This is a genomic window from Comamonas badia DSM 17552, from assembly GCF_000484635.1.
Lineage (GTDB): Bacteria > Pseudomonadota > Gammaproteobacteria > Burkholderiales > Burkholderiaceae_C > Comamonas_C > Comamonas_C badia.
In genome coordinates this window covers 280,481-333,765 of sequence record NZ_AXVM01000004.1, presented here as the reverse complement: position 1 = coordinate 333,765, position 53,285 = coordinate 280,481, and the positions used below count along the sequence as shown (strand labels likewise).

The 53,285-nt window shown below is 65.0% G+C and carries 65 protein-coding genes, 2 tRNA genes and 1 pseudogene (2 of these 68 running past the window's edge); 49 read left to right on the top strand and 19 right to left on the bottom strand.

What is annotated here, in order from left to right:
* The 3 genes in view from K320_RS0110860 to apaG are tightly spaced (at most 57 nt apart) and all read right to left on the bottom strand, a layout consistent with a single transcriptional unit that may run on beyond the window.
* On the bottom strand, positions 1-990 hold the 5' portion of the coding sequence (locus K320_RS0110860) for a YbdK family carboxylate-amine ligase (protein WP_024538862.1). Its footprint begins 126 nt before the window's first position; 990 of the gene's 1,116 nt are visible here — the first part of the coding sequence; its start codon is at positions 988-990; its stop codon lies beyond the left edge, outside the window.
* A complete protein-coding gene (locus tag K320_RS0110855; RefSeq protein ID WP_024538861.1) occupies positions 987-2,249 on the bottom strand; it encodes a cation:proton antiporter domain-containing protein in 1,263 nt (420 codons plus the stop codon). The genes K320_RS0110860 and K320_RS0110855 overlap by 4 nt, the downstream gene beginning before the upstream one ends.
* A gap of 57 nt (positions 2,250-2,306) precedes the next feature.
* Entirely contained in the window at positions 2,307-2,711 is a 405-nt protein-coding gene (apaG, locus tag K320_RS0110850) for a Co2+/Mg2+ efflux protein ApaG (RefSeq protein ID WP_024538860.1), read from the bottom strand.
* 53 nt (positions 2,712-2,764) lie between these two features.
* Between apaG and rpe the strand changes: the two genes are divergently transcribed.
* Positions 2,765-3,445 carry a ribulose-phosphate 3-epimerase gene (gene rpe, locus K320_RS0110845; RefSeq protein ID WP_024538859.1) on the top strand — a complete coding sequence of 227 codons (681 nt, stop codon included), beginning with the start codon at positions 2,765-2,767 and terminating at the stop codon, positions 3,443-3,445.
* A 170-nt stretch (positions 3,446-3,615) separates the two neighbouring features.
* On the opposite strand, the gene K320_RS0110835 is transcribed toward rpe, so the two are convergent.
* Both K320_RS0110835 and K320_RS0110830 read right to left on the bottom strand, forming a co-directional pair.
* On the bottom strand, positions 3,616-3,972 hold the full coding sequence (locus K320_RS0110835; protein ID WP_024538858.1) for a hypothetical protein: 357 nt from the start codon (positions 3,970-3,972) through the stop codon (positions 3,616-3,618).
* Between the two features lie 377 nt (positions 3,973-4,349).
* On the bottom strand, positions 4,350-4,811 hold the full coding sequence (locus K320_RS0110830) for a DsrE family protein (protein WP_024538857.1): 462 nt from the start codon (positions 4,809-4,811) through the stop codon (positions 4,350-4,352).
* Positions 4,812-5,091: 280 nt separating this feature from the next.
* On the opposite strand from K320_RS0110830, the gene trpE reads away from it, so the two are divergent.
* The 7 genes from trpE to K320_RS0110800 all read left to right on the top strand — a co-directional run bounded on the left by trpE (position 5,092) and on the right by K320_RS0110800 (position 13,480).
* Positions 5,092-6,600 (top strand): anthranilate synthase component I, encoded by a 1,509-nt coding sequence (gene trpE / locus K320_RS0110825; protein WP_024538856.1) that lies wholly within the window; start codon positions 5,092-5,094, stop codon positions 6,598-6,600.
* Positions 6,597-7,166, top strand: coding sequence for an anthranilate synthase component II (locus tag K320_RS0110820; protein WP_024538855.1), 570 nt, complete (start codon positions 6,597-6,599; stop codon positions 7,164-7,166). Before trpE ends, K320_RS0110820 begins: the two co-directional genes overlap by 4 nt.
* A 67-nt stretch (positions 7,167-7,233) precedes the next feature.
* Positions 7,234-8,271: an anthranilate phosphoribosyltransferase gene (trpD, locus tag K320_RS0110815; protein ID WP_029696051.1), complete on the top strand. Its 1,038-nt coding sequence runs from the start codon at positions 7,234-7,236 to the stop codon at positions 8,269-8,271.
* Complete coding sequence (gene trpC, locus K320_RS0110810) at positions 8,268-9,092, top strand: indole-3-glycerol phosphate synthase TrpC (RefSeq protein WP_024538853.1); 825 nt, start codon at positions 8,268-8,270, stop codon at positions 9,090-9,092. The genes trpD and trpC overlap by 4 nt, the downstream gene beginning before the upstream one ends.
* Before the next feature lie 36 nt (positions 9,093-9,128).
* Entirely contained in the window at positions 9,129-9,515 is a 387-nt protein-coding gene (locus tag K320_RS18715; protein ID WP_245593865.1) for a diguanylate cyclase domain-containing protein, read from the top strand.
* A 21-nt stretch (positions 9,516-9,536) separates the two neighbouring features.
* On the top strand, positions 9,537-12,212 hold the full coding sequence (locus K320_RS0110805; protein WP_024538852.1) for a diguanylate cyclase: 2,676 nt from the start codon (positions 9,537-9,539) through the stop codon (positions 12,210-12,212).
* Positions 12,213-12,310: 98 nt separating this feature from the next.
* Positions 12,311-13,480: a GGDEF domain-containing protein gene (locus K320_RS0110800; protein ID WP_024538851.1), complete on the top strand. Its 1,170-nt coding sequence runs from the start codon at positions 12,311-12,313 to the stop codon at positions 13,478-13,480.
* A 27-nt stretch (positions 13,481-13,507) separates the two neighbouring features.
* Here K320_RS0110800 and queA read toward each other — a convergent pair whose 3' ends face one another.
* Positions 13,508-14,602: a tRNA preQ1(34) S-adenosylmethionine ribosyltransferase-isomerase QueA gene (queA, locus tag K320_RS0110795; RefSeq protein ID WP_024538850.1), complete on the bottom strand. Its 1,095-nt coding sequence runs from the start codon at positions 14,600-14,602 to the stop codon at positions 13,508-13,510.
* Between the two features lie 38 nt (positions 14,603-14,640).
* Positions 14,641-15,927: an HD-GYP domain-containing protein gene (locus K320_RS0110790; protein WP_024538849.1), complete on the bottom strand. Its 1,287-nt coding sequence runs from the start codon at positions 15,925-15,927 to the stop codon at positions 14,641-14,643.
* 41 nt (positions 15,928-15,968) lie between these two features.
* Here K320_RS0110790 and recG point away from each other — a divergent pair, with 41 nt between their 5' ends.
* Positions 15,969-18,089: an ATP-dependent DNA helicase RecG gene (gene recG, locus K320_RS0110785; protein WP_024538848.1), complete on the top strand. Its 2,121-nt coding sequence runs from the start codon at positions 15,969-15,971 to the stop codon at positions 18,087-18,089.
* Here the strand turns inward: recG and K320_RS0110780 are convergent.
* Both K320_RS0110780 and K320_RS0110775 read right to left on the bottom strand, forming a co-directional pair.
* Positions 18,079-18,510, bottom strand: a complete 432-nt coding sequence (locus K320_RS0110780; RefSeq protein ID WP_024538847.1) for a tautomerase family protein — start codon at positions 18,508-18,510, stop codon at positions 18,079-18,081. The genes recG and K320_RS0110780 overlap by 11 nt on opposite strands.
* A gap of 62 nt (positions 18,511-18,572) precedes the next feature.
* On the bottom strand, positions 18,573-18,830 hold the full coding sequence (locus K320_RS0110775) for a 2Fe-2S iron-sulfur cluster binding domain-containing protein (RefSeq protein ID WP_024538846.1): 258 nt from the start codon (positions 18,828-18,830) through the stop codon (positions 18,573-18,575).
* Between K320_RS0110775 and K320_RS19230 the strand changes: the two genes are divergently transcribed.
* The 6 genes from K320_RS19230 to ubiA all read left to right on the top strand — a co-directional run bounded on the left by K320_RS19230 (position 18,727) and on the right by ubiA (position 23,181).
* On the top strand, positions 18,727-19,095 hold the full coding sequence (locus K320_RS19230) for a LysR substrate-binding domain-containing protein (protein WP_156913947.1): 369 nt from the start codon (positions 18,727-18,729) through the stop codon (positions 19,093-19,095). The two genes, K320_RS0110775 and K320_RS19230, sit on opposite strands and share 104 nt — an antisense overlap.
* 79 nt (positions 19,096-19,174) lie before the next feature.
* On the top strand, positions 19,175-19,903 hold the full coding sequence (locus K320_RS0110765) for an SDR family oxidoreductase (protein ID WP_024538844.1): 729 nt from the start codon (positions 19,175-19,177) through the stop codon (positions 19,901-19,903).
* A 65-nt stretch (positions 19,904-19,968) separates the two neighbouring features.
* The gene (locus K320_RS0110760; RefSeq protein ID WP_024538843.1) at positions 19,969-20,580 is read left to right on the top strand and encodes a 2-hydroxychromene-2-carboxylate isomerase; all 612 of its coding nucleotides are present in this window, start codon (positions 19,969-19,971) and stop codon (positions 20,578-20,580) included.
* 26 nt (positions 20,581-20,606) lie between these two features.
* Entirely contained in the window at positions 20,607-21,572 is a 966-nt protein-coding gene (locus K320_RS0110755; protein ID WP_024538842.1) for a LysR substrate-binding domain-containing protein, read from the top strand.
* Between the two features lie 149 nt (positions 21,573-21,721).
* The gene (locus K320_RS0110750) at positions 21,722-22,228 is read left to right on the top strand and encodes a Dps family protein (RefSeq protein WP_024538841.1); all 507 of its coding nucleotides are present in this window, start codon (positions 21,722-21,724) and stop codon (positions 22,226-22,228) included.
* 65 nt (positions 22,229-22,293) lie between these two features.
* Positions 22,294-23,181, top strand: coding sequence for a 4-hydroxybenzoate octaprenyltransferase (gene ubiA, locus K320_RS0110745; RefSeq protein ID WP_024538840.1), 888 nt, complete (start codon positions 22,294-22,296; stop codon positions 23,179-23,181).
* Here ubiA and proC read toward each other — a convergent pair whose 3' ends face one another.
* Positions 23,182-24,018 carry a pyrroline-5-carboxylate reductase gene (gene proC, locus K320_RS0110740; RefSeq protein WP_024538839.1) on the bottom strand — a complete coding sequence of 279 codons (837 nt, stop codon included), beginning with the start codon at positions 24,016-24,018 and terminating at the stop codon, positions 23,182-23,184. It abuts the gene before it with no gap.
* A gap of 62 nt (positions 24,019-24,080) precedes the next feature.
* Positions 24,081-25,586, bottom strand: coding sequence for a glycerol kinase GlpK (gene glpK, locus K320_RS0110735; protein ID WP_024538838.1), 1,506 nt, complete (start codon positions 25,584-25,586; stop codon positions 24,081-24,083).
* Positions 25,587-25,633: 47 nt separating this feature from the next.
* Here glpK and K320_RS0110730 point away from each other — a divergent pair, with 47 nt between their 5' ends.
* The 4 genes from K320_RS0110730 to K320_RS0110710 all read left to right on the top strand — a co-directional run bounded on the left by K320_RS0110730 (position 25,634) and on the right by K320_RS0110710 (position 32,160).
* Positions 25,634-27,214: a glycerol-3-phosphate dehydrogenase/oxidase gene (locus K320_RS0110730; RefSeq protein ID WP_024538837.1), complete on the top strand. Its 1,581-nt coding sequence runs from the start codon at positions 25,634-25,636 to the stop codon at positions 27,212-27,214.
* A gap of 126 nt (positions 27,215-27,340) precedes the next feature.
* Positions 27,341-29,329, top strand: coding sequence for a molybdopterin oxidoreductase family protein (locus K320_RS0110720; protein WP_084301240.1), 1,989 nt, complete (start codon positions 27,341-27,343; stop codon positions 29,327-29,329).
* Between the two features lie 12 nt (positions 29,330-29,341).
* The gene (locus K320_RS0110715) at positions 29,342-31,195 is read left to right on the top strand and encodes an NAD(P)H-dependent oxidoreductase subunit E (RefSeq protein WP_024538834.1); all 1,854 of its coding nucleotides are present in this window, start codon (positions 29,342-29,344) and stop codon (positions 31,193-31,195) included.
* Complete coding sequence (locus K320_RS0110710; protein ID WP_211236111.1) at positions 31,192-32,160, top strand: 2Fe-2S iron-sulfur cluster-binding protein; 969 nt, start codon at positions 31,192-31,194, stop codon at positions 32,158-32,160. Before K320_RS0110715 ends, K320_RS0110710 begins: the two co-directional genes overlap by 4 nt.
* Before the next feature lie 17 nt (positions 32,161-32,177).
* On the opposite strand, the gene selB is transcribed toward K320_RS0110710, so the two are convergent.
* Positions 32,178-33,992: a selenocysteine-specific translation elongation factor gene (gene selB / locus K320_RS0110705; protein WP_024538832.1), complete on the bottom strand. Its 1,815-nt coding sequence runs from the start codon at positions 33,990-33,992 to the stop codon at positions 32,178-32,180.
* A gap of 114 nt (positions 33,993-34,106) precedes the next feature.
* A tRNA-Sec gene (locus K320_RS0110700) sits at positions 34,107-34,202 on the bottom strand.
* A 303-nt stretch (positions 34,203-34,505) separates the two neighbouring features.
* Here K320_RS0110700 and rplN point away from each other — a divergent pair.
* The 18 genes from rplN (at position 34,506) to K320_RS0110615 (ending at position 43,393) form a co-directional block, all read left to right on the top strand.
* The gene (gene rplN, locus K320_RS0110695) at positions 34,506-34,874 is read left to right on the top strand and encodes a 50S ribosomal protein L14 (protein ID WP_024538831.1); all 369 of its coding nucleotides are present in this window, start codon (positions 34,506-34,508) and stop codon (positions 34,872-34,874) included.
* A 16-nt stretch (positions 34,875-34,890) separates the two neighbouring features.
* Complete coding sequence (rplX, locus tag K320_RS0110690) at positions 34,891-35,211, top strand: 50S ribosomal protein L24 (protein WP_024538830.1); 321 nt, start codon at positions 34,891-34,893, stop codon at positions 35,209-35,211.
* An 11-nt stretch (positions 35,212-35,222) separates the two neighbouring features.
* Complete coding sequence (rplE, locus tag K320_RS0110685) at positions 35,223-35,762, top strand: 50S ribosomal protein L5 (RefSeq protein ID WP_024538829.1); 540 nt, start codon at positions 35,223-35,225, stop codon at positions 35,760-35,762.
* 8 nt (positions 35,763-35,770) lie between these two features.
* Positions 35,771-36,076 (top strand): 30S ribosomal protein S14, encoded by a 306-nt coding sequence (gene rpsN, locus K320_RS0110680; RefSeq protein WP_024538828.1) that lies wholly within the window; start codon positions 35,771-35,773, stop codon positions 36,074-36,076.
* A 22-nt stretch (positions 36,077-36,098) separates the two neighbouring features.
* The gene (rpsH, locus tag K320_RS0110675; protein WP_024538827.1) at positions 36,099-36,494 is read left to right on the top strand and encodes a 30S ribosomal protein S8; all 396 of its coding nucleotides are present in this window, start codon (positions 36,099-36,101) and stop codon (positions 36,492-36,494) included.
* A 22-nt stretch (positions 36,495-36,516) separates the two neighbouring features.
* The gene (gene rplF / locus K320_RS0110670) at positions 36,517-37,050 is read left to right on the top strand and encodes a 50S ribosomal protein L6 (RefSeq protein ID WP_024538826.1); all 534 of its coding nucleotides are present in this window, start codon (positions 36,517-36,519) and stop codon (positions 37,048-37,050) included.
* Between the two features lie 11 nt (positions 37,051-37,061).
* A complete protein-coding gene (gene rplR, locus K320_RS0110665) occupies positions 37,062-37,427 on the top strand; it encodes a 50S ribosomal protein L18 (RefSeq protein ID WP_024538825.1) in 366 nt (121 codons plus the stop codon).
* A 12-nt stretch (positions 37,428-37,439) separates the two neighbouring features.
* Positions 37,440-37,961 (top strand): 30S ribosomal protein S5, encoded by a 522-nt coding sequence (rpsE, locus tag K320_RS0110660; protein WP_024538824.1) that lies wholly within the window; start codon positions 37,440-37,442, stop codon positions 37,959-37,961.
* Between the two features lie 26 nt (positions 37,962-37,987).
* On the top strand, positions 37,988-38,170 hold the full coding sequence (gene rpmD / locus K320_RS0110655; RefSeq protein WP_024538823.1) for a 50S ribosomal protein L30: 183 nt from the start codon (positions 37,988-37,990) through the stop codon (positions 38,168-38,170).
* 10 nt (positions 38,171-38,180) lie between these two features.
* The gene (gene rplO / locus K320_RS0110650; RefSeq protein ID WP_024538822.1) at positions 38,181-38,612 is read left to right on the top strand and encodes a 50S ribosomal protein L15; all 432 of its coding nucleotides are present in this window, start codon (positions 38,181-38,183) and stop codon (positions 38,610-38,612) included.
* 17 nt (positions 38,613-38,629) lie between these two features.
* Positions 38,630-39,949, top strand: coding sequence for a preprotein translocase subunit SecY (secY, locus tag K320_RS0110645; RefSeq protein WP_024538821.1), 1,320 nt, complete (start codon positions 38,630-38,632; stop codon positions 39,947-39,949).
* A 122-nt stretch (positions 39,950-40,071) separates the two neighbouring features.
* Complete coding sequence (gene rpmJ, locus K320_RS18705) at positions 40,072-40,185, top strand: 50S ribosomal protein L36 (RefSeq protein ID WP_084301239.1); 114 nt, start codon at positions 40,072-40,074, stop codon at positions 40,183-40,185.
* A gap of 23 nt (positions 40,186-40,208) precedes the next feature.
* Entirely contained in the window at positions 40,209-40,574 is a 366-nt protein-coding gene (rpsM, locus tag K320_RS0110640) for a 30S ribosomal protein S13 (protein WP_024538820.1), read from the top strand.
* A gap of 16 nt (positions 40,575-40,590) precedes the next feature.
* Positions 40,591-40,995: a 30S ribosomal protein S11 gene (gene rpsK / locus K320_RS0110635; RefSeq protein WP_024538819.1), complete on the top strand. Its 405-nt coding sequence runs from the start codon at positions 40,591-40,593 to the stop codon at positions 40,993-40,995.
* Positions 40,996-41,084: 89 nt separating this feature from the next.
* A complete protein-coding gene (rpsD, locus tag K320_RS0110630; RefSeq protein WP_024538818.1) occupies positions 41,085-41,708 on the top strand; it encodes a 30S ribosomal protein S4 in 624 nt (207 codons plus the stop codon).
* Positions 41,709-41,820: 112 nt separating this feature from the next.
* Entirely contained in the window at positions 41,821-42,813 is a 993-nt protein-coding gene (locus tag K320_RS0110625) for a DNA-directed RNA polymerase subunit alpha (protein ID WP_024538817.1), read from the top strand.
* A gap of 89 nt (positions 42,814-42,902) precedes the next feature.
* Positions 42,903-43,292 (top strand): 50S ribosomal protein L17, encoded by a 390-nt coding sequence (gene rplQ, locus K320_RS0110620; protein ID WP_024538816.1) that lies wholly within the window; start codon positions 42,903-42,905, stop codon positions 43,290-43,292.
* 24 nt (positions 43,293-43,316) lie between these two features.
* Positions 43,317-43,393: transfer RNA gene (locus K320_RS0110615), tRNA-Met, on the top strand.
* A gap of 260 nt (positions 43,394-43,653) precedes the next feature.
* On the opposite strand, the gene K320_RS0110610 is transcribed toward K320_RS0110615, so the two are convergent.
* From K320_RS0110610 to K320_RS18700, 4 genes are all read right to left on the bottom strand, one after another.
* Positions 43,654-44,100, bottom strand: coding sequence for a phage virion morphogenesis protein (locus K320_RS0110610; protein ID WP_024538815.1), 447 nt, complete (start codon positions 44,098-44,100; stop codon positions 43,654-43,656).
* Between the two features lie 11 nt (positions 44,101-44,111).
* Positions 44,112-44,465 carry a DNA-methyltransferase gene (locus K320_RS18140; RefSeq protein ID WP_084301238.1) on the bottom strand — a complete coding sequence of 118 codons (354 nt, stop codon included), beginning with the start codon at positions 44,463-44,465 and terminating at the stop codon, positions 44,112-44,114.
* 24 nt (positions 44,466-44,489) lie between these two features.
* Complete coding sequence (locus K320_RS0110600) at positions 44,490-44,666, bottom strand: hypothetical protein (RefSeq protein WP_156913945.1); 177 nt, start codon at positions 44,664-44,666, stop codon at positions 44,490-44,492.
* 279 nt (positions 44,667-44,945) lie between these two features.
* On the bottom strand, positions 44,946-46,082 hold the full coding sequence (locus tag K320_RS18700; RefSeq protein ID WP_245593864.1) for a phage head morphogenesis protein: 1,137 nt from the start codon (positions 46,080-46,082) through the stop codon (positions 44,946-44,948).
* A 47-nt stretch (positions 46,083-46,129) separates the two neighbouring features.
* On the opposite strand from K320_RS18700, the gene K320_RS19735 reads away from it, so the two are divergent.
* The 6 genes and pseudogenes from K320_RS19735 to K320_RS0110565 all read left to right on the top strand — a co-directional run bounded on the left by K320_RS19735 (position 46,130) and on the right by K320_RS0110565 (position 48,203).
* Positions 46,130-46,225, top strand: a complete 96-nt coding sequence (locus K320_RS19735) for a DUF7210 family protein (RefSeq protein ID WP_455423279.1) — start codon at positions 46,130-46,132, stop codon at positions 46,223-46,225.
* Positions 46,213-46,515: a hypothetical protein gene (locus K320_RS18135; RefSeq protein WP_169730050.1), complete on the top strand. Its 303-nt coding sequence runs from the start codon at positions 46,213-46,215 to the stop codon at positions 46,513-46,515. Before K320_RS19735 ends, K320_RS18135 begins: the two co-directional genes overlap by 13 nt.
* Before the next feature lie 426 nt (positions 46,516-46,941).
* Positions 46,942-47,436 (top strand): hypothetical protein, encoded by a 495-nt coding sequence (locus tag K320_RS0110575; RefSeq protein ID WP_156913943.1) that lies wholly within the window; start codon positions 46,942-46,944, stop codon positions 47,434-47,436.
* On the top strand, positions 47,433-47,726 hold the full coding sequence (locus K320_RS19085; protein ID WP_156913941.1) for a hypothetical protein: 294 nt from the start codon (positions 47,433-47,435) through the stop codon (positions 47,724-47,726). Before K320_RS0110575 ends, K320_RS19085 begins: the two co-directional genes overlap by 4 nt.
* Positions 47,727-47,753: 27 nt before the next feature.
* Positions 47,754-47,879, top strand: a pseudogene (locus tag K320_RS18695) (ATP-binding protein); the annotation flags it as partial.
* 129 nt (positions 47,880-48,008) lie between these two features.
* Complete coding sequence (locus K320_RS0110565; RefSeq protein ID WP_024538809.1) at positions 48,009-48,203, top strand: hypothetical protein; 195 nt, start codon at positions 48,009-48,011, stop codon at positions 48,201-48,203.
* A gap of 104 nt (positions 48,204-48,307) precedes the next feature.
* On the opposite strand, the gene K320_RS19080 is transcribed toward K320_RS0110565, so the two are convergent.
* Positions 48,308-48,532, bottom strand: a complete 225-nt coding sequence (locus K320_RS19080) for a hypothetical protein (RefSeq protein WP_156913938.1) — start codon at positions 48,530-48,532, stop codon at positions 48,308-48,310.
* A 76-nt stretch (positions 48,533-48,608) separates the two neighbouring features.
* Between K320_RS19080 and K320_RS0110560 the strand changes: the two genes are divergently transcribed.
* Genes K320_RS0110560 through K320_RS0110550 form a run of 3 tightly spaced genes read left to right on the top strand, consistent with a single transcriptional unit; the run spans position 48,609 to position 51,017 of the window.
* Entirely contained in the window at positions 48,609-49,346 is a 738-nt protein-coding gene (locus K320_RS0110560; protein ID WP_024538808.1) for an NAD(P)H-dependent oxidoreductase, read from the top strand.
* 32 nt (positions 49,347-49,378) lie between these two features.
* Complete coding sequence (locus K320_RS0110555) at positions 49,379-50,098, top strand: nitroreductase (protein ID WP_051384902.1); 720 nt, start codon at positions 49,379-49,381, stop codon at positions 50,096-50,098.
* 10 nt (positions 50,099-50,108) lie between these two features.
* Positions 50,109-51,017, top strand: a complete 909-nt coding sequence (locus tag K320_RS0110550; protein ID WP_024538806.1) for an acyl-CoA thioesterase — start codon at positions 50,109-50,111, stop codon at positions 51,015-51,017.
* Between the two features lie 29 nt (positions 51,018-51,046).
* Here the strand turns inward: K320_RS0110550 and K320_RS0110545 are convergent, their stop codons facing one another.
* Positions 51,047-51,367, bottom strand: coding sequence for a 2Fe-2S iron-sulfur cluster-binding protein (locus tag K320_RS0110545; RefSeq protein ID WP_024538805.1), 321 nt, complete (start codon positions 51,365-51,367; stop codon positions 51,047-51,049).
* A 117-nt stretch (positions 51,368-51,484) separates the two neighbouring features.
* Between K320_RS0110545 and K320_RS0110540 the strand changes: the two genes are divergently transcribed.
* The 3 genes in view from K320_RS0110540 to K320_RS0110530 are tightly spaced (at most 10 nt apart) and all read left to right on the top strand, a layout consistent with a single transcriptional unit that may run on beyond the window.
* The gene (locus K320_RS0110540) at positions 51,485-52,768 is read left to right on the top strand and encodes an aromatic ring-hydroxylating oxygenase subunit alpha (RefSeq protein WP_024538804.1); all 1,284 of its coding nucleotides are present in this window, start codon (positions 51,485-51,487) and stop codon (positions 52,766-52,768) included.
* Positions 52,765-53,259: an aromatic-ring-hydroxylating dioxygenase subunit beta gene (locus K320_RS0110535; RefSeq protein WP_245593863.1), complete on the top strand. Its 495-nt coding sequence runs from the start codon at positions 52,765-52,767 to the stop codon at positions 53,257-53,259. The genes K320_RS0110540 and K320_RS0110535 overlap by 4 nt, the downstream gene beginning before the upstream one ends.
* Positions 53,260-53,269: 10 nt before the next feature.
* Positions 53,270-53,285, top strand: the 5' end (the start) of a protein-coding gene (locus tag K320_RS0110530) for an enoyl-CoA hydratase/isomerase family protein (protein WP_024538802.1). Its footprint extends 806 nt past the window's final position; the window shows 16 of its 822 coding nt (coding positions 1-16); it begins with the start codon at positions 53,270-53,272; its stop codon lies off the right edge, out of view.

Here is a 53,285-nt window from a genome sequence, read left to right as displayed (position 1 = left end):
GGCGCCGCTGGCGCCGTGCGCTTCGCCGTACGGGGCGACGCGATCGATGGTGCGCAGAATGTGTTCGCGCAGCGGCAGGTGTTCGCCGCTGCCGGGGTCGACGTACTCCGCCTCCAGCCCGAAGCGGCAGGCCTGAAAGCGGTTGTAGGTGTAGACGAGGTAATCGTCCTCCTGCGGCGTGAACGGCTGCTCGGCGAGGAACCAGGCGGCCAGCGATTGCACGAAGCCCGCCAGCGCGGCGGCGCGCTCTATGGTCAGCGGCGTGTCGAACACGCGGATTTCGACGGTGCCGAATTCCGGCTTGGGGCGGATGTCCCAGTAAAAATCCTTCATGCTCCTGACCACGCCGGTGGCGGTCATCTTGTCGAAATAGGCTTCGAAGTCGGCCCAGGTCAGCACGCAGGGCGCACGCCCCGAGAGCGGGAAGGCAAACACCGAGTTCAGCCGCGCCGAATCAAACTGCGTGTCATGCCCCTGCACGAAGGGGCTGGAGGCCGACAGCGCGATGCAGTGCGGGATATAGCGGCTCAGGCGGTGCAGCATCATGAGCGCGGCATCCGCATCCGGGCAGCCGACGTGCACATGCTGGCCGAAGATGGTGAACTGCTTGGTGAGGTAGCCGTAGAGCTGGGTGAGCTCCTGAAAGCGCGGCTTGTCGTAGATGCGCCGCTCGTGCCACTGCTGGAAGGGATGGGTGCCGCCGCCGGCCACCGTGATGTTGAGCTTGTCGGCGCATTGCACGAGTGCGTCGCGGATTTGCCCCAATTGCGAAAGCACCTCTGCGCTGCTGCGGCACACATCGGTGGAAATTTCGATCATGCCGCTGGTCATCTCGGGCACGACGGAGCCGGGCAGCTGGTGGCGGCCCATCAGGCGCAGCATGTCGGCGGCGTAGGGCGCGAGGTCGTAGTCGTGCGTGTTGGCCAGTTGCAGTTCCAGCTCCACGCCCAGCGTGAGCGGCTCGGAATCGTGAAAGGCACCCAGGCTCATGCGCCGTCTCCTTCGGGGGTGGCCGCGCGCTCGCGCATCTGCGGCGTCCAGGGCTTGAGGCTTTCGCCCGCGCCGTACAGGGCCACGGTGGTGAGGATGGCACCCAGCACTTCCATGAGCAGGATGGCCGGCAGCGCGATCTCAGCCATGGGCGCCGCCGCCTCGGGCGCCGCGGCGACAAAGCCGGAAGCCACCAGCAGCGCCACGCCGGAGAGCGGCGACATGGCACCGCTGGTCCAGGCCGCCTGGAGCCAGCTGGCGCCGCTGCCCGGGTTCGCCAGTGCCACGCCGACGGCCTTGGCCGCCAGCCGCACGACCACCAGGACCAGCACGGCGCCCGCCACGGCGGCACTCCAGCGCCACTGCGCAGCGACGGTGGAGACGAGCACGAACATCAGGATGGCCAGCAGCGTGGAGGCGGAGCTGGCCTGGCGCGGCCAGGCCCAGGGCCGCACGTAGAAATGCTTGAGCAGCATGCCCGCGAGCAGTGCCGCCAGCGGCGCGGAGCCGCCGAGTGGCGCCGTCACCGCGGTGCAGACCGCGATCAGGGCGAGCACGGCGATGGCGGTGTTTCCGCTCAAGGGGCTCATCACGCGCAGCACCAGGCGCAGCACCAGCGCCAGCAGCGCGCCCATGGCGGCGGACGCGGCCAGCACCATCGCCGCCGATTCGATGGCGGCGCCTATGCCCTGCGCCGGCCCGGTCATGAGCCGCGCCCAGGCCGCGCCCAGCACCAGCACATAGAGTGAAGACAGCGTGCACAGCACGATGGCGCGCTCCGTGACCGCTCCGGCGGCGCGCGTGTCGGCAATCACGCGCATCAGCACGGTGGGCGATGCCGCCACTGCCACCAGGGCCAGCAGGGAGGATGCCTGCTGCGCCAGGCCAAGCCAGCGCATGGCGCCGTAGGCTGCCAGCCCGGTGAACAGCGCTTCGGCCAGGCTTTGCAGCAGCACCATGGGGTTGTGCCGCAGCCAGCGCAGCGGCAGCCGCCCGCCGCACTCGAACAGCACCACGGCGACGGCCAGCTCCATCACGAACAGCCCGGTGCCGGACAAGGGCCAGGCGGCACCGCCAAACCCCATCAGGCCCGCCGCCGTGCCCACCAGCGTGTAGCCGACCACCTTGGGCAGACCGATGCGCCGCTGCATCAGATAGCCCGCCATGGCCGCCACGGCCAGCAGCAGCGCCCATTGCAGCGTGGGCAAGCCCGCGGGCAGGTGCAGCCACTGCGTCCAGAATCCTGACCAGTCGTTCATCTTCGTTCCTTGCGGGGCTGCGCAGGCGCCCCGCCGAGCGGCCTCAAGGCCGCGTGTTCAATGCAGCACCCGGCCCGCGGGCGCCGGTGCGCCGTTGCCATCGTCCGCTTCCAGGGCAAACATCTCCACCGGGCACTCAAAGCGCTCGCCGTCCTCGGCCACGCAGAAGTAGCTGCCGTGCATGCTGCCGCTGGGGGTGCGCAGGCGGCAGCCGCTGGTGTACTCGAACGCCTCACCCGGTGCCAGCAGCGGCTGCTGCCCCACCACGCCCAGGCCCTTGACTTCCTCCACGGCGCCGCCCGCGTCACGGATGATCCAGTGGCGCGCGATCAGCTGCGCCGTCACCTCGCCCACATTGGCGATGGTGATCGTGTAGGCAAAGCTGTAGATGCCGCGTTCGGGCGAGGAGTGCTCAGGCAGATAGCGCGGCTGCGCCTTGGCGTGAAAAGCGTACTTGGACATGCGCCGCATGGTAGCAGTGCGCGGGAGCGGCGGCGCTGCGACAATCGCGCGCCATGAGCACCACCTACCGCATCGCCCCATCCATTCTTTCGGCCGACTTTGCCCGCCTGGGCGAGGAGGTGAAACAGGTCATCGCCGCCGGCGCCGACTGGATCCATTTTGACGTGATGGACAACCACTACGTGCCCAACCTCACCTTCGGCCCCATGGTCTGCCAGGCGCTCAAGCCCCATGCGGTGCGCGCCGACGGTACGCCGGTGCCAGTGGACGTGCACCTGATGGTGCAGCCCGTCGATGCCCTCGCCGCCGCCTTCGCCCAAGCCGGTGCCGGGCTCATCAGCTTTCACCCGGATGCCTCCGGCCACGTGCACCGCAGCATCCAGGCCATCAAGGCCGCAGGCTGCCAGGCCGGGCTGGTCTTCAACCCGGCGATGCCGCTGGATGTGCTGGACTGGGTGATCGAGGACATCGACCTCATCCTCATCATGAGCGTCAACCCGGGGTTCGGCGGCCAATCCTTCATTGACAGCGCTTTGCGCAAGGTGGAGGCCGCCCGCAGGCGTATCGATGCCTCGGGCAAGGATATCCGCCTGGAGGTGGATGGCGGCATCAAGGCCGACAACATCCGCCGCGTGGCGGATGCCGGTGCCGACACCTTCGTGGCCGGCAGCGCCATCTTCGGGCAGAAGGATTACGCCGCCGTCATTGCCGCGATGCGCGCGCAGCTCGCCTGAGAGGTTGAGAAAAAATCCCCATGCCCGCTTTGCACGCCAAAACACACCCACTCTTCGTTGCAAATACTCGCCATGGCCCGCGTCATGGCTGCGTTTTGCGCCTCGATTGGGTGCGTTTTGGCGCACATCTCGGGCACGGCCAAGTTATTCTCAATCTCCGAGCGGCCGCCTCAGCGCCTGACCGTGTAGGTGTCGGTCTCTTCGCGCAGCAGGCCGCCGCCGCTGACCGAGCCGCTGACCCTGGCCTGCGGACCCATGCGTTTTTCACAATCGGATTGGTCCCGGGCGTTCTTGAACACCGAGCAGCGCGCCAGCGCGTTGCGTTCATAGTCCGCCGCGCTCTCGCTCGTCAACTGCCCGGCACGCGCCGCCTGCGCTGCCGCGCCGATTTCGCGCAGGCACGGCGCGCGGCTGGCCGCCGGCTCATTGGCGCAAGCGCCCGCGCCGGCCGCTGGCGCCGCCTGTGCGCAGGCGCTGCCCAGCAGCAAGGCGGTGGAAATCAGCAGCGAATAACGAGACATTTTCATGGTGCAACTCCGTAGTCCATACCGCCAGCAGACGCAGGCGGTTTGGCTTGTTGGATGCGGCATCCTGGGTTGGTGGCAGGGGAAATGTGAATGGATGTAGCGCCAGCGGGCGTTACTGGGTATTTCTGCAAAGGCTGAAAGCATTTGTTGCATTTTGCGCGGCCTGCCCTGGGCAGATGTTGTCGCGGCTGAAGCGGTATTGGCCCGTCGTGCTGACCTGGCTGATCCTGCCCGCGGCACCTGCAGGTGCCGCGCCTTGCCGTCCAGCTTCTGCTCTGGCGGCACACGGACCGTGGGAGCCTCTGGTGGAATGTCGCCGGCGAGGCTGCGGTAAAATCGTGTCCGGCAACTCCCGCGAGAGGCAGGGCGCGGCGCTGTCAGGGCCTGATGTAGGCGTAGTGTTCGCGGTTCTGCAGCTGGCCGATGCGCACGACGCCCGAGGGCGTGAAATCGGCGTCCATGATGAACTTTTCCTTGGAAATATTGCGGTTGCGCAGCGTGATTTCGCAGATCTCGAAGCGCACGCCGCGCGCCTTGAGCGCGCTCACCAGGGAGGCGTAGTCGATGTTGGCGTTCTTCGGGTCCTTGGCGCCTTCCATCAGGAAGTCGATGCCCTCGGCGTGGGTGACCACGATGATCCTGGTCTCGGGCGCCACGTCCAGGTGGTTGCGCACGTTGCGCAGGCCCTTGGTGGCCTGCGTGATCCAGTTGTCGATGTGGTAGACGACCTTGTCCACGCCGTCGCCCTTGCCCTGCGCCAGGGCGCCCGTGGCGGCGACCAGCATGCCGCCGGCGATCAGGCTGCGGCGGGCGGTGGTGTTGCGGTTGGAATTTTTCATTGCATTGCTCCTTTTTCCGTGCAAAGGGGCAGGGTAGCGCGAAATGGCCCGTCGTGCCAAAGCCTTTGCTACACTGTCGCGCATGTTCATCCATCGCGCGTTCGTTGCAGGTCTGAGCGACCGGGGAGCCTGGCCCTGGCGTAGCTGCATGTCTGTCCTCTGAACGCACCTTGGCACCGACCCAGGGTGCCATCGCAGCCTTGCCTCCTGTCGGGGCAAGGCACCTCACGAGATGAACCCGGCGCAGCATACGCATCGCCGCCGGACCTGGGAGATCCCCGTGATCACTGAACTGGAATTCAAGAGCCTCGCCGCGGAGGGCTACAACCGCATCCCCTTGATGGCGGAAGCCTTTGCCGACCTGGAAACCCCGCTGTCGCTGTACCTCAAGCTGGCCCATGGCTCGGGGCAGGGCGCCAACAGCTTTCTGCTCGAATCGGTCGTCGGCGGCGAGCGCTTCGGCCGCTACAGCTTCATCGGCCTGCCGGCGCGCACGGTTTTGCGTGCCGCGGGCTTTGGCAACGCGGCCAGCACCGAGGTCATGACCGATGGCCGCGTGGTGGAGACCCATGCGGGCAATCCGCTGGATTTCATCGCGCAGTACCAGAAGCGCTTCAAGGTGGCGCTGCGCCCCGGCCTGCCGCGCTTCTGCGGCGGGCTGGCGGGCTATTTCGGCTACGACGCCGTGCGCTATGTCGAAAAGAAGCTGGAGGGCTCCTGCCCGCCCGACCAGCTCGGCTGTCCCGACATCCTGCTGCTGCAGTGCGAGGAGGTGGCGGTGATCGACAACCTCTCGGGCAAGCTCTACCTCATCGTTTACGCCGATCCGGGCCAGAGCGAGGCCTATGCGCGCGGCAAGAAGCGGCTGCGCGAGCTCAAGGAGCAGCTCAAGTATTCGGTCAGCGCGCCGCAAGTGCGGGCGAGCGAGAGCTACCCGACCGAGCGCAGCTTTGCCAAGCCGGATTACATCGCCGCCGTGGAGCGCGCCAAGGAGCTGATCGCCGCCGGCGACTTCATGCAGGTGCAGGTGGGCCAGCGCATCCACAAGCGCTACACGCAGTCGCCGCTGTCGCTGTACCGCGCGCTGCGTTCGCTCAACCCCTCGCCCTACATGTATTTCTACGACTTTGGCGACTTCCAGGTGGTGGGCGCGAGCCCCGAGATTCTGGTGCGCCAGGAGAAGGTGGAAGGGGTGGAGGGCGGCACCAAGATCACCATTCGGCCATTGGCCGGCACCCGTCCGCGCGGCGCCACGCCCGAGAAGGACAAGGCGGCGGAGCACGAGCTGGTGAACGACCCCAAGGAGCGCGCCGAGCATGTGATGCTGATCGACCTGGCGCGCAACGACATTGGCCGCATTGCGCGCGTGGGCAGCGTGAAGGTGACCGAGGCATTTGCGGTGGAGCGCTACAGCCATGTCATGCACATCGTGAGCAATGTCGAAGGCATGTTGATTGACGGCATGAGCAACATGGATGTGCTCAAGGCGACCTTCCCGGCGGGCACGCTCAGCGGCGCGCCCAAGGTGCACGCGATGGAGCTGATCGACGAGCTCGAACCCACCAAGCGCGGGCTCTATGGCGGCGCCTGCGGCTATCTGAGCTACGCGGGCGACATGGACATGGCGATCGCGATCCGCACCGGCATCGTCAAGGACGGCATGCTCTACGTGCAGGCGGCGGCCGGCGTGGTGGCCGATTCGGTGCCTGAACTGGAGTGGAAGGAAACCGAAGCCAAGGCGCGTGCGCTGCTGCGTGCCGCCGAGCTCGTCGAGGAGGGACTGGAATGAAACTCCTCATGATCGACAACTACGACAGCTTCACCTTCAACCTGGTGCAGTATTTCGGCGAGCTCGGCGCGGAAGTTGCGGTGGTGCGGAACGACGAAACCAGCCTCCAGGACATCGCAGAACGCACGCCGGATCGCCTCGTCATCTCGCCCGGCCCCTGCTCGCCCAAGGAAGCGGGGATTTCGGTGGAGGCGATCCGCCACTTCGCCGGCAGGATTCCGCTGCTGGGTGTGTGCCTGGGCCACCAGGCGATAGCCGAGGCGTTTGGCGGCGAGGTGGTGCGCGCCGGGCAGCAGATGCACGGCAAGACCAGCGTCATCACCACCGATGAGAAAGGCGTGTTCGCCGGGTTGCCGAAGCAGTTCACCGTCAACCGCTACCACTCGCTGGCGATTGCGCAGGGCACTCTGCCGCCATGCCTCCTCGTTACCGCCACCAGCGAGGATGGCGAGATCCAGGGCGTGCGCCACCGCGAACTGGCGGTCGAGGGCGTGCAGTTTCACCCCGAGAGCATCCTCACCGAACACGGCCATGCGCTGCTGCGCAACTTTCTGGAGCAGCGCTGAATTTCAAGACAAACCAGGCTTTGGCGCTTATAGGTAAAGCGCCAGCAGCTATCAAAAGGAGAATTCCATGAATGCACCCATCACCCCGCAGGAAGCACTGCAGCGCACCATCGAACACCGCGAAATCTTCCACGACGAGATGCTGCACCTGATGCGGCTCATCATGAGCGGCGAACTCTCGCCGGTGATGACCGCGGCCATCATCACCGGCCTGCGCGTGAAGAAGGAAACCATAGGCGAGATCACCGCCGCCGCGCAGGTGATGCGCGAGTTCTCGAAGAAGGTGAACGTGGCGGACACCACGCATCTGGTGGACGTGGTGGGCACGGGCGGCGACGGCGCGGGCACCTTCAACATCTCCACCTGCTCGATGTTCGTCGTGGCCGCGGCGGGCGGGCGGGTGAGCAAGCACGGCGGACGCGGCGTGTCCAGCAAATCCGGCAGCGCCGACGTGATGGAGCAGCTGGGCGTGAACATCAACCTCACGCCCGAGCAGATCGCGCAGTCGGTGGCCGAGGTGGGCATCGGCTTCATGTTCGCGCCCAACCACCATCCGGCGATGAAGAACGTCGCCCCGGTGCGCCGCGAGATGGGTGTGCGCACGATGTTCAACATCCTCGGGCCGCTCACCAACCCGGCGGGCGCGCCCAACATCCTGATGGGCGTTTTCCACGAGGATCTGGTCGGCATCCAGGTGCGCGCGCTGCAGCGCCTGGGCGCGGAGCATGCGCTGGTGGTCTATGGGCGCGACGGGCTCGATGAAATCAGCCTGGGCGCCGGCACGCGCGTGGGCGAATTGAAGGACGGCGTGGTGAGCGAGTACGAAATCCATCCCGAGGACTTTGGTCTGCGCATGGTCGGCACGCGCGCGCTGAAGGTGCAGACGCCGGAAGAGTCCAGGGCCATGCTGGTGGGCGTGCTCGAGGGCGAGGCCGGCCCGGCGCGCGACATCGTCTGTCTGAATGCGGGCGCCGCGCTCTACGCCGCCAACGTCGCCAGCAGCATCGCCGATGGCCTGGCGCGCGCGCAGGCGGTGATAGCCAGCGGCGCGGCGCGCGCGCGGCTCGATCAGCTCGTGGCCTTCAGCCGGAGGTTCGCAGCATGAGCGCCCCGGCCGCTTCGGACATCCTGCAGAAAATCTGCGAGGTCAAACGCGAGGAGGTGGCGGCCGCGCAAAAGCGCACGCCGCTCGCTGCCATGCGCGCCGATGCCGAAAGCCGCGTGCTCACGCGCGACTTTGTCGGCAGCCTGCGGGCCAGGATCGCCGCCGGTCAGGCCGCGGTGATTGCCGAGGTCAAGAAGGCCAGCCCGAGCAAGGGCGTGATCCGCGAAGATTTCATTCCCGCCGACATCGCGCAAAGCTATGCCGAGGGCGATGGCCAGAGGGGCGGCGTGAGCGCCGCCTGTCTGTCCGTGCTGACCGACCGGCAGTTCTTCCAGGGCCAGCCCGATCACCTCAAGCAGGCGCGCGCCTCCTGCGGCCTGCCGGTGCTGCGCAAGGATTTCATGGTCGATGCCTACCAGATCTACGAGTCGCGCGCCATGGGCGCGGATTGCGTGCTGCTGATTGCCGCGTGCCTTCAGGATGCGCAGATGGCGGAGATGGAAGCCATCGCCCTGCAGCTGGGCATGGCGGTGCTCGTGGAAGTGCACGATGGCCCCGAGCTGGAGCGCGCCTTGCGTCTGAAGACACCGCTGGTGGGCATCAACAACCGCAACCTGCGCACGTTCGAGGTCAGCCTGCAGCCCACCTTGGGCTTGTTGGCGCAGGTGCCGAGCGATCGCCTGCTGGTGACGGAATCGGGCATTGCCACGCGCGAGGATGTGGCGACGATGCGCGCGGGTGGAGTGCATGCGTTTCTGGTCGGCGAGACCTTCATGCGCGCGCCGCAGCCAGGCGTTGCACTGGCGCAGCTGTTTGCCTGACCCCCTGCCGCAATCCGGGTAAATTGCGGCGCTGGCGTGCGCTGCGCGCTGCGATTTCGAGAGGCCTCTTTGTCAACCGCCGCCCCTGCATCGGAGACCGGCCCGCCCGCGGACACGCTGGCGAGGGCATGGCCGCGCCGCGCCCGAAACGGCCTGAGCGCGGCCCCGCTCGTGATCGACGTGGACGACTTCAAGCGCTGCAACGACCGCTATGGCCACCAGGCGGGCGGCCTCGGTGCCCGCAGGCCGATGCCCAGCTCCATCGCGCCAGGGAATCAGCGCGCAATGGGGCTTTCGATGGTATTGCAATACTATAGAAAAAATAGCTTCTTGCGCTTTCCTGTAAAGCGCAAATCGGCTTTTTCGTTCTGTTTTTCAGAAGCAGTCCGCATTCTGTCCCGGGGGTGCTTGCGCCGGGCTTGACAGATGTTCACAATTTGATACATGCCGCGCCCGCAGCGATCCTCCCACCGCCAGCGCCACGGAGAAATTTCCTGGCTGCTGCTGGCCTGGCTCATGCTGGGTGCGGTGCTGGCGCTGGTGCTGTGGCAGGCGCACCGCCAGACCGAGGCGCACGAACGCGAGGTGCTGGCGCAGCAGGCGCAGGTGCTGCGTCAGCAGCTGCAGGTGGACTTTCGCATGATCTACCTGGGCCTGGGCAGGATCATGGAGCGCCTGCCCCGCTGGCAACGGCAGACCGACGGCGCGCAGGAGCTGCAGTGGCAGTTGCAGGCCTTCGAGGATGCCATCGTCGGCGTGCGTGCGGTGAACGTGCTCGATGCCGATGGCACGGTGATCGCGTCCAGCCGCCCGCAGCTGGTGGGCCTGCGGACCGGCCAGCGCGAGGATGTCGTGCGCCGCCGCTCGGCCTCGTCCGATCTTCTGCTGGTCAGCGCACCGCTGGTGGGCGGGCTGGGCCGGCAGACCGTGATTCTCTCGCGCGCGCTGCGCGATGCGCAGGGGGCCTATGTGGGGGCGGTCTCCGCCTCGCTGGAAGAAGACGAGCTGCGCGCCGGGTTTGAAGCCGTGCGCTATGCGCCGGACATGCTTGCAAGCCTGATCCATGCCGACGGCAGCCGCTTCATGACGGTGTCGGGCGATACGGCGGCGGCCGATGCCGGTCCGCGGGCGGGACTGCCATTCAGGCTGCACCAGGACAGCGGCCAGGCCGACAGCGTGCAGCGGGGCGCGCTGCAGCCTGGCGGGCCGCTGCGCATCGTGGCGCTGAGCACGCTCGGCTCCAGCAGCGGGCTGCCGCTGGATCGCCCGCTGGTGGCGGCCGTAGGACGCGACTGGCAGGCGGTGTTTGCCGCGTGGCGCAGCGAGGTGGCGGTGGTCGGCAGTGCTTATCTGCTGACGCTGGCCGTGGGCATGTTCGGCACGGCCGCCGTGCGCCGGCGCCGCCGCCTGGTGGAGCGCCAGCAGGCCGCGGTGCAGGCCGAGGCCGCCCGCCTGCACCAGATGCTCGACCAGCTGCTGGAGAACGTGCCCGGCATGATCTACCAGTACCGCATGGAGCCTGACGGCCGCAGCAGCTTTCCGTACGCCACCCCCGGCGTGCGCGAGGTCTACGGGCTCAGCCCCGAGGAAATCCGCACCGATGCCTCCGCCGTGCTGGCGCGCCTGCATCCGCAGGATGCGGACCAGGTGCTGCGGAGCATTCAGACGTCGGCGCGCACGCTCGGCGTGTGGGAGGATGAATACCGGGTGCAGCTTCCCGGGTGCGGCGTGCGCTGGATGCACGGCATGGCGCGGCCGCAGCGCGTGGAAGGCGACGCGGTGCTCTGGCATGGCTACATTCACGACGTGACCGAGACGCGCCAGGCGCGCGAGCGGCTCGACCGTCTGCTGCAGAACGTGCCCGGCGCTTTGTTTCAGGTCCAGCTCGATCGCGACGGCCGCTCGCACTTTCCCTACGTCAGCGCTGGCGCCTCGGCGCTGTACGACCTGACGCCCGAGGAACTGTACGAGGACGCGCAGCGCTTGATGGCCCGCATCCATCCGGAGGATTTGCCTGGCTGGATGGCGAGTACGGCGGTCTCCGCGCGCGAGCTCTCGCTGTGGGAGCGGGAATTCCGCGTGCAGCTGTCCGGTCGAGGCGAGCGCTGGATCCACGCGACCGCGCGGCCCCAGGCGGCGGGCGACGGCGCCGTGCTCTGGTATGGCTATGCCTACGATGCGACCGAGCGGCGCGAAGTCAGCGAACGGCTGGAGCGCCTGGCGGAAAACGTGCCCGGCATGATCTACCAGTTCCGCCTGAACGCCGATGGCAGCAGCTATTTTCCATACGCCAGTGCGGGCGCGGCCGATGTATACGGCTTTACCCCCGAGGAGCTGCAGCGCGATGCGGCACCGGTGTTCGCCCGCGTGCATCCCGAGGACCTGCCGGGCGGCGTGCAGAGCATCCAGGCATCGGCGCAGTCGCTGCAGGTGTGGCGCAGGGAATTCCGCTACCTGCTGCCGCGGCTCGGTGAGCGCTGGCTGCATGCGCTGGCCAGGCCCCAGCGCCAGCCCGACGGCGCGGTGCTCTGGCATGGCTACATCCAGGACGTGACCGAGGCCAAGCACCAGCAGCTGCGGCTGGAGGCCACGGAGCGCCAGTTGCGCCAGCTGGCTTATGTGGATGGGTTGACGGGTGTGGCCAACCGCAGGCATTTCGATGACCAGCTGCAGATCGAGTGGCGCCGCTGCGCGCGCAGCGGGCAGCCGCTGTCGCTGCTGATGATCGACATCGACCACTTCAAGCCCTACAACGACCAGTATGGGCATCAGCAGGGCGATGCCTGCCTGCGGGCCGTGGCGGGGACGCTCAGAACAGGTCTGGGGCGCGCCCATGACCTGGTGGCGCGCTACGGCGGGGAGGAGTTCGTCTGTCTGCTGCCCGACATTGATGCCGCCGGCGCCTTGTCCGTCGCCGAAAGCCTGCGCGCGGCGGTGCAGGCGCTGCAGTTGCCGCACGCCAGCTCGCCGGCGGCAGGCGTGGTGACCATCAGCATCGGCGCAGCCAGCGGTGTTCCCCGGGAAGACGGTACGCCCGCCGATCTTTTGGCGCGGGCCGACGCCAGCCTCTATCGCGCCAAGAGCGGAGGGCGCAACCGCGTGGCCCTGGATGGCGCATGACCGTTCGCCGCCGCGGCAAGGGTTATGCCGGACATCGCAAACCCGGGTGTTGGGCGTATGCTTGCTCCCCACTGCGACTTGCCAAGTGGTGAACGGTCATGATGAGAACCGCCTTTGTCTGGGACGAAAGCTTTGCCACCGGCCTGCCCGAGATGGACGGGCAGCACCGTGAGCTCGTCAACCTCTTCAATGGGCTCGGCCTGGCGCTGTTCGTGCACGGCGTGCAGGACGAAGGGCCGCTGGCAGATGCCTTCGATCGCTTGCTGCGCTATACCGAATCGCACTTTGCCGAGGAAGAGGCGCTGATGCGCCGCATGGCGCTGGACCCGCGCTTCATCGCCAGCCATCTGGCGGCGCACACGCAGTTCGTCGAGCACCTGCAGGCGATATGGGGCCAGCGCGCCAGCCTGCCGGACCTGCGCGTCACGCTGACGGATTTCCTCACCTCGTGGATGGCGCTGCATATCCTGGGCGCGGACCAGTCGCTGGCGCGCCAAGTGCGTGCGGTCGAGCAGGGCCGCACGCCGGCCCAGGCGTTCGAGGACGAAGGCGAACCGCGCGACGCCGGCACCCGGGTGCTGACCCAGCTGGTGACCCGCCTGTACAACGCATTGATCAGCCAGAACCGCCAGCTGGCCCTGGCCAACCAGCAGCTGGAAGAGCGCGTGGCCGAGCGCACGCGTGCGCTGGAAGAAGCCAACCAGGCCCTGCGCGCCATGGTGCGCACCGACGGGCTGCTGGGCATTGCCAACCGCGCGCATTTCGATGAGCGCATCGAACAGGCCTGCAGCCTGGCCTGGCGCCAGGAGCGCCATGTCGGCCTGTTGATGATCGACCTGGACCATTTCAAGCGCTACAACGACTGGTACGGCCATCGGCAGGGTGACATCTGCCTGCAAGTCGTGGTGCGTGCCGTGGCCGGCGTGCTCAAGCGCGATACCGACCTGCTGGCGCGCTACGGCGGCGAGGAGCTGGTGGTGGTCCTGCCCGATACCGATCGCGAAGGCAGCGTCGCCGTGGCCGAGCGCGTGCTCCAGGCGGTGCGCGCGCTGCAGCTGAACCATGCCGATTCGCCGGTGGCGCCATACGTCACCGTCAGCATCGGGGTGTGCAGCCGGGTACCCGCGCCGGCCGATCCCAGCCGTGGCGGCTCTGGCGCCGCGGGCCTGATCGCCTGCGCCGACGAGGCGCTGTACCGCGCCAAGGGCGCGGGGCGCGACCGCAGCGTCCTGGCAGAAAAAGCGGTGAAATTCCAGGCCGTGGCGTAGCCCTGAAAAGCGTGCCGGACGCCTGGCCTATGCGCTCGCGCGTGCCAGCAGCATCGCGTCGCCGTAGCTGAAGAAACGGTAGCGCGCAGCGATGGCGTGGCGGTACAGCTGCATGGTGCGCGCGTGGCCGGCGAAGGCGCTCACCAGCATCATCAGCGTGCTTTTGGGCAAGTGAAAGTTGGTGATGAGCAGATCCACCACCTTGAAGCCGAACCCCGGCGTGATGAAGATGTCCGTGTCGCCCTCGGCGCGGCCGGTGAGCGCCCAGGATTCCAGCGTGCGCACCGTGGTGGTGCCTATGGCCAGCACGCGGCCGCCGCGCGCGCGGCACGCCGCGATGGCGTCCATGGTCGCGGCCGGTACCTGGTACCACTCGCTGTGCATGTGGTGCTCGGCGATGGCTTCGGTCTTCACGGGCTGGAAAGTGCCCGCGCCCACATGCAGCGTGACCTGCGCGGCCTCGACGCCGCGTGCCGCCAGCCGCGCCATCACGCCGTCGTCAAAGTGCAGCGCGGCCGTGGGCGCGGCCACCGCGCCGGGCTGGCGCGCGAAAATGGTCTGGTAGCGCTCGTTGTCTTCGGCCTCGTCGGGGTCATGCCCGCCGTCCTGGTGGCGCTCTATGTAGGGCGGCAGCGGCAGGTGGCCGTGGCGCTGCATCAGCTCCCAGGGCGATTCGCCCGCCGCGCCCGTGAGCCGCAGGTGAAACAGCGCGCCCTGCGCGTCGGGCCAGCGCGCCAGCATCTGCGCGTCAAAGCCGCCCTGCTGCCGGCCGCCGGCAAAGTGCAGCACCGCGCCGGGCGCGGGCTTCTTGCTCACCTTCATGTGGGCGATGACTTCGCCCTCGCGCAGCACGCGTTCGATCAGCAGCTCCACATGGCCGCCACTGGCCTTCTGGCCAAACAGCCGCGCCTTGAGCACGCGGGTGTCGTTGAACACCATCAGGTCGCCCGGTGCCAGCAGCTCGGGCAGGCTGCGGAAGATCCGGTCCACGGGCGGCCAGCCGCGGCCGTCGAGCAGGCGCGAGCTGCTGCGCTGCGGCGCCGGGTGCTGGGCAATCAGTTCGCCGGGCAGGTCAAAATCGAAATCACTGAGCGTGAAGGCGTGATCGGTTGGGTCGGGCATGGGATGGGCGCGCAGGAGCGCGCCAATGCAACAAAGGGTCAGCGTGCGATTGTCGCGCCGCCGGGCTCGACCCAGAGCCGGTGCAGATCCGGGAAATTCCACTGCGATGGGTCTTCGCGCCCGAGGATTTTTTCACCGCAGCCGGGGTCGGACAAATCCATTGTTTCAGGCGCAATCCGCAGGCCGGAAGAGAGCGAGAAAAATGCCCTGACGCGCGGCGCCAGCAGCGTGCCCGGTGATTGTTCGAGCACGATCGCCAGGTGCCCGGAGCTGAGCCGCACCAGCGAGCCCGTGGGGTAGATGCCCATGCATTTGACGAAGGCCTGGAAGAGGCGGCTGTCAAAGTGGCCCCTGGTCCATTCGGCCATGCGCCGCAGCGATTCGGAAGGGTCCCAGCCCGCCTTGTAGGGGCGGTTGGAGGTGATGGCGTCATAGACGTCGCAGATCGCGCTCATGCGGGCCAGCAGGTGTACGCCGCTGCCCATCAGGCGGTGCGGGTAGCCGGTGCCGTCGATTTTTTCGTGGTGGTGCAGGCAGGCATCGAGCACCTGCGGCGCAAGGCCGCAGGGACGCAGCATCGCGTGGCCGAGCGCGGGGTGGCTGCGCATGGTGTCGAATTCCTCGTCCGTCAGCGCGCCCGGCTTGTTGAGGATGGCGTCGGCGATCCCGGCCTTGCCCAGGTCGTGCAGCAGGCCCGCCATGCCGGCCTGCTGCACCGTGGCCGCGTCCAGGCCGAGCTGGCGCGCCAGCGCAACCATCAGCGCCGATACCGCCACCGAATGCATGTAGGTGTATTCGTTGGCGGTTTTCAGGCGCGCCAGGCTGATGAGCGCGCCGGGGTTGCGCGTGAGCGAGCCGGAGATCTCCTCGACCAGCGAAGCGGCGTCGCGCGCATCGATCGCCTGGCCCATGCGCGCCTCCCGGAACATGGACACCACGGCGGTCTTGGCCGTATGGCAGATCGCGCTGGCACGGTGCAATTCCTCGGTCATCGTGGCGGGGCCGCGGTCCGCGCGGCGCGGCGCGGAGGGCACGGAGGGCGCGGCAGTCAGCGCGCCAGGCTGGGCATCGATGCTGGCGAGGGCACTGTCGATGGCGTCGTCTGCTTCGCTGCGCGTGGTGGCGGGCGCATGCGGGGCCACATCCAGGCCTCGGTCCGTGTCTATCCACACCTCCTGGATGGAACTGCCGCGAATGCGCCGCAGATCGTGATCGCTCTTGAGCAGAAAGCGGGTGCGCCAGAACGGATGCTCCATCCACGAGCCGCAGAACTCGTGGATGAACATGCCTTGCGAGAGGTGGCTGACGTCTATGCGCTTGAGCATGCGGGTGGGGCAGCGTGGTGACCACATGGTAGCCTCTTTGCGTGGGCAAGTTACCAGCTGTTTCACCCAAATCGGCGAAGCCGAACCAGAGCCCGGCGCAGCGCGCGCTGGCCAGGCTTGGCCTGGTGCGCGACATCGACCTGGCGCTGCACCTGCCGCTGCGCTACGAGGACGAGACGCGCATCACGCCGATCAGAAACGCCCGCGAAGGCGAGGTGGCGCAGATCGAGGGCACGGTGCTCGATTGCAGCGTGCAGCTGCGCCCGCGCCGCCAGCTCGTCGTGGTTCTCGACGATGGCACGGGGCGCTGCGAGCTGCGCTTCTTCAGCTTCTACCCGTCGCAGCAGAAAACCATGGCGGTGGGCGAGCGCCTGCGCGCACGCGGCGAGGTGCGCGGCGGCTTCTGGGGACGGCAGATGTTGCATCCGGCGTTTCGCAAGGCCGAAGGACCGTTGCCCGCGGCACTCACGCCGGTGTACCCGAGCACGGCGCAACTGCCGCAGGCCTATCTGCGCCGCGCGGTGGCCATGGCGCTCACGCGTGTGCGGCTGGATGAAACGCTGGCACCCGAGTGGCCGGTGCCGCCGCTTGCCGTTCATGGTCAAAATGGCCATTTGCACATATGGAGCTTGCGCGAAGCACTCCTTTTTTTGCACCACCCCGCACCCGACGTGGCGCTGGCCACGCTGGAGGACCACAGCCATCCCGCCTGGCAGCGACTGAAGGCCGAGGAACTGCTGGCGCAGCAGCTCTCGCAATGCCGGTCGCGCGCCGAACGTGCGCGTTTGCGGGCGCCGGTGCTGGCGCCGGGTGACGGTGCGGGCAGCCTGCATGCGGGGCTGATGGCCGCGCTGCCGTTTGCACTCACCGGCGCGCAGCAGCGCGTGGGCCGCGAGATCGCGCACGACCTGGCGCGCCCCCAGCCCATGCACCGCCTGCTGCAGGGCGATGTGGGCGCGGGCAAGACCGTGGTGGCGGCGCTGGCGGCGGCGCGCGCGATGGATGCGGGCTGGCAATGCGCGCTGATGGCGCCCACCGAAATCCTGGCCAGCCAGCACTTTGCCAAGCTGGTGCAGTGGCTGCAGCCGCTCTTGCAGGCGCGCGGGCAATGCGTCGCCTGGCTGGTCGGCGGGCAGAAAAAGAAGGAGCGCGCCACGGCGCTGGAGGCGATTGCACAGGGCGCGGCGGCGCTGGTGGTGGGCACGCATGCGGTGATCCAGCAGCAGGTGCGGTTCGCCCGCCTGGGCCTGGCGGTGATCGATGAGCAGCATCGCTTTGGCGTCGCCCAGCGCCTGGCACTGCGGCAAAAAACCGCCGGCGGGGAGATGGAGCCGCACCTTCTGATGATGACCGCCACGCCCATTCCGCGCACGCTGGCGATGAGCTATTACGCCGATCTGGATGTCTCCACGCTGGATGAATTGCCACCGGGGCGCACGCCTGTCGTCACGCGCCTGATCGCCGACAGCCGGCGCGATGAAGTCATTGCGCGCCTGGCGCAGCAGGTGGCGCGGGGCCGGCAGGCCTACTGGGTCTGCCCGCTGATCGAGGAAAGCGAGGCGCTGGACCTGACCAACGCCACCGCCACCCACGCCGAGTTGGCCGAGGCGCTGCCGGGCGCCTCGGTGGGTTTGCTGCATTCGCGCATGCCAGCGGGCGAAAAGCAGGCGGTGATGGAGGGTTTCAAGGCGGGGCGGACGGCCGTGCTGGTGAGCACCACGGTGATCGAGGTGGGCGTGGACGTGCCCAACGCCAGCCTGATGGTGATCGACCATGCCGAGCGCTTTGGCCTCTCGCAACTGCACCAGTTGCGCGGGCGCGTGGGGCGCGGCGCGGCGGCCTCGGCCTGCGTGCTGCTGTACGCCAGAGGCGAGAGCGGGCATCTGGCGCAGGCGGCGCGCGAGCGGCTCAAGGCCATGCTGCAAACCCACGACGGCTTCGAGATCGCGCGCCGCGATCTGGACATCCGCGGCCCGGGCGAGTTCCTCGGGGCGCGCCAGTCGGGCGACGCGATGCTGCGCTTCGCCGATCTGGCGCAGGACGGCGCCTTGCTCGATTGGGCGCGCGCGGTGGCGCCGCAGATGCTGGCGCGCTACCCGGCGCTGGCGCAGGCGCACATCGAGCGCTGGCTGGGTGGGCGGGCGGAATTCCTCAAGGCCTGACGGCTCCGGGCGTGTTGCGGCGGGCTTCGATTTCAGCGCTGCGCAGGGCGCTGGCGGGTACTCCGCCAATGCCCCAGTCCTCGGGCGCGACCGGCACGATGCCGCCGCGCACATCGGCCTTGCGGACGCCGAGCACCTCGGCAATCAGCTCGGTGAACCCAGCAAGCAGCATCTGGCGGTCCGCCTGCGAGCGGTCTTCCAGCACGATGAACGAAAAATAGGGCGTCGGCCCCGCGCCATCGCGCACTAGCTGGCCGCCCACGCAATACAGGTGGGGCTCATGCTCGGTGGCGAATACGCGCACGCGCTCGATCGGGCAGTGCAAGCCTTCGGCAAAAAGCCTGCTGCACCGCTTGAGCAGTTCTTCGACCTTGTCCTGGGCGTGCTGCCCGCGCACCAGGTGAATGTTGAGTATCGGCATGGTGAGTGTCTTTCAAGGCAAGCCGCGCCTGCGGCCCGCATCCAGCATAAGCGACGAGCCGGTCATGGCCGCGGCTTCGGGTGCCAGCAGCATTTCCAGCGCCCAGGCCACCTGCGTGCCCGCGTGATTGCCCGGCTCATGGGCCTGCGTGCATAGCAGCCGCCGAGGATTTCCACCTTGCAGACGCCACCGCCACCGCCGCGGCAGCCCGTCGGGATGCCTTTGCGGCCCAGCGTGACGATGCCGTCCAGAATGGATTGCCCCGGGCTGCATCGCACCGTCTCGCTGGTCTCGAGAATGCTGATTTCGTACTGGTCCATGCCGCGCTCCCGGAATCCCGTGATCAACCTAGTGCGACCGAGTCTAGGCATGGCGCATGTGGCCGGCGGCATGGGGATCGCACTGGTGCCGCAGTCCGTCAGTGCACTCAAGGCGCCGGGCGTGGTGTATCTTCCCTTCAATGACGAGCCGTCGGCATATGTGGATCTGCGCTGCATGTTCAGACGGGGTGACCCGTCGTCCGTGCTCAAGGAGTTTCTCGCATCCATCCAGACGTTCCGTCAACGGGAATCGGCAAGCCAGTAGGACGCTGGAGAATTCGGGCTGCAGATGCGTGTTGTCCGCATTCGCGGTCGTGCAAGGGAACAGGAAAAGGGGAAACCCCATGGCAGAAAAGAAAGCCGTTCTGGTCATCGGCGCTGGCGACGCAACCGGTGGCGCCATTGCCAGGCGCTTTGCGCGCGAAGGCTATGTCGCCTGCGTCACGCGCCGCAGCGCGGACAAGCTGGCGCCACTCGTGGAGGAGATCCGCGCCGCGGGCGGCGAGGCCCACGGCTTTGGCAGCGACGCGCGCAAGGAAGAAGAAATGGTGGCCCTGGTGCAGAAGATCGAGGCCGAGATCGCTCCCATCGAGGCCGCCGTGTTCAACATCGGCGCCAACGTGCGCTACGGCATCACCGAGACCACGGCGCGCGTGTACTTCAAGGTGTGGGAGATGGCCTGCTTCGGCGGCTTTCTGATGGGCCGCGAGGTCGCCAAGGCCATGCTGCCGCGCGGCCGCGGCACCATCATCTTCACGGGGGCCACGGCCAGCCTGCGCGGGCGTGAAGGCTTCGCCGCCTTCGCCGGCGCCAAGCACGCGCTGCGCGCGCTGGCGCAGAGCATGGCGCGCGAGCTCTGGCCCAAGGGCATCCACGTGGCGCACCCGGTGATCGATGGCGCCATCGACACCGAGTTCATCCGAACCACCTTTCCCGAGCGCTATGCGATGAAGGACCAGGGTGGCATCGTCGATCCCGAGCACATCGCCGACCTTTACTGGAACCTGCACCAGCAGCCGCGCGACGCCTGGACGCACGAGACGGAGATCCGCCCCTGGATGGAGGCATGGTGACCAGCGCCTTCCAGCCCCTGCCAGCGCCCCTCGTTCGACCGTCCCGCATCTTTTGAGGAAACACCATGCATTCCAAGAACAAGAACGTTCAATTCCTGTTTGATTTCGGCAGCCCCAACGCCTACCTGTGCCACAAGGTCCTGCCGCAGCTGGAGGCCAGGATCGGCGCCCGGTTCGAGTACATCCCGGTTCTGCTCGGCGGGCTGTTCAAGATGGCCAACAACCGCTCGCCCGTCGAGGCCTACGCGCACATTCCCCACAAGCTTGCCTACGAGCATCTGGAAATGCAGCGCTTCGTGGACAAGCACGGGCTCACCGCCTTCCGGTTCAACCCCCATTTCCCGGTGAATACGCTGCAGATCATGCGCGGCGCGGTGGCGGCGCAGAAGCTGAACTGCTTTGCGCGCTACGTGGATGCGGTGTACGCCAGCATGTGGGAACGCGGATGCGCCATGGCGGACCCGCAGGTCATCGCCGCCGAACTGTCGGCGGCGGGGCTCGATGCGCCGGCCATCCTCGCGGCGAGCCAGGACGCCGATGTCAAGGAGCGTTTGCTGGCCAACACCCAGCAGGCCCATGAGCGCGGCGCTTTCGGCATTCCGACCTTCTTCGTCGGCGATGAGATGTTTTTCGGCAAGGATCGGTTGCGCCAGGTCGAGGAAGAAATCGTGCGATGACGGCGCAATTTGAGGCAAGATAAGGCATGACCCTGACTGAACTCAAGTACATCGTCGCCGTGGCGCGCGAGCGGCATTTCGGCCGCGCGGCCGAGGCCTGCTTCGTGGCGCAGCCCACGCTATCGGTGGCGGTGAAGAAGCTGGAGGAAGAGCTGGAAGTCAAGATTTTCGAGCGCAGCGCCGCCGATGTGACGCTGACCACGCTGGGCGAGGAAATCGTGCGCCAGGCGCAAAGCGTGCTGGAGCAGGCGGCATCCATCCGCGAGATCGCCAAGCGCGGCAAGGACCCGCTGGCCGGTGCGCTCACGCTCGGCATCATCTACACCATAGGCCCTTACCTGCTGCCCGAGCTGGTGCGCCAGTCGCTCAAGCGCACGCCGCAGATGCCCTTGATGCTGCAGGAGAACTTCACCGTCAAGCTGCTGGAGATGCTGCGCACCGGCGAGATCGATTGCGCCATCCTGGCCGAGCCCTTCCCCGATGCGGGCCTGGCGATCGCGCCGCTGTACGACGAGCCGTTTCTGGCCGCCGTGCCTTCAAGCCACCCGCTGGCCGAGCGTGAATCGGTTTCGGCGCTGGAGCTCAAGAACGAAACCATGCTGCTGCTGGGCACCGGCCATTGCTTTCGCGACCATGTGCTGGAAGTCTGCCCGGAATTTGCGCGCTACGCGACCAACGCGGAAGGCATACGCCGCACCTTCGAGGGTTCGTCGCTGGAGACCATCAAGCACATGGTCTCGGCCGGCATGGGCGTGACGCTGGTGCCGCGCCTGGCGGTGCCCGACGACGCGCTGTCCACCGTGCGCCGGCGCCGTTCGGACGAGCCCTTCATCCGTTATCTGCCCATCATCGAAGAGAGCGACGCCGCGCCGCCGAGCCGGCGCGTGGTGCTGGCCTGGCGGCGCAGCTTCACGCGCTACGAGGCGATTGCCGCGCTGCGCAACGCGGTGCACGCCTGCGATCTGCAAGGTGTGCAGATGCTCGGCGGATAGCGCCCGGGGCGCTGTCTCCTGCATTGCCGCAGGCTATCTCTGGCATTGGCACAATTCATCGCCAGAACACAGACAAATCAAGCGTTTGCAGCTATAGTTTTGCCATGGTCTCCGCGCGCTGCGGAGCTGCCAAACAGAAAGGAAATGCCATGGCCAAGACCAGCAAAACCGCCGCCGGCGGCATCGCCATCAACATCGGCATCAGCGAGAAAGACCGTGCCGCCGTCGCCCAGGGGCTCTCGCGCCTGCTGGCCGATACCTACACGCTCTACCTCACCACGCACAATTTCCACTGGAACGTGACGGGGCCGATGTTCAACACCCTGCACGCCATGTTCATGGTGCAGTACACCGAGCTGTGGAACGCGGTGGACCCGATCGCCGAGCGCATCCGCTCGCTTGGCCATGTGGCACCGGGCTCGTACGCTGCCTACGGCAAACTCGCCAGCGTCGCCGACGCCCCGGCCGAGCCGCCCAGGGCGCTGGAGATGGTGCGCATCCTGGTGCAGGGCCATGAAGCCGTGGCGCGCACCGCGCGCGGGCTGTTTGCGGCGGTGGAGAAGGCGGGCGACGAACCCACCGCCGATCTGCTGACCCAGCGCCTCACGGTGCATGAGCAGACGGCGTGGATGCTGCGTTCGCTGCTGCAAGAGTGACGGCCTGAAGCGTCGCCACCATGCCCGCCCGCGGCGGGCATTTTTGATGGCGCGACAATCGGCGCATGACGGATTCCACCCTTGCCGCCCCGCCGCAGCGCACCCGGCTTGCGCTTTACCTCGATCTGATCCGCTTCAACCGCCCGGCCGGCTGGCTGGTGCTGCTCTGGCCCACGCTGTCGGCGCTGTGGCTGGCGGCAGGCGGCTTTCCGGGCTGGCACCTGCTTGCCGTATTCGTTGCCGGCACCATCCTCATGCGCTCGGCGGGCTGCTGCGTCAACGACGTGGCGGACCGCGAGTTCGACCGGCATGTGAAGCGCACCGCCCGCCGCCCGGTCACCACCGGCGAGCTCGGCGCGCGCGAGGCGCTGGCCGTCGGCGCGGTGCTGGCCTTCATTGCCTTCTTGCTGGTGCTCACGACCAACGCCACGGCGATTGCGCTCTCGTTTCCGGCGCTGGCGATTGCCATTGCCTACCCCTACGCCAAGCGCCATGTTTCCATGCCGCAGGCGGTACTGGGCGTGGCCTTCAGCTTCGGTATTCCGATCGCGTTCGCGGCGGTGCAGAACCAGGTGCCGCTGGAAGGCTGGCTGCTGCTCGTGGGCAACCTGTTCTGGGTGCTGGCCTACGACACTGAGTACGCCATGGTGGACCGCGACGATGACCTCAGGATAGGCATGAAGACCTCGGCCATCACGCTCGGGCGCCTGGACGTGGCGGCGATCATGCTGTTTTACCTGTGCTATCTGGCCATATGGCTGTTTTTCGCCGCCAGCCATGCGCCGTCAGCTCTTCTTTACATAGCATTTGCGGTTGCCGCGGCACAGGCGCTGTGGCATTACACGCTGATCAGGGACCGCACGCGCGCAGGCTGCTTCGTCGCCTTCAGCCAGAACCACTGGCTGGGCGCGACGGTGTTCGCCGGGATTGCGCTGTCGCTGGCGTTCGGTTGATCAGGCGCCGAATTCGGCGGCCAGCTCACGGGCCCGCTGCTCGGCGGCCTTCATGGCGGCGATGAAATGCTCCGGCACCTGCGCCTGCTGCATCGAGGCGATGGCGGCATGCGTGGTGCCGCCCTTGCTGGTGACGCGCTGGCGCAGCGTGGCGGGTGATTCATCGGAGCGCAGGGCCAGCTCGGCCGCGCCGCGGAAGGTGGCCAGCGCCAGGCGCTGCGATTGCTCCGTGCTCAGCCCCATGGCCTGTCCGGCCTGGACCATGGCTTCAAGAAAGAAAAACACATAGGCCGGGCCGGAGCCGGAAAGCGCCGTCACCGCATCGAGCTGGCCTTCCTCCTGTACCCACAGCAGCTCGCCGGTGGAGCCCATCACGCGTTCGATCTGCGCCCTGTCGACCGTGCTCACTTGCGCGCGTGCAAACAGGCCGCTGATGCCCTGGCCGATCAGCGCCGGCATGTTGGGCATGGCGCGCACGATGCGGCCCGTGCCCAGCCAGCGCGCGATGCTGTCGGTGGCGATGCCGGCCGCCACGCTCAGGTGCAGCGCGGAGCGCACATGCGGCGCCACGGGTTCGGTGGCTTCGCGAAACACCTGCGGCTTGACGGCCCAGATCACCAGATCGGCATGCGCCAGCGTGGGGGCCGCGGCCACGGCATCGGCCGCCGCGCGGATGCCGAAGCGCTCCAGCAGCGCGGCGCGCGTGGCGTCGAAGGGCTCGATGACGGTGAGTTGCTCCGGGCTCACGCCCTGCTGCACCAGTCCGCCGATCAGTGCGCTGGCCATGTTGCCGCCGCCGATGAAGGCGATCAGGGGGTTGTGGGTGCCTGTGGTCATGGTGTTTCCTTTAAATGATAGCTGTCCGCGCTTGTCTGTATTGCACTGAAGCCATATTTGGTTCATGAAATAGGTGGCTGGAGCGCCGCCTGTGCCACCGCATGTTCCCAGCGCGCCATCAGGCTGCGGGCCTGCGTGCGCGGCATGGTTGGCTCAAAACGGCGCTCGACGCGCCACTGCGCGGCGATCTCGTCCGTGCCCTGGTAGAGGCCGGCCGCCAGTCCCGCCAGGCAGGCCGCGCCCCAGGCGGTGGTCTCCACGCAGGCGGGGCGCAGCACCGGGATGCCGAGCAGATCGGCCTGGAACTGCATCAGCAGGTCGTTCACGCAGGCGCCGCCATCGACGCGCAGCTCATGCACCGGCGCGCTCCCGGCTGCGGCGGCATCGCGCGCCATCGCCGCCAGCAGCGCCGCGCTCTGGTACGCGATGGATTCGAGCGCCGCACGCGCGATGTGCGCCAGCGTGCTGCCGCGCGTGAGGCCGGTGATGGTGCCGCGCGCGTCCGGTGCCCAGTACGGCGCGCCCAGGCCGGTGAAGGCGGGCACGAACACCACGCCGCCCGCGTCGGGCACGCTTTCGGCGAGCTGCTGCACCTCGCTGCTGGCCTTGATCGCATGCAGGCCGTCGCGCAGCCATTGCACCACCGCGCCGCCGATGAACACGCTGCCTTCCAGCGCGTACTGCGGCTGGGTGCCGGTCTGCGCTGCCGCCGTGGTGATGAGGCCATTGCTGGAGGGCTGGAACCGCTCTCCGGTGTGCATCAGCATGAAGCAGCCGGTGCCGTAGGTGTTCTTGGCCATGCCCGCCGAGGAGCAGGCCTGGCCGAACAGCGCCGCCTGCTGGTCGCCCGCCACGCCGCCGATGGCGACGGGTGCTCCCAGCAGCGCGGCATCGGTCTGGCCGAAATCGCCGCTGGAGGGCAGCACCTCGGGCAGCAGGCTGCGCGGGATGTCCAAGAGCGCCAGCAGCTCCTCGTCCCAGGTATTGGTGTGCACGTTGAAGAGCATGGTGCGGCTGGCGTTGCTCACGTCCGTGGCGTGGCGCCTGCCGGCGGTCAGGTTCCAGATGAGCCAGCTGTCCACCGTGCCAAAGGCGAGCTCGCCGCGCGCGGCCTGCGCGCGCGCGCCGGGGATGTGGTCCAGCAGCCAGCGCAGCTTGGTGGCGGAGAAATACGCGTCGATCACCAGCCCGGTCTTTCGCGCAATCCGCTCGGCATGGCCCTGCGCACGCAGCTGTTCGCACAGCGGCGCGGTGCGCCTGTCCTGCCAGACGATGGCATGGTGCAGCGGCTCGCCCGTCGCGCGGTGCCAGAGCACGGTGGTCTCGCGCTGGTTGGTGATGCCCATGCCCGTGATGTCCCGCGCCGACAGCCCCGCCTGGCGCAGCGCATCCTGCATGGTTGCGCGTTGGTCGCTCCAGATGCGCCCTGCGTCGTGCTCCACCCAGCCCGGCTGCGGGTAAATTTGCGGCAGCTCCCGCTGCGCCTGTGCGACGATGCGGCCTGCACGGTCAAACACGATGCTGCGCGAGCTGGAAGTACCCTGGTCCAGGGCCAGCAGATAACTCATGGCATGCAAGCATAGGGCAAGCGCGGATGCAGTCTTCAGGCAACGCAATGGATGGAGCACCGGTCGCCACCGATCGCGCGCAGTTGCTCGACCGGCTCGCCGATGCGCGCACCTGGGATCTGGCGGTGATCGGCGGCGGCGCCACCGGCCTGGGCGTGGCGCTGGATGCCGCGGCGCGGGGCTTTTCCGTCGTGCTGCTGGAGGCGCACGACTTCGCCAAGGGCACCTCATCGCGCGCCACCAAGCTTGCGCATGGCGGCGTGCGCTACCTGGCGCAGGGCAATATCCACCTGGTGCGCGAGGCGCTGCATGAGCGCACCACGCTGCTGCACAACGCATCCCACCTGGCGCAGCCGCTGGCCTTCGTCATGCCCGCCTACCACCTGTGGGAGGCGCCGTTCTATGGCGCGGGTCTCAAGGCCTACGACCTGCTGGCCGGCAGCGCCGGCCTGGGCGGCACCGAATTTCTCTCGCGCATGCGGGTTCTGCAGGCGCTTCCGGGCATCCGTGCCGAGGGGCTGCGCGGCGGCGTCAGGTATTGGGATGGACAGTTTGACGATGCGCGCCTGGCACTGGCGCTGGCGCGCACGGCCGCGCGCAGGGGCGCGCTGCTCCTCAACTACTGCCCGGTACGTGCCTTGCAGCACGAGGGCGGCAGGGTGCATGCGCTGATCTGCGAAGACGCGGAAAGCGTACGCAGTTTCACCGTGCGCGCCCGGGCGGTGGTCAACGCCGCCGGCGTGTGGGTGGACGAGGTGCGCGCCATGGATGCACGCTCCACCGGTGCCTCGCACGCCCCGCTGGTGGTGCCCAGCCAGGGTGTGCATCTGGTGCTGGAGCGTGAATTCCTGCCGTCGGACCACGCCTTGCTGGTGCCCAGGACCGCCGATGGCCGGGTGCTGTTTGCCGTGCCCTGGCTGGGCAAGGTGCTGGTGGGCACCACCGATACCGAGCGGCCGCAGGCCGAAATCGAGCCGCGCGCGCTGCCGCAGGAGGTTGCCTTCCTGCTGCGCGAATCGGCCAAGTACCTGCGCCGCGCGCCCCAGCCCGCGGACGTGCGCAGCTGCTGGGCGGGGCTGCGCCCGCTGGTGCGCCCGCAGGCCGCGGGTGTGCAGACGAGTGGCGTGAGCCGCGAGCACCATGTCTGGGTGGAAAAGAGCGGCCTGGTCACCGTCACCGGGGGCAAGTGGACGACCTACCGCGCGATGGCCGAGGATGTGCTCGAAAAATGCATGAGCAGTGGTTTGCTGGAGCGGCGCGCCGCAGGCGTGACGCGCGACTTGCCCCTCGTCGGTGCGCCGCGTGCACCGGTGCCCCGTCGCCTGTGCGACGCCCCCGGTTTGCACCTGTATGGCACCGAGGCGGATGCGGTGCAGGCGCTGCCCGGCAGCGGGCGTGAGCTGGCACCCGGGCTTACCGAGGCCATGGTGCGCTTTGCCGCGCGCTTCGAATACGCGCGCACGGTGGAGGATATGCTTGCGAGGCGATCCCGCTGGCTTTTTCTGGATACGGCGCTGGCCGCACGCGCCGCCCCCGCAGTGGCCCAGGTGCTGCGTGAAGAGCTGGCGCGCGATCCGCAACTGCGGGCTTTTGAGCAGTTGCTTGCACGCTACGCGCTTTCGGCGTAGAAAATGGCGTATGTCGAGGCAGCCGGCCGTGCATAGGGAAGTGACCGGCTGCAAACTCCATGCCACTATGATGTACAACTAGTATATTTATGGCATATTAATACCGAGGCAATCTGGAGGCATCTCATGTCCAAAACAGCTCACCCACCCTATACCCGTCTGACCGAGCCGCTGGTGCGCGATGGCGGTGTTCTGCGTCCTGCCTCCTGGGACGAGGCGCTGGATCGTGCGGCGGAGGGCTTCAGGCGCAACCGCGAAGCCCGCGGCCCCGATGCGTTCGGCATGTTCTCGTGCTCGCGCGCGACCAACGAGCTGAACTTCATCACGCAGAAATTCGCACGCGCGGTGATGGGCAGCAACAACATCGATTCCTGCAATCGAACGTGACACGCACCCAGCGTCGCCGGTCTGGTGACGGTATTTGGTGCCGGGGGCGGCACCTCCTCCTATCGGGAGATCGAGGACGCGGATCTGATCGTCTTCTGGGGCTCCAATGCCCGGGAGGCGCATCCGATCTTCTTCCACCACGCCCTCAAGGGCATCCACAAGGGCGCCAAGGTCTATTCCGTCGATCCGCGCCGCTCCAAGACGGCGGAGTGGGCGGATACCTGGCTGGGGCTGGATGTCGGCACCGACATCGCGCTCGCCTACGGCGTGGGCCGCGAAATCATCCGCGCCGGTCTGGTGAACGAGGCCTTCGTGGCCAATGCGACGACGGGTTTTGAGGAATACGTGGCGGCCTGCGAGCCGTGGACCCTGGAAGTCACCGCGCGCGAGACGGGCGTGCCTGCCGAGCTGATCCGCGAACTGGCGCACGACTACGCCAAGGCCGAGCGTGCGCAGCTGTGCTGGACCCTGGGCATCACCGAGCACCACAACGGCACGGACAACGTGCGGGCGCTGTGCAACCTTGCGCTGCTCACCGGCCAGGTCGGCCGCTGGGGCGCGGGTCTGGTGCCGGTGCGCGGCCAGAACAACGTGCAGGGCGGCGGCGACATGGGCGCCATCCCCAAGAATCTGCCGGGCTTTCAGGATGTAGCCAACTCCGGGCACCGCGCCAAGTTCGAGCGCATGTGGGGCGTCACGCTGCCGACGAGCGAAGGCCTGACGGTCTCGGAAATGATGGAGGCGATGGACGAAGGGCACATCACCAGTCTCTACGTCGTGGGCGAGAATCCGGCGCAGTCCGATGCCGATACCGCCGCCGTGACCAGGCGCCTGGAAAACCTCGATCACCTCGTGGTGCAGGACATCTTTCTCACCAAAACCGCGTCCTATGCCGATGTGGTGCTGCCGGCCTCGGCAATGTGGTGCGAGAGCGATGGCACCTTCACCAACAGCGAGCGGCGCGTGCAGCTGGTGCGCAAGGCGCTGCAGCCGCCAGGGCAGGCCAAGGACGACATCGAGATCCTGCGGCTGCTGGCGGCGCGCATGGGACACATCTGGCCGGTGCAGACGGGCGAGCAGGTGTGGAATGAGCTGCGTGCGCTTTCGCCCGCGCACCATGGCATGACATGGAAGCTGCTGGCCGAGCGCGGCGGTGTGCAATGGCCCTTCCCCGACGAAGAGGGGCCTGAAACCCCGTTCCTGCACGCCCGGCTGTGGGAGACAGACCCGCAAAAACGCGGGCGTCCGGCGCCGTTTGGCATCATCGAACACCGCCTGCCGGTCGACAAACTGGATGAGGACTATCCGCTGCGCCTGACGACGGGCAGGCGGCTCACGGACTACAACACGGGCGTGCAATCCGGTGGCTTCAATTCGCCCATCCGCTTTGGCGGCTGCGTGGATATGTCGCCGGAGGATATGGCCCGCATGGGCATGGCCGAGGATGAGGTGGTGCGCGTGACATCGCGCCGCGGCTCGGTGCTGGCGCCGGTGCGCCGTGATCCGGGCCTGCGCCCGGGGCTGCTCTTCATGGCCTGCAATTTCCCCGACGACGTGGACGTCAACGCGCTCACCATCGAGGCGCATGATCCGATCGCCAAGACGGCTGAATTCAAGGCCACGGCGGTCAGGGTGGAAAAAACCCAGGAGACCCGGCCCGCAAACTGGCGCGCGCGGGCGAGCGCCGATCACGAGGTGCGCAGTGGCGAGTTGGCAACGGCGAAATAGGAAGGACGATCCGTGGATTTGAAGTTTTCCAGCGCAGAGCCATTTGCGGAGGAGCGTGAGGCCATAGACCGGCGACTGGGCGGCCCTGGCGACGGTGGCTGGCATGGCGGCGAGCGTGACGAGCAAGACCATCGCCGCGCGCACACGGGCCGGGAACGCGCGCGCCGGCATCTGGTGCTGGAGGCCTTGCATGCGGTGAACGACCGCACGGGCTGGATCAGCCCCGGGGCACTCAACTACATCGGCAAGCGCCTGCATGTGGCGCCAGCCGATGTTTACAGCGTGGCGACGTTCTACGGGCTGTTCTCCACCAGCCCGCGCCCCAGGCGCATCGCGCATGTCTGTACCGACATCGCCTGCATGGCGCGCGGGTCCAGGGAGCTGTGCAGCGGGCTCGAGCAGCGGCTGGGCCATGCGGGGGCGCATTCCGGCTGGAAACCCAGCCCCTGTCTTGGCGCCTGCGAGCGTGCGCCGGTGGCGCTGGCGGTGGAGGCGGGTGATCCGCCGCACGAGCACCTCATCGGTGCCGCCAGCGCGGATGACATCGTGCGCGCGCTGCAGCAAGGCCCGCAGACCTTGTCGGCCGAAGTGCCGCCCAGCGTGGCCGTGCCGCAGGCGGGCGAGGCCGGGTTGATGCTGCTCGGGCGCATCGGCAAGGTGAACCCGGAAAGCCTGGAAGACTATCTCGCGGCAGGCGGGTACGAGGGGCTCAAACGAGCCTTTGCGATGGGTGCGGGGCAGGTGGTTGCCGAAGTCAAGGCGTCCCGCCTCATGGGGCGCGGCGGGGCGGCGTTTCCGACGGGTGTCAAGTGGGAAAGCACGGCCAGGCAGAGCGCGGCGCCGCGCTACCTCGTCTGCAATGCGGACGAGAGCGAGCCCGGCACCTTCAAGGACAGGGTGCTGCTGGAAGGCGACCCCTTTGCGCTCATCGAAGCCATGACGATCGCTGGCTTTGCCATCGGCGCCGAGCGCGGCTACATCTACCTGCGTGGAGAATACCCGCGCTCGTTCCGCATGCTGAGCAACGCCATTGCCAAGGCGCGCGAGCGGGGATTTTTGGGAGCGGACATCCTGGAGGCCGGCTTTGGTTTCGATATCGAAATCCGGCGCGGCGCAGGCGCCTACATCTGCGGCGAAGAGACGGCGATCTTCAACTCCATCGAAGGCTATCGCGGCGAGCCGCGCACCAAACCACCTTTCCCCTTTGAGCACGGGCTTTTCGGTCGGCCGACGGTGGTGAACAACGTCGAGACGCTCTGCAACATCCCGCTCATCCTGCAGCGGGGTGGCGCGCAGTACGCCCGCATCGGCACGCAGGATTCCACCGGTCCGAAGCTGTTTTGCGTGTCGGGCAATGTGGTGCGCCCCGGCGTGTATGAGGTGCCGTTCGGCGCGACGCTGGGCGAGGTGATCGCGCTGGCGGGCGGGCTGCCCCAAGGCCGCACGCTGCAGGCGGTGTTGCTGGGTGGCGCCGCCGGCGGCTTCGTGCGTGCGGATGAACTGCACATTCCGCTCACCTTTGAAGGCGCCCGCGCCCACCAAACCACGCTGGGCTCCGGTGTCGTGCTGGCGTTTGACGATACCGTGGAGTTGCCGGGAATTCTGCTGCGCATCGCCAGCTTCTTTCGCGACGAATCCTGCGGTCAGTGCGTGCCCTGCCGCGTCGGTACGGTGCGTCAGGAAGAGGCGCTGCTGCGCATCCTGCACAGCCGCCGGGGCGATGGCGCGCAGGAGCGCGATATCGCATTGCTGCGCGACGTTGGCCAGGTGATGAAGGACGCTTCGATCTGCGGTCTCGGGCAGGCCGCCTGGAACGCCATCGAGTCGGCGATCGATCGCCTCGGCACGCTGAAGGAGGCGGCATGAATGCAATCGACACAGGCATGACAGCCGAGACGCACAAGGCTGTGCAGATGGTGACGATTACCGTGGACGGTGCGCCCGTGAGCGTGCCCGAAGGCAGCACCCTTCTTGCCGCCTGCAACGCCGCCCGCAAGGAAACGCCCACCCTCTGCTGGGGCGATACGCTCACGCCCAAGAACGCCTGCCGCGTCTGCATGGTCGAGGTCAAGGGCGCGCGCGTGCTGGTGCCTTCCTGCTCGCGCAAGGTCGAGCCCGGCATGGAGGTGCTGACCGACAGCGAGCGCGTGCGCCACAGCCGCCGCATGGTGCTGGAGCTGCTGGGCTCTTCGGTGGACCTGTCCACCACGCCGGGCATTGACGGATGGATGCAGCGCTACGAAGCCGATCCTGAGCGCCATGGCGCGCCGGCGGGCGAGAGCCTGCAGCGCGACGTGCACCAGCCGGGCGAGCACCACCTGGGCGATGGCAGCGTGGCGGCGACCATGGCCCAGCCCGACAAGGTGGACAACGACCTTTTCGTGCGCCAGTACAGCAAGTGCATCCTCTGCTACAAGTGCGTGGATGCCTGTGGCCCTCAGTGGCAAAACAGCTTCGCGATCCAGATCGCCGGGCGCGGGTTCGATTCGCAGATTTCCACCGAATTTGCGGTTGATCTGCCCGATTCCGCCTGCGTTTTCTGCGGCAACTGCGTGGAGGTCTGCCCCACGGGTGCGCTGTCGTTCAAGTCCGAATACGACATGCGCGCTGCAGATACCTGGGATGAATCCCGTCAGACGCAGACCACCACGGTATGCACCTACTGCGGCGTGGGCTGCAACGTGACGCTGCATGTGCAGGACAACGAGATCGTCAAGGTCACCTCGCCCCATGACCATTCCATCGGACATGGCAATCTGTGCATCAAGGGGCGGTTCGGCTTTCAGCACGTGCAAAGCCGCAAAAAGGAGGACGGCGGGAACGGCCGCTGACGGGCCGGGCGCATTGACTACTGCGCCGGCGTCTCGCGCCGCACTTCGCGGTGGTCGTCATCCACCCGCCGGGTGAGCCCTTTTCTGTCCAGGTACTCCAGCAAGGGAATCGCCACGCGGCGCGAAGTGACCAGCGCCTGCCGCGCCTGGCTGGTGGTAAAGGGCTGCGGCAGCTGCGCGAGTATCCGTATCGCCAGCCGCGGTGCAGCGGGCAGCAGGACCACACCACCCGGAAAGCGCAGCACCCGCTGTGCGCGCTCGGCAGCGGCGAGTTCGCGGGCGCCCAGGGCAAGGGCAGTCAGTTCATCGGCTCTGGGGGCGTTGAATGGCTGCGCTGTCAGCCGTGCCTCCAAAGTGCCCATCGCGGTTTCGGCTCGGCCCAGATGGACGCGGACGCGTGGCTGCCGGATGTGACCTTCGTTCAGTTCCAGCCCGGCGTCATGCACCAGCTGAGCGATGAAGGGCGCGGCGCACGGCGCGAGCGCCGATTGCACGGCCCCTTCGGAGACACCCCGCGTGAGCGGGTCGCGCCGCTCGTCTTCTTCCACCAACGCGCGCAGCTGCTGCGCCCATGCTTCGTACGCTGGCTGGTGCACCCACCAGCGGCCCAGCACGCGTACCTGCGATGGCGGTGCGGCGCCGGCATCAGCCAGGCCCAGGCGTTGCAGTTCCTCCACTGCCACGGCGCCCCGTTCGGCGACCTTGGTCCGCACGTCGCCCGCGGCAGGCATGGTGGCGAGAGCGAACGCACGCCGGTTTCCGTCACCGCGGCGCAGCAGCGCTGGAGGGGCTGGATCGATCACGTCGACGCCGCCCACCACCCGATGCCGGCCGGGGTCGCGCAGCAGCAGCCGGTCGCCCACGGCAAGCGGCAACGGCCAGGCGAGGGTGATGCGGGCATGATCGCCACCGAAGCCGCGCAACCGCGCCGGGATGGCGGCCGTACCGATGTGCGCGACGAGCTGCACAGGCGCGGCATCCAGTGCAGCGCCGCAGATGCGGCGCACGTCAACCGCCGTAGCCATGTGCCAGACGCCAGGCGCGATCAAGGCTTGGCCACGACGCACCTCTGTCGCGGCAACACCGCGCAGATTGACCGCTGCCCGGCTCACCGGATATAAAGCTCCAGTGGCGGTCTCGCGTGACTCCAGGCCACGGATAGTCACCTCCCGTGGCGATCGCTCCTGGCTCGTCAGCCACAGCGACTCGCCCCTTGTCAGTGTGCCGGCGGTCAACGTTCCGGTGGCCACCGTGCCTGCTCCTGAAATGCTGAATCCGCGGTCAATCCACAGCCGCAGCCGACCTGCAAGGTCTGGGGCGGGCACTGCCGCGAGAACCTGGTCGAGTGCCCGCTTGAGCTCGTCCAGTCCGCTGCCCAGCAGGGCAGATACGGCGACGGCCGGGGCGTCGCGTAAGCCCGTGTGTGCAAACTCGCTGCGTGCGCGCCCTATGGTTGAAGCCACCAGGTCGGGCGCGCGATCGGCTTTGGTGACGACGACCAGCCCATGACGGATGCCGAGCGCGGCAATGGCATCGCGGTGCTCGCCAGACTGGGCCGACCAGCCTTCGTCGGCCGCCACCACGAAGCATACGGCGGGCGCCGTGGCCAGTCCGGCGATGGCGTTGCCGATGAAGCGCCCGTGGCCAGGTACGTCCACAAACGATATTTCGCGGCCCGACGGCAGCGTCGTCCACGCAAAACCGAGGTCTATGGTGAGGCCGCGCGCACGCTCCTGCTCCCGGCGGTCGGTCTCCATCCCGGTCAGTGCATGGACCAGGGTGCTCTTGCCGTGGTCCACATGGCCAGCCGTGGCCACGACATGCGTCGTCATGTCCGGTGGCACGGGTGGATGATTGCTATGGCGGGCTGCGCAAGCGTCCGGTGAGACTTCGAGGTCATTGGTCTGAGATCGTAAATACGTTCTGAGGCCTGGAATGGCGGCGGCTGGCGGAGGCGGACGGGAATCGAACCCGCCAGACCGAGATGCTCGGCCTCACCGGTTTTGAAGACCGGGGGGGCCACCAGGCGCCCACACACCTCCACGCTCGTGCTGATACTAGCATCGTGCTGCCACCCGCGCACCGTCAAATCGCTGATTCCATTGGAACAGGCGACCTTCTGTGTACGCTGATTGCGCAATGCGCGTGGCTCGCCGTGCACACGTTTGTGCAAGATGCCTTGACTAGCTTGCCAAAAATAGGTCATAATGCTTAGCTTCGCCGTTCATGGCGGAGTGAATTTAGCCCTGCGAAAGCAACTGGCGCCCTGAATTTGCAGGGCGGCTGGTACGGGTCCAAGACTGATCCGGCTCGGTTTGAGCTGGTTGCAAGTTGGGAATATTGCAATGATCCAGACTGAATCTCGTTTAGAGGTTGCCGACAACACCGGCGCCAAGACCGTGCAGTGCATCAAGGTGCTCGGCGGTTCCAAGCGTCGTTATGCGAGTGTGGGCGACATCATCAAGGTGACTGTGAAGGAGGCCGCGCCGCGTGGCCGCGTCAAGAAGGGCGAGGTCTACAGCGCCGTGGTGGTGCGTACCGCCAAGGGCATCCGCCGTGGCGATGGCGCGCTTGTCAAGTTTGATGGCAATGCGGCGGTGTTGCTCAATGCCAAGCTTGAGCCTATCGGCACCCGCATCTTCGGCCCGGTCACGCGTGAACTGCGGACCGAGCGCTTCATGAAGATCGTTTCGCTGGCCCCCGAGGTCATCTAAGGGAAAGAGGCAGGTAATGAACAAGCTTCGCAAAGGCGATTCGGTCATTGTGCTGACCGGCCGCGACAAGGGCAAGCGTGGCACCGTCACGCTGCGCAAGGATGAGACGCATCTCGTCATCGAGGGTGTGAACATGGTCAAGAAGCATGTCAAACCCAACCCGATGAAGGGCACTACGGGTGGCATTGTCGAGAAGGCCATGCCGATCCACCAGTCCAATATCGCCATTTTCAACGCGCAGACCGGCAAGGCCGATCGCGTGGGTGTCAAGACGCAGGATGGCGGCAAGCGCGTGCGCATCTACAAGTCCACCGGCGCCGAAATCGCCACCGCCTGAGGTAAACACAGATGGCACGACTGCAAAAACTCTACCGCGAAAAAATCGCGGGCGAACTCAAGGAAAAATTCAGCTACAGCTCCATCATGGAGGTGCCGCGCCTGACCAAGATCACGCTCAATATGGGTGTGGGCGAAGCGGTGGCGGACAAGAAGGTGATGGACAACGCCGTGGCCGACCTTACGAAAATCGCAGGCCAGAAGCCTGTGGTGACCAAGGCTCGAAAAGCCATCGCCGGTTTCAAAATCCGCGAGGGTCAGGCGATTGGCTGCATGGTCACGCTGCGCGGTGTGCGCATGTACGAATTCCTGGATCGTTTCGTCACCGTGGCGCTGCCGCGCGTGCGCGATTTCCGTGGTATTTCGGGGCGTGCTTTTGATGGCCGGGGTAACTACAACATCGGTGTCAAGGAGCAGATCATTTTCCCGGAAGTCGAGTACGACAAGGTGGATGCGCTGCGTGGTCTGAACGTCAGTATCACCACCACCGCCAAGACCGACGACGAGTGCAAGGCGTTGCTCGCGGCGTTCCGTTTTCCCTTCAAGAACTGAGGTAGCGCATGGCCAAAAAAAGTTTGATCGAGCGCGAACTCAAGCGCGAAAAGCTGGCTGCGAAATATGCCGCCAAATACGCTGAACTCAAGGCGATTGCCAACGACGCCAAGCGTCCTGACGGAGAGCGCGATGCGGCCCGCCTGGGTCTGCAAAAGCTCCCGCGCAACGCCAATCCCACGCGCCAGCGCAACCGTTGCGAGATGACGGGTCGCCCGCGTGGAACCTTCCGTCAATTCGGTCTTGGCCGCGCCAAGGTGCGCGAAATGGCCTTTGCCGGTGACATTCCTGGTGTCACCAAGGCTAGCTGGTAAGAGCGAGCAGGAGATTTGAATCATGAGCATGAGTGATCCCATTGCTGACCTGCTGACTCGCATCCGCAATGCCCAGATGGTTGCCAAGACCACGGTGTCGGCCCCCGCTTCCAAGGTGAAAGTGGCCATCGCCCAGGTGTTGAAGGACGAGGGCTACATCGACGGTTTCCAAGTCAAAAGCGAAGGTGGCAAGTCTGAACTTGAAATCGCCTTGAAGTACTACGCCGGTCGCCCCGTGATCGAGCGAATCGAACGTGTGAGCCGCCCTGGTCTGCGCGTTTACAAGGGTAGCGGTGCCATTCCGCAGGTCATGAATGGTCTGGGGGTGGCCATTGTCACCACCCCCAAGGGTGTGATGACTGACCGCAAGGCGCGCGCCAGCGGCGTGGGCGGCGAAGTGCTGTGCTACGTCGCCTGAGCGTCGAAGGAGAAATACTGCAATGTCTCGCGTAGCCAAAGCACATGTCGCCATTCCTTCGGGAGTGGACGTTTCCATTACTGCTGACCACATCCGAGTCAAGGGTGCGGGCGGTACCTTGTCTGTGGCGCAGAACGCGCGCGTCAAGGTTGTCAATGATGCCGGTAAGCTTTCTTTTGAACCTGCCGACGACAGCCGTGAGGCCAACTCCATGAGTGGCACGCAGCGTCAGCTCGTCAACAACATGGTGGTTGGCGTGAGCAAAGGGTTTGAAAAGAAACTCACGCTGATTGGTGTCGGTTTCAAGGCGGCAGCCGCTGGGAACAAGCTCAATCTGAGTGTCGGCTTTTCTCATCCGGTGGATTTCGTCATGCCCACTGGCGTGAGCGTTGCCTGCCCGACGCCCACGGAAATTGTCATCAAAGGTGCCGATCGCCAGGTCGTCGGCCAATTGGCAGCCGAAATCCGCGCCGTGCGTCCTCCCGAGCCCTACAAGGGCAAGGGCATCCGCTACGTGGGTGAAACAGTGGTCATCAAAGAGACCAAGAAGAAGTAAGGAGCTGCATCATGCTAGACAAGAAACAGCAGCGTCTGCGCCGTGCTCGTCAAACCCGTGTGCGTATCGCACAGCAAGGTGCTGTACGCCTGACGGTGCATCGCACGAACCTGAATATCTACGCGACGGTCATTTCCGGTTGCGGCACCAAGGTGCTGGCGAGTGCTTCCACCGCCGAGAAGGAAGTGCGCGAGGCCTTGGGCGGCGAAGGCAAGGGCGGAAATGCCGCTGCCGCCGCCGCCATCGGCAAGCGTATCGCCGAGAAGGCCAAGGCCGCTGGCGTCGAAAAAGTGGCGTTTGACCGCGCCGGTTATGCCTACCACGGCCGGGTCAAGGCCCTGGCGGAAGCGGCCCGCGAAGCGGGTTTGCAATTCTGATCGGAGCAGAAAATGGCAAGATTTCAAGCCAAGGTACAGAACGAGGAACGTGACGACGGTCTGCGCGAGAAGATGATCGCTGTCAACCGCGTCACCAAGGTGGTCAAAGGCGGGCGCATTCTGGGCTTTGCCGCGCTCACCGTTGTTGGCGACGGTGATGGCCGAGTCGGCATGGGCAAGGGCAAGTCCAAGGAAGTGCCTGCCGCCGTGCAGAAGGCCATGGAAGAAGCCCGCCGGCGCATGGTCAAGGTTTCACTCAAGAACGGCACCATCCACCACAACGTCGTCGGTCAGCACGGTGCTGCCATGGTCATGATGGCACCGGCCCCCAAGGGTACCGGCATCATCGCTGGAGGTCCGATGCGCGCGGTGTTCGAGGTGATGGGCATCACTGACATCGTGGCCAAGAGCCATGGCTCGTCCAACCCCTACAACATGGTGCGCGCAACGTTCGACGCGCTGGCGCGCTCGACGACGCCGGCCGAAATCGCCGCCAAGCGCGGCAAATCGGTCGAAGACCTCTTCGCCGCCTGAAGTCCGCTAAAGATACCGAGGCTACAGTGACAACTCAGCAAACCCTCAAGGTGCAACTGGTGCGCAGCCCCATTGGCACCAAGGAATCCCACCGCGCCACGGTGCGCGGCCTGGGCCTGCGCAAACTCAACAGCGTGAGCGAACTCAAGGACACGCCCGAGGTGCGCGGCATGATCAACAAGATCGCCTATCTGGTGAAGATCCTCTGAAAGGTCGATCATGGAACTCAACAGCATTCAACCCGCAGCGGGCGCAAAGCATGCGACGCGCCGCGTCGGGCGTGGTATTGGCTCTGGGCTGGGCAAGACGGCCGGTCGTGGCCACAAGGGTCAAAAATCCCGTTCCGGGGGTTTCCACAAGGTCGGTTTTGAAGGTGGTCAGATGCCACTGCAACGGCGCTTGCCCAAGCGTGGTTTCAAATCGACCCAGCTCAAATACAACGCAGAGGTCACTTTGTCAGCACTCGACAGACTGGGGCTCGGCGAAGTCGATCTGCTCGCACTCAAGAAGGCGGGCGTGGTCGGTCAGTTGGCGCGTGTGGTGAAGGTGATCAAGAGCGGTAGCCTGACCAAGGCTGTCAAGCTCACCGGCATCGGTGCGACTGCTGGCGCCAGGGCTGCCATTGAAGCAGTCGGCGGCAGCGTGGCCTGAGGGAGTTCGGGCGCATCGTGGCTACCAACGCGGCTCAACTGGCAAAGACCGGCAAGTTCGGCGACCTGCGTCGCAGGCTGGTGTTTTTGCTGCTCGCACTGGTGGTGTATCGCATCGGGGCGCATATCCCGGTGCCGGGCATCAATCCGGATCAACTCGAGCAGCTCTTCAACAGCCAGCAAGGCGGGATACTGAATCTGTTCAACATGTTCTCCGGCGGTGCGCTGGAGCGCTTTACCGTGTTCGCTCTGGGCATCATGCCCTATATCTCGGCGGCCATCATCATGCAGCTGATGACGTACGTGATACCGACCTTTGAAGCCTTGAACAAAGAAGGGGAGGCTGGGCGCAGGAAAATTACCCAGTACACACGGTACGGCACGCTGGGGCTGTGCATTTTCCAGTCGCTGGGAATTGCCGTTGCGTTGGAAGGTCAGCCTGGCCTGGTGATGGATCCGGGTTTCACTTTCCGCATGACCGCGATGGTGAGCCTGACGGCGGGCAGCATGTTCCTGATGTGGCTGGGTGAACAGATGACTGAGCGCGGCCTCGGCAACGGCATATCCTTATTGATTTTCGGCGGCATTGTCGCCGGGTTGCCGAGTGCGTTGGCGGGCTTGCTGGAACTGGTGCGCACGGGCGCGATGAGCATCATCGTCTCGCTGCTGATTGTCGCAGTGGTGTTGCTGGTGACGTATTTCGTGGTTTACGTCGAGCGTGGTCAGCGCAAGATTCTGGTGAACTATGCGCGCCGTCAAGTCGGGAACAAAGTCTATGGCGGGCAGTCGTCTCACTTGCCGCTCAAGCTGAACATGTCGGGTGTGATTCCTCCGATCTTCGCGTCGTCCATCATCCTGCTGCCAGCCACCGTCGTGAACTGGTTCAGCGCGGGCGATTCGATGCGTTGGCTCAAGGATATCTCCAGCACGCTGACACCCGGGTCGCCGGTCTACGTGATGCTGTATGCGGGCGCGATCATCTTCTTCTGCTTCTTCTATACCGCTTTGGTATTCAACAGCCGCGAAACAGCGGACAACCTGAAAAAGAGCGGCGCCTTCGTTCCAGGCATCCGCCCCGGAGAAAACACGGCGAAGTACATTGACAAAATCCTGCTGCGGCTCACTTTCATTGGTGCAATCTATGTCACCCTCGTTTGCTTGTTGCCGGAGTTTCTGATCCTGCGCTACAACGTACCTTTCTATTTCGGCGGTACGTCGCTTCTGATCATTGTGGTGGTGACCATGGACTTCATGTCGCAGGTGCAGAACTATCTGATGAGCCAGCAATATGAGTCGTTGCTCAAGAAGGCGAATTTCAAGACAACGATCAGTGGCTAGTTAGAAACAGGGTGTTCGCTTATAATGCTCGGTTTCGCCTCCTTTGGGGGAGGCGGCTGGGCTGATTGGAAACACGGAGTCACCTGCCTTGAGTGCAGGGATTTGATGTTCAGGAGAAAAAAATGAGAGTTTCCGCTTCTGTCAAGAAGATTTGCCGTAATTGCAAGATCATCCGCCGCAAGGGTGTTGTGCGTGTGATCTGCAGCGACCAGCGCCACAAGCAGCGCCAGGGTTGATTGAGAAAGTTCAGAGGACGCACATGGCTCGTATTGCTGGTATCAACATCCCGCCGCATCAACACGCAGAGATCGGGTTGACGGCCATTTATGGCATCGGTCGTTCGCGCGCTCGCAAGATCTGCGAGGCGTGCGCCATTGGGTATTCGACCAAGATCAAGGATCTCACGGATGCCGATCTGGAAAAAATTCGCGACCAGATTGCGCATATCACCATTGAAGGTGATTTGCGCCGTGAAACCACGATGAACATCAAACGGTTGATGGATATTGGCTGCTATCGCGGAATGCGCCATCGCCGTGGTCTGCCGTTGCGCGGACAGCGCACGCGTACCAATGCCCGCACACGCAAGGGTCCGCGCAAAGGCGCTGCGATCCTCAAGAAATAAGCAGTGAAAGAACACTATGGCCAAGTCTCCCGCCAATAACGCAGCGCAGCGTGTGCGCAAGAAGGTACGCAAGAACGTGTCGGACGGCATCGCTCACGTGCATGCTTCGTTCAACAACACCATCATCACGATCACCGATCGCCAGGGCAATGCTTTGTCATGGGCGTCATCAGGTGGTCAGGGCTTCAAGGGCTCGCGCAAATCCACGCCATTCGCCGCTCAAGTGGCTTCCGAGATGGCGGGTCGTGCTGCGATTGAGCAGGGCATCAAGAACGTTGATGTGGAAATCAAGGGTCCTGGTCCTGGTCGTGAATCGTCCGTGCGCGCCTTGGGTGCGCTCGGCATCCGCATCACGTCGATTTCCGATGTGACGCCGGTACCCCACAACGGCTGCCGCCCCCAAAAACGCCGCCGTATCTGAGTTTTCAATAAGCCCACCGCCACTGTTCGCCTGGCGCGATGGTGGCTCCTGCGGCAACATCCCGCAGAAGAACAACCTAGGAATTCAAAGTGGCACGCTATCTCGGCCCCAAGGCCAAACTTTCCCGCCGTGAAGGCACGGATCTGTTCCTCAAGAGCGCGCGCCGCTCGATTGCGGATAAGGCCAAGTTCGATTCCAAGCCTGGCCAGCACGGCCGCACTTCCGGCGCTCGCACCTCCGACTATGGTCTGCAATTGCGCGAAAAGCAGAAGGTCAAGCGCATGTATGGCGTGCTCGAAAAGCAGTTCCGCCGCTATTTCGAGGAGGCCGAGCGTCGTCGCGGCAACACTGGTGCCAACCTGTTGTCGCTGCTCGAATCGCGCTTGGACAACGTCGTTTACCGCATGGGTTTTGGCTCAACCCGCGCCGAGGCGCGCCAGTTGGTGTCGCACAAGGCGATCACGGTAAATGGTCAGTGCGTGAACATTGCCTCCTACCTTGTGAAGGCAGGGGACCAGGTGGCAGTGCGTGAAAAATCCAAGAAGCAAGTCCGCATTGCCGAGGCGATGCAGCTGGCGCAGCAAGTGGGTCTGCCGGCGTGGGTTGAAGTCAATGCCGACAAGGCCGAAGGTGTCTTCAAGAAAACTCCGGACCGTGATGAATTTGGCGCCGATATCAACGAATCGCTGATCGTCGAACTGTATTCGCGCTGATCTGGGCCGTACCCGCATTTTGCAATGGTTCCCGCGGGGCGAGGCATCGCCCCGCGGGCGCTTCATCAGCCTTACCGGTGTAACGAGCTGGGGGCATTGAGAGGAAGACTGCATGCAAGCCAATTTGCTCAAACCCAAGACGATCAACGTCGAACAAATCAGCACCAATCGTGCGAAGGTGGAGCTTGAGCCGTTCGAGCGTGGATATGGCCATACGCTGGGCAACGCCATCCGCCGTGTGCTGCTGTCGTCCATGGATGGCTATGCGCCAACCGAGGTGTCAATTGCCGGTGTGGTGCATGAATATGCTTCCATCGATGGCGTCCAGGAAGATGTGATCAACATTCTTCTGAACCTCAAGGGTGTGGTGTTCAAGCTCTACAACCGGGATGAGGTCACGCTGAGCCTGCGCAAGGATACCGAGGGAATCGTCACAGCCAGCGATATCCAGACGCCTCACGATGTCGAAATCATCAACCCTGACCACGCCATCGCCACCCTTTCTGCCGGCGGCAAGCTGGATATGCAGATCAAGGTGGAAAAGGGACGCGGCTACGTGCCTGGCAATCAGCGCTGGCATGGCGACGAGGCCAACAAGGTCATCGGTCGCATCGTGCTGGATGCATCCTTCTCGCCTATCCGCCGTGTCAGCTATACCGTGGAGAGCGCACGCGTCGAACAGCGTACGGACTTGGACAAGCTGGTACTTGATATTGAAACCAATGGAACCATGACGGCAGAGGAAGCTGTGCGCACCTCCGCCAAGATTCTGGTCGAGCAATTGGCGGTGTTTGCACAGCTGGATGGCGGAGAGATTTTCCCGCCCAGCGGCTCGGGTGGTCACGCGAGCGGCGCTGCGTTCGATCCGATCCTGCTGCGTCCTGTCGACGAGCTGGAACTCACGGTGCGATCAGCCAATTGCCTCAAGGCCGAGAACATCTATTACATCGGCGATCTGATCCAACGGACCGAGAACGAGCTTCTGAAGACGCCCAATCTGGGTCGCAAGTCGCTCAACGAAATCAAGGAAGTGCTGGCATCGCGTGGCCTCACCTTGGGCATGCGCCTGGAGAACTGGCCGCCAGCCGGCCTTGAAAAGCGTTGAAACGAACATCGGGCGGTGCTGCCGCCCCGTGCATCGGCGGGTACCTGAAACGGCCTGCTGCATTACAAGCGTAAGAAAGGAATAGCACCATGCGTCACGGAAACGGACTGCGCAAACTCAATCGCACCAGCGCGCATCGCCAGGCGATGCTGCAGAACATGATGAACTCGCTCATCGAGCACGAGGCCATCAAAACCACGCTGCCCAAGGCCAAGGAACTGCGCCGCGTCATCGAGCCCATGATTACCCTGGCGCGCAAGGACACCGTCGCAAACCGTCGTCTTGCGTTTGCCCGCCTGCGCAATAGCGACAGCGTCGCCAAGCTGTTCACCGATCTGGGCCCGCGCTTCATGAACCGCCCCGGCGGCTACACACGCATCCTGAAGATGGGATTCCGTGTGGGTGACAATGCTCCCATGGCCTATGTCGAGCTCGTCGAGCGTGCCGCTGAGACATCGGCTGGCGAAACAAAGGCTTGATTGCTGCTATAATCAAAAGCTTATCGCGCGGTGGAGCAGTCTGGTAGCTCGTTGGGCTCATAACCCAAAGGTCGGAGGTTCAAATCCTTCCCGCGCAACCAAATCGGGGTTTCAGAACCCATCACAACCCCTCAAAACCCGCTCCTATCATAGGGAAGCGGGTTTTCTTTGCCCCACGTCCTGTCACAATGCATCAGGACATACCAACAATTTGTTGGTAGTTTTGTTGGTGTGTTAAACGGAACTGAGATAAATGAAGGGCCGCGCGTGAGATAAATGCGGGATATTGCCGGAGGGGGCGGGAAATTTTGGGACGGGAATGCAACGGCGTTGCACGGGCGGAAACGGGGTTGGGGGCGGGTTATTTGCGGCGGAAACCCAGCTCGGTGGCCCAGTCGGTGACGATGGCGGTGATCTCCTGGCGGTCGGTGGTGCTCAGGCCGAGGAAGGGGCGGGCGGGGATGCCGCCACGGCCGTATTGGTGGGTGGCGGCGTAGACCAGGTTGCTGCCGACCTCCACGGTGCCGGGTGCGGTCACCTGGGAGTGGATGCCGCGGCGCAGGAAGCCGTGCAGCGTCAGCACTTTGTTCTGATTGTGCTTCTTGAGGCTGGGGTGCTTGAGGTCGGTCCACGCCTTGCCATGCGGCGCGGTCTTGGTGTCGAAGCGCTCCTGCGTGCTGCGCTGCAGGTATTCGCCCAGTTGGGGCATGAGGGTGCTGGTGTCGCGCACGCCGTCGGCGAGTATGCGCACGCTGGCCTGCAGGCGGTCGAGCTCGCTGGTGGTGATGGTGAGGTGGGTGCCGGCCATGGGGCTGCCTCCTACTCAAGCCCGTGCGCGGCGCGGATGCGGGCGCAGGCGACCTCGAAGTGTTCGGGGTCGATCTCGCAGCCGAGGAAGGGCAGGCCCAGCGTGGCGCAGGCGACGCCGGTGCTGCCGCTGCCCATGAACGGGTCGCACACCAGGCCACCTGGTGGGGTGACGCTGCGCACCAGGTATTTGATCAGCTCCAGCGGCTTCTGATTGCGATGGCCGGTCTTCTCGGCTCGACCAAAACGCAGCGCGTCGCATACGAAAACGTTACAGCGCCCGGGGGAGTCGTCGCCGAACCATGCGCCCTTCCTGCATCCATAGACCATGGTCTCGTGCGCCGATGGCCACCAGTTGCCGGGCATAGGTGGCGGTGGGTATGGTTTGACCTATACGGCGTGTTTGGCGGTCATTTTGCCGTCGCGCACCGCCTGGGCCACACCGCCTGCTTGCTCGTTGCCGCAGAAGACAACGGCCGCGTTGGTGACGAACGGCGTCAATTCGCGCAACAAGGACAGTACCACGTCGTGTGTGATGCCCGGGACATCGCACGCGAACTCCATCACGCGCACACCCCGACCCGGACCACGGTTGGCGCTGCCGAATTTGTTCTGCAGTCATAGGGTGAGTCGGTCACCAAGGAGCCTATCGACGCGCCAAACACACCTGCGCGCAGCAGCTGCAGGCTGTCGTCACGGAACAAAATGGCTCGACCATCGGCCAGGACGCGTTTCTCGAAATCCACTTTCGTCTTTCGATGGCAAGGTATAAAATGCGGCTGCGGGGGTTCCTGTGGGAGTGCAGAATAAAGCACCGTTTGAAACCGGAGGGCAGCCCCCGTTTTTTCATGCCTTCTTTTGTAAGGCAATCTCTTCGAGACCTGCACGCGGCAGCACCCACAAAGTGGTGATCTCGTTCCCCGGATTGTTGATGTTGTACGCACCAAGTTGCGCGCGCAGCTTGTTCGTTAGGCTCTTGTTGTCCAGATCGATGATGAAGCGGCCCTTGCGAGCTCCATGGTTGTCTCGTGCTTTGCGCACGGCGTCTCGCACCAGACGCGCAATACTGGCGTAAGCCGGTTTCTTGGGTTTTTTGGCCTCCATCTCCCATCCCGGGCCGATCCACAAAAAATCATTTGTTGGCAGCCCCACAGCGCTGCGCTGAATCAATCGCACCTGCTCTCCCAGGTTGGTAAAGCGCTCGTAAAACTTGAGCTCGTGCTCCTGCAGCTCCCAGCCCTCGCCCGTGGGGAATCCCAGTGCCTGCTGGCGCTTGACCAAGGTCTGCGGCGATGACTCGATGGCAAGCGCCGGAAGCGCTGCCGCCTGCATCGCCTTGCGCGCCTCCTCCCGCTGCCGGCTGGCGCCGGGGATGTACTCAAACCCCGGGGCGATCCCCTCGGGCACGCGCACGCGGCGCGGACCGTTGGGGTTGAGCTTGCCCACCTCGCGCTCGATCCAGTTCACCTCGGGCGCTTCGTCGGGCCCTTCCCTGCCCATCTTGCGCAGGTCGCGCGGCCACAGCCCGCGCACGCTGCACTGGCAGCCCCAGCCGTTGGGCGGGTAGTGGGTCTGCCACCAGGGGTCATCGCGTGCCAGCACCAGTCCGTCCCAGGCCAGGTGCTGGTGGCGCGGGTTGGTCACCCAGTCGGCGTGCACGTACTGCCAGAACGGCGCGGCCTGCAGCTGCTCATGGCGGCCGGCGGCGTAGCTGGTGTTGAGATTGGTCTCGTAGATGACGCGGCTGCGCCAGTTGCGCCCGCCGTTGTAATCCCAGCCGTGGGTGGCCACGATGGCGTCGAAATCCTTGCGGAAGGTCTCCAGCGTGGTGCCGTCGGCGATGGCTTTCTCGACCGCCGCGCGGAAGTCGGACACGATCGCGTCGCGGTTGGCGCCCGCCACCACGAAGGACCAGTCGTGCTCGTGGGTGTAGATGGCCACCACGCTGGGGCTGGACGCGGCCACGCTGGATGGCCTGTTCATCGCCGCGGCAAGCATTCCTGACTAACCGCAACCGCAAGGAGTTTGACATGACCCTCATCACACTGCTGCAGCCGCACCGCCACGCCGGGCGCGATTACCCGGCAGGCAGCACGCTCACCCGGTGGCGCACGTGGAGCCTTTGAAGGTGGACTACAGCTACGCCGGCTACGTGAACATCGCGGCGTTCAGCCGCACCAATGTGGAGAAGGGCATCATCTTCAGCGGCATCAACAGCGACGACCAGAAGGCGCGCGTGATCATCCCGCGCATCAGCCTGGCGATGAGCGGCGACTTTGGCTGGATCAGCGATGAGGCCAGCCCCCTTACGCTGGGCGGGCAGGCGCTCTACGTGCCCGAGCTGCAGACCGACCCGCTGTTCGGCCCATTCATGCGCATCGACACCATGCCCGATCTGCCGGCGGTGGGCCCCTGACGGGCGGCCCCGCCGGGCCATGAAAAACCCCGCTGCGGGCGCTGCCTGAGCGGGGTTTTGTTTTGTGAGGCGCGAGGCGTGAAATCCCGCGCCTCACGCCTCACGCAAAAGAAGGTGCCAGCCGATGTAGGCAAAGGGGGTGGCGACAAACGCTGCACCCGCCAGCAGCGCTGGCGGTGACCATGCCCCGCTGCAGCAGGGTGATGGTGAGGATGGCGCACAGGACCATGAAGCGAAGCATGGCGGTGATGGTAGTTTGAAAGGGTGTTTATGGCAACGGATTTGCGTGCGAAGCTGGTGATTGAGACCGAAACCAGCGGCGAGGAGGAGGTTACTTGGATGAACTGCGGATGGGGGCAAAGGTGATCCCACTGGGGACTGGTTCAACGGGCTGAACTACCGGCCCGTGCTACAGTCTTAGACACCATGCAGTTCCCATCAGGAAGCACCAATACCGCCCGTATGACGCCAATCGGCGCTCAGGCGTTTGCTGCACGCAATCTGGATTTGCTGGCCGCCATTGAGAACACCCTCGACGCTCTGAGCGCAGACGCTAGCCTCCTGAACGCCATCCACGATGGCTATCGTGAAATACACGAGAGGCTTGAAGGCACTCCTACTGCCATCGACGAAGGCGGGCGCATTCAAGCCATGCTGGACAAAGCCGGGGCGGCATGCGTGCGCATTTACCACGATGCCTGTCAGCGCCAACAAAGCGTCCGCCAAGACCTCCAGCTTCATCCTGATGATGGCGTGGCCGATGCGTACAACGCCTTTATCGAGGTGCTGCGCGAACTGCACGACGCTATCGAGGTGCTGCGCGAATGGATCGCCACGCATGATGCCGTACTGCAACCGACGACAGGCACGGTGTACGCCAGCGCGGATGACCTGTTCGCTGCCCTACTGCCACGGCATTGAATCGCATCACCATCACGGGGTTTTCGCATTCCGGGCGGTTCGTATCGGATTTGAGGAGCGCGCCGATAGAGGTACAACAAGCCGCACAGGAAGCGCTCAGGCTTTTGCAGACCAATCCCAGCGCCAAATCGTTGCGCTTGCATCCTCTCAAGGGCATGCCCAAGCCCACCGTCTGGAAAATTGACGTGTTCGTCAGCCATGCGTGGCAAATCACCTTTGAACTGAACGGCACCGTGGCCGAACTCAAGCGCCTTGGCACGCACAAGACCATCGACCGCGATCCACGCTGATACCGCTGGCGCGCCAACCGCCCGCCGACGGCGGCGACGCTGGACCGCCTGCTGCACCATGCCCACATCGTGCAGATCACGGGTGAGAGCTTCCGATTGAAAGACAAACGCAAGGCCGGCCAGGCGGTAAGGAGAAGCACGTCGGTGGCATGACCGGCGCCGCGCGCTGCTCGCCCACTTCCGGCTACGCCCTACGCGGACGAGCAGCGCATCGATCGTGGCCCGAGTGGGTCAGATTTACTTTGGCGATCACGCTGAAAGTGGGTCAGATTTAAATCGGCGTTGACACCCACCACCAAGAAAAACCCCACCAGCAATCCGAAGGAGCTGCGCGTAGAGACACGGCCCGATGAGACCGATTCACAGAGGCTTGCGGCAGTGGTGATGGATGGCACGCTCTCGGCGGTGACCGTGCAAGACCATGCCCGCGTAGGCGAGGGGACCGTGGAAGCAAAGCACCGGCCCGAGGTCGGCTGAAGGCAAGGCCGTTGCTTCGCGCAATGGCTACAAGGGCGGGCAGCGCGAGCAGCTACGCCAGTTGTCCAAGGCGCTGCGCGAGGAGCTGGCGAGCATGCGCAGTTTCAACGACTTGGCGCGGGGATGAACGTCAACATGAACGCAACACCGGCAGCAAAGGGGGCACTTTTCGTTTTGTTGGTATTTTGTTGGTAGTTTTCACCGCATGAAAGCTGAAACCAAGTATCCATGCGGGTTTCCAAGGCAAGTTCAAATCCTTCCCGCCCCCACGTCCTGTCACAATGCGGCAGGAGGGCACTGGAAGACGAACCGTTGGTGTGCGCCTGCAAGTTTGGATTCGTCATCCATATAATATACCGACAAGACGGTTTATTATATGGATGACGAATTTACCAACGAGGCACCATGAAGATATTGATCGTGTTCGCGCATCCCGAGTCGGCGTCGTTTGGTCGGGCGATGCTGGATCGTTCGGTGCGAACACTGTGCTCGTCCGGGCACGAGGTTGCGGTGTCGGATCTCTATGCGATGAATTTCAATCCCGTGGCCGCCGGGCAGGATTTCACGGAGAGGCGCTTTCCACACGCGCTCCAGTACGATCGCGAACAGAAGCTTTCGTCGCAGCGCCATACTTTCACACCAGACATCCAGGCTGAGATCGACAAACTGCTTGCTTGCGATCTGCTGATTCTGCAATTTCCGTTGTGGTGGTTCTCGGTTCCCGCGATCATGAAAGGCTGGATCGACAGGGTCTTCGCCAACGGCACGGTGTATGGATCGGGTGGAATGCGCTTTGACAATGGCGGCCTGAAGGGGCGCAGGGCGATGCTGGCACTCACGACGGGATGCTTTCCCGAGATGATGGAGCCCGATGGGCTGCTGGGCCATCGCGATGTCATCCTGTGGCATCTGCAGCACGGCACTTTCGGTTACAGCGGCTTGCAGGTGCTCCAGCCGTTCGTTGGCTGGGCGATCCAGTACACCGACGAAACAGAGCGGCACGCGATTCTGGATCGGTATGAGGCACGTCTGCGTAGCATTGGAGAGGAAGAGCCCATGCCGACGCATGCGCTTTCCGATTTCGCGGCCGACTGGCGGCTCAAGCCAGGTGTCGAGCCCAGAACGGCTGGACATCGGCGCTGAATTGGAACACTCGAGAGATGAAGGAATCGACCATGGCATCGTCTGGCCCCTCGCCCCGGCGGCTTCCCTTGGCAGACGACGCAGCGTTTGATGCGCTGTCTAACCTGCTTCATACCCGCTACAGTTGTCGTGCATTCCTTCCGGAGTCCGTCCCCCGTGTGACCATTGAGCGCATTCTGACCGTTGCGCAGCGCACGGCTTCGTGGTGCAACGCGCAGCCCTGGCGGCTCCATATCGCCAGCGGCGCGACATTGGAGCGCCTGCGCGCCGCGTTGCAAGCCAGCGATGCGGCCATGGCTGTCCCCGCACCCGATCTGCCCTGGCCGCGTGAGTACCGCGGCGTGTACCAGGAGCGGCGCCGTGCGTGCGGATGGGGTCTGTATGAAGCGCTGGGCATCACCAAGGGCGACCGGGGGGCCTCGGCCCGGCAGGCCGCGCGCAACTTCGCCATGTTCGACGCTCCACACGTAGCCATCATCACGAGTGATGAGGCGCTGGGGATCTACGGCGCGGTGGACTGCGGTGCCTACGTTGCCAATTTTCTTCTTGCGGCGCACAGCCTGGGTGTCGGTTCGGTGCCGCAGGCTGCCTTGGCAGCCCACCCTGCGGTGCTGCGAGAGGTGTTGGATATCGGTGCAGATCGAACCATCGTCTGCGGTATCTCGTTTGGCTGGCCTGACCCTGAACATCCGGCCAATCGTTTTCGTACCGCGCGAGCCGCTGCCGCCAGCAGTGTGACATGGTTGGATTGAGGGGACACGTATGGACGCATCCCTGAACAACTCGAACTTGCATCACCTGCCCTGGAACGAGAACAATATTGAGCACTTGCTGGCGTTGGCTGGCATCGGACCGGGCTGCTGGCGCACTCGACACGGTGATGCGAACCTCAACGGGCGCTCATATGGTGGCCAGTTGCTGGCCCAGGCCTTCATGGCCGGCATGATGGATGTGCCCGCCGATCGCGTTCCGACGATGATGCAGTTTTTGTTCCTGCAAGGTGCGATGCCACAGGAGATGCTGGATCTGCACGTCACGGCGTTGCAGGAGGGCAAACGTTTCAGCTCGCGCCACGTGCGTGGCTCGCAGGGTAATGGGCGTGTCATCCTGGATGCGCAGGTCACCTGCGCGTTGCCGCTGGACGCCCCTTCACACGGTTCGCCCAGCAACGCGCCGGTCGGAGAGCGGCCGGAGGACCTTGCGCAGCTCCACGACATCGATCCCGCACTGCTGCGCGGCCTCCAACGCCTGGGCGGTTATTCGGAGGACCACAAACCCAGCATCGAGTTCCGGATCCCTGATCCGGAGCGCCAGTTTTCGGCGGCTACCATGGACGGGAGATTCCGGTTCTGGATGCGACCCACGCACGGCTTGCCTGACGATTCCCGCATACATGCGGCGGCTTTTGCCTACCAGTCGGACTGGTGGATGAATTTCAGTGCGCTGGGGCTGCATTTGCGCGAGATGGGCGAGCGCCGGCTTTACATCGCGAGCCTGAATCACGCCATCTGGCTGCATCGTCCGTTTCGAAGCGACCAATGGCTGCATGTGGAGACGGTGAGTCCGGTGAGCGATTCTGGCCGGGGCCTGTCCATCGGTTCGGTGCACGATCGCGAAGGACGCTCGCTCGCGACCGTGACGCAGGAGTGCCTGATGGCGTACGCGGGCTGAGCGCCCAGGTCAGCGACTGGACCGCATGGTCAAACCTGCTCTTCTGGGAGGTGAACAACGATGCCGTCGAGTTCAGGGGTCATGCGGATCTGGCAGCACAGGCGGCTGTTGTCGCGCAGGTCGGGTACACCTTCGAGCATGGCAACCTCGGTTTCTGATCGCTGCGGCAGCTGCGTAATCCAAGGCTGATCCACGTAGCCGTGGCAAGTGGCGCAGCTGCAAGAGCCGCCACAGTCACCCAGGATGCCAGGCACCGCATTGTCAAGCGCGACCTTCATCAGGCTTTTGTTCAGAGGGGCCTCGACCTGATAGGTCGCGCCGGTGTGATCGACGAAGACGACGGTGGTCATGCGGTGATCTTTCCTATGGGAATGTGAAGATGCTGTTTGACTATTGACATAGTCCGTCCAGACGGTCTATTATTGCACCAACACGAATTTCTGCAACCACCGATAGGAGATATTCTTTTGGAACATTGCGCCGCTATTCCCAGTGCGCCTGCCGGGCCTGCACCGGCATGGGATCAACTGATTCGAGCCGACCACGTGCACGGTTCGCTCTACACAGACCCTGCTGTATACCAAGAAGAATTGAACAAAATATGGTTCCGCACCTGGGTCTATGTTGGACATGAAAGCGAAGTGTCCAATGTCAATGATTTCGTGATGAAGTCCATCGGTCCCGAGCCGATCATCATGACCCGTGACAAGTCGGGCGCCATTCATCTGCTGCACAACCGCTGCCCACACAAAGGCAATCGCGTCTGCACGACGGAGCAAGGCAGCGCGCGCTCATTTACCTGCCCGTACCATGGCTGGACTTTCGCCAACGACGGAGCCATCAAAGGCATTCCTTTCCCTTCCGGTTATGAGGGCGTAGATCGTAGTGAATTGGGCTTGGGCAAGGTCGCACGCGTGGCGAACTACCGCGGCTTCGTGTTCGGCTCCATGGCCGCCGAGGGGCCGAGTCTGGAGGAACATCTGGGCGGGGCCAGGTATGCGCTGGATGCGCTGTGCGATACCTCCCCCGAAGGCGAAGTCCAGATCACGGCCGGATTCCTCAAGCACAAGGTCAAGGCGAACTGGAAGATCGTGATGGAGAACGAAACGGATGGCTACCATCCCTCGTTCGTGCATGCGTCCATCTTCGAGGTGGCGGACAGCAAGATCGGTGACCTTTACAGCGCCGAGTCCACCGCCGTCTCGCGCGACTATGGCAATGGGCACACCGAGAACGATCTGCGCCCTGAGTTCCGCAAGCGCGACGTGCCGCTTTCCTGGTTCGGCACGACCCCCGAAAAACTGCCCGATTACGTCGCCAGGATGAACGCAGCCTATGGCGAAGAGAAGGCGCGCAAGATCATGATCGATGGCACGCCCCACATCATGGTCTTCCCCAATCTGTTCATCGCCGAGATCCAGATGTTCGTGATCCAGCCGGTGGCGGTGAACGAGACCGTGCAGCATGTGACGGCCCTGCAGTTCAAGGGAGCGCCGGATCTCAACCGCCGCATGCGTCAGCAAACCATGGGCTCGGTTGGCCCGGCCGGTTTCCTGCTGGCCGACGACGCGTCGATGTATGAGCGGACGCAGCAGGGAGTGCAAATGAAAAACCCCGAATGGAATTACATCGGACGCGGCAGGCACCGGGAGCGGCGTGACGAGGATGGGTTCCTGATTGGAGACAACACCGACGAAGTGCCGACCCGCGGCATCTGGCGGCACTACAAAGCCGTGATGGAGGCAGCATGATGGGCATGACCCCGACGCAGCGCGCAACCCTGGAGGATGTGACGCAGTTCATTTATCGCGAAGCACGGCTTCAGGATGAGCACCAATACGACGCCTGGGAAAGCCTGTGGGCGGATGACGGTGTCTACTGGGTGCCGGCCAATGGCGACGACATCGACCCCGAGCAGAAGATGTCGATCGTTTACGACAACCGATCGCGCATTGCCTTGCGCATTCGTCAGTACCACACCGGCAAACGCTTTGGGCAGACGCCCCAGTCGCGACTGCGCCGCGTGGTGTCGAACGTGGAGCTCATCGAGGACGACGGCAAGCAAATCCGTGCCGCGGCCAATGCGATGCTGTTCGAGTCGCACCCGCGCGGCGACGTCGTCTGGGCCTCGCGCAACGAGTACACGCTGCGGCGTGAGGGTGATGACTTCCGCATGGTGCTCAAGAAAGTCGTGCTGGTGAACAACCAGTCGGCCTTGTATTCGATGGCCTTTCTGATCTGAGGAAGCAGCAATGACGGATACGTCCC

What these genes read in the sequence shown, in the direction of transcription:
- rplN (WP_024538831.1), top strand. Translation starts at nt 34,506, where the DNA reads ATGATCCAGACTGAATCTCGTTTAGAGGTTGCCGACAACACCGGCGCC.
- K320_RS0110750 (WP_024538841.1), top strand. Translation starts at nt 21,722, where the DNA reads ATGGCCAAGACCAGCAAAACCGCCGCCGGCGGCATCGCCATCAACATC.
- K320_RS0110765 (WP_024538844.1), top strand. Translation starts at nt 19,175, where the DNA reads ATGGCAGAAAAGAAAGCCGTTCTGGTCATCGGCGCTGGCGACGCAACC.
- K320_RS0110835 (WP_024538858.1), bottom strand. Translation starts at nt 3,972, where the DNA reads ATGAAAATGTCTCGTTATTCGCTGCTGATTTCCACCGCCTTGCTGCTG.
- selB (WP_024538832.1), bottom strand. Translation starts at nt 33,992, where the DNA reads ATGACGACGCATGTCGTGGCCACGGCTGGCCATGTGGACCACGGCAAG.
- K320_RS0110555 (WP_051384902.1), top strand. Translation starts at nt 49,379, where the DNA reads ATGGCATCGTCTGGCCCCTCGCCCCGGCGGCTTCCCTTGGCAGACGAC.
- K320_RS0110780 (WP_024538847.1), bottom strand. Translation starts at nt 18,510, where the DNA reads ATGCCGATACTCAACATTCACCTGGTGCGCGGGCAGCACGCCCAGGAC.
- K320_RS0110820 (WP_024538855.1), top strand. Translation starts at nt 6,597, where the DNA reads ATGAAACTCCTCATGATCGACAACTACGACAGCTTCACCTTCAACCTG.
- rpsM (WP_024538820.1), top strand. Translation starts at nt 40,209, where the DNA reads ATGGCTCGTATTGCTGGTATCAACATCCCGCCGCATCAACACGCAGAG.
- K320_RS19230 (WP_156913947.1), top strand. Translation starts at nt 18,727, where the DNA reads ATGCCTTTGCGGCCCAGCGTGACGATGCCGTCCAGAATGGATTGCCCC.
- rpsK (WP_024538819.1), top strand. Translation starts at nt 40,591, where the DNA reads ATGGCCAAGTCTCCCGCCAATAACGCAGCGCAGCGTGTGCGCAAGAAG.
- K320_RS0110830 (WP_024538857.1), bottom strand. Translation starts at nt 4,811, where the DNA reads ATGAAAAATTCCAACCGCAACACCACCGCCCGCCGCAGCCTGATCGCC.
- K320_RS0110545 (WP_024538805.1), bottom strand. Translation starts at nt 51,367, where the DNA reads ATGACCACCGTCGTCTTCGTCGATCACACCGGCGCGACCTATCAGGTC.
- rplQ (WP_024538816.1), top strand. Translation starts at nt 42,903, where the DNA reads ATGCGTCACGGAAACGGACTGCGCAAACTCAATCGCACCAGCGCGCAT.
- K320_RS0110800 (WP_024538851.1), top strand. Translation starts at nt 12,311, where the DNA reads ATGATGAGAACCGCCTTTGTCTGGGACGAAAGCTTTGCCACCGGCCTG.
- rplO (WP_024538822.1), top strand. Translation starts at nt 38,181, where the DNA reads ATGGAACTCAACAGCATTCAACCCGCAGCGGGCGCAAAGCATGCGACG.
- ubiA (WP_024538840.1), top strand. Translation starts at nt 22,294, where the DNA reads ATGACGGATTCCACCCTTGCCGCCCCGCCGCAGCGCACCCGGCTTGCG.
- rplF (WP_024538826.1), top strand. Translation starts at nt 36,517, where the DNA reads ATGTCTCGCGTAGCCAAAGCACATGTCGCCATTCCTTCGGGAGTGGAC.
- K320_RS0110775 (WP_024538846.1), bottom strand. Translation starts at nt 18,830, where the DNA reads ATGGACCAGTACGAAATCAGCATTCTCGAGACCAGCGAGACGGTGCGA.
- K320_RS0110760 (WP_024538843.1), top strand. Translation starts at nt 19,969, where the DNA reads ATGCATTCCAAGAACAAGAACGTTCAATTCCTGTTTGATTTCGGCAGC.
- K320_RS0110855 (WP_024538861.1), bottom strand. Translation starts at nt 2,249, where the DNA reads ATGAACGACTGGTCAGGATTCTGGACGCAGTGGCTGCACCTGCCCGCG.
- rplE (WP_024538829.1), top strand. Translation starts at nt 35,223, where the DNA reads ATGGCACGACTGCAAAAACTCTACCGCGAAAAAATCGCGGGCGAACTC.
- rpsE (WP_024538824.1), top strand. Translation starts at nt 37,440, where the DNA reads ATGGCAAGATTTCAAGCCAAGGTACAGAACGAGGAACGTGACGACGGT.
- K320_RS0110755 (WP_024538842.1), top strand. Translation starts at nt 20,607, where the DNA reads ATGACCCTGACTGAACTCAAGTACATCGTCGCCGTGGCGCGCGAGCGG.
- rpmJ (WP_084301239.1), top strand. Translation starts at nt 40,072, where the DNA reads ATGAGAGTTTCCGCTTCTGTCAAGAAGATTTGCCGTAATTGCAAGATC.
- rplR (WP_024538825.1), top strand. Translation starts at nt 37,062, where the DNA reads ATGCTAGACAAGAAACAGCAGCGTCTGCGCCGTGCTCGTCAAACCCGT.
- glpK (WP_024538838.1), bottom strand. Translation starts at nt 25,586, where the DNA reads ATGAGTTATCTGCTGGCCCTGGACCAGGGTACTTCCAGCTCGCGCAGC.
- K320_RS0110790 (WP_024538849.1), bottom strand. Translation starts at nt 15,927, where the DNA reads ATGCTCAAGCGCATAGACGTCAGCCACCTCTCGCAAGGCATGTTCATC.
- K320_RS0110805 (WP_024538852.1), top strand. Translation starts at nt 9,537, where the DNA reads ATGCCGCGCCCGCAGCGATCCTCCCACCGCCAGCGCCACGGAGAAATT.
- K320_RS0110730 (WP_024538837.1), top strand. Translation starts at nt 25,634, where the DNA reads ATGGATGGAGCACCGGTCGCCACCGATCGCGCGCAGTTGCTCGACCGG.
- rpsN (WP_024538828.1), top strand. Translation starts at nt 35,771, where the DNA reads ATGGCCAAAAAAAGTTTGATCGAGCGCGAACTCAAGCGCGAAAAGCTG.
- K320_RS0110575 (WP_156913943.1), top strand. Translation starts at nt 46,942, where the DNA reads ATGCAGTTCCCATCAGGAAGCACCAATACCGCCCGTATGACGCCAATC.
- K320_RS18700 (WP_245593864.1), bottom strand. Translation starts at nt 46,082, where the DNA reads ATGAACAGGCCATCCAGCGTGGCCGCGTCCAGCCCCAGCGTGGTGGCC.
- K320_RS0110535 (WP_245593863.1), top strand. Translation starts at nt 52,765, where the DNA reads ATGATGGGCATGACCCCGACGCAGCGCGCAACCCTGGAGGATGTGACG.
- K320_RS0110560 (WP_024538808.1), top strand. Translation starts at nt 48,609, where the DNA reads ATGAAGATATTGATCGTGTTCGCGCATCCCGAGTCGGCGTCGTTTGGT.
- rpe (WP_024538859.1), top strand. Translation starts at nt 2,765, where the DNA reads ATGAGCACCACCTACCGCATCGCCCCATCCATTCTTTCGGCCGACTTT.
- trpC (WP_024538853.1), top strand. Translation starts at nt 8,268, where the DNA reads ATGAGCGCCCCGGCCGCTTCGGACATCCTGCAGAAAATCTGCGAGGTC.
- apaG (WP_024538860.1), bottom strand. Translation starts at nt 2,711, where the DNA reads ATGTCCAAGTACGCTTTTCACGCCAAGGCGCAGCCGCGCTATCTGCCT.
- proC (WP_024538839.1), bottom strand. Translation starts at nt 24,018, where the DNA reads ATGACCACAGGCACCCACAACCCCCTGATCGCCTTCATCGGCGGCGGC.
- K320_RS18140 (WP_084301238.1), bottom strand. Translation starts at nt 44,465, where the DNA reads ATGCCCGGCAACTGGTGGCCATCGGCGCACGAGACCATGGTCTATGGA.
- K320_RS0110710 (WP_211236111.1), top strand. Translation starts at nt 31,192, where the DNA reads ATGAATGCAATCGACACAGGCATGACAGCCGAGACGCACAAGGCTGTG.
- trpD (WP_029696051.1), top strand. Translation starts at nt 7,234, where the DNA reads ATGAATGCACCCATCACCCCGCAGGAAGCACTGCAGCGCACCATCGAA.
- rplX (WP_024538830.1), top strand. Translation starts at nt 34,891, where the DNA reads ATGAACAAGCTTCGCAAAGGCGATTCGGTCATTGTGCTGACCGGCCGC.
- rpsH (WP_024538827.1), top strand. Translation starts at nt 36,099, where the DNA reads ATGAGCATGAGTGATCCCATTGCTGACCTGCTGACTCGCATCCGCAAT.
- queA (WP_024538850.1), bottom strand. Translation starts at nt 14,602, where the DNA reads ATGCCCGACCCAACCGATCACGCCTTCACGCTCAGTGATTTCGATTTT.
- K320_RS0110610 (WP_024538815.1), bottom strand. Translation starts at nt 44,100, where the DNA reads ATGGCCGGCACCCACCTCACCATCACCACCAGCGAGCTCGACCGCCTG.
- K320_RS0110550 (WP_024538806.1), top strand. Translation starts at nt 50,109, where the DNA reads ATGGACGCATCCCTGAACAACTCGAACTTGCATCACCTGCCCTGGAAC.
- K320_RS19735 (WP_455423279.1), top strand. Translation starts at nt 46,130, where the DNA reads ATGACCCTCATCACACTGCTGCAGCCGCACCGCCACGCCGGGCGCGAT.
- K320_RS0110625 (WP_024538817.1), top strand. Translation starts at nt 41,821, where the DNA reads ATGCAAGCCAATTTGCTCAAACCCAAGACGATCAACGTCGAACAAATC.